Source organism: Comamonas testosteroni, from assembly GCF_000761245.1.
Taxonomy (GTDB): domain Bacteria; phylum Pseudomonadota; class Gammaproteobacteria; order Burkholderiales; family Burkholderiaceae_C; genus Comamonas; species Comamonas testosteroni_C.
The window spans coordinates 56,825-111,511 of sequence record NZ_AWOR01000021.1 but is presented as its reverse complement, the minus strand read 5'-3'; the positions used below and the strand labels follow the sequence as shown (position 1 = coordinate 111,511).

General features: G+C 61.7%; 63 protein-coding genes and 1 tRNA gene (2 of these 64 only partly in view). 17 read left to right on the top strand and 47 right to left on the bottom strand.

The features are described 5' to 3' along the window. The 9 genes from P353_RS05470 to P353_RS05430 form a co-directional block, all read left to right on the top strand. Positions 1-1,597 carry the 3' portion of a S8 family serine peptidase gene (locus P353_RS05470; RefSeq protein WP_052084726.1) on the top strand. 653 nt of this gene lie to the left of the window's left edge, so only the last 1,597 of its 2,250 coding nucleotides appear in the window; the start codon falls outside the window, past its left edge; the stop codon is at positions 1,595-1,597. 306 nt (positions 1,598-1,903) lie between these two features. Beyond that, positions 1,904-2,119, top strand: a complete 216-nt coding sequence (locus P353_RS05465; protein ID WP_034366576.1) for a hypothetical protein — start codon at positions 1,904-1,906, stop codon at positions 2,117-2,119. A gap of 3 nt (positions 2,120-2,122) precedes the next feature. After that, complete coding sequence (locus P353_RS05460; protein WP_034366375.1) at positions 2,123-2,401, top strand: hypothetical protein; 279 nt, start codon at positions 2,123-2,125, stop codon at positions 2,399-2,401. Between the two features lie 11 nt (positions 2,402-2,412). After that, the gene (locus P353_RS29005; RefSeq protein WP_157839516.1) at positions 2,413-2,625 is read left to right on the top strand and encodes a hypothetical protein; all 213 of its coding nucleotides are present in this window, start codon (positions 2,413-2,415) and stop codon (positions 2,623-2,625) included. Further along, a complete protein-coding gene (locus P353_RS05450; RefSeq protein ID WP_034366370.1) occupies positions 2,622-2,972 on the top strand; it encodes a hypothetical protein in 351 nt (116 codons plus the stop codon). The genes P353_RS29005 and P353_RS05450 overlap by 4 nt, the downstream gene beginning before the upstream one ends. 65 nt (positions 2,973-3,037) lie before the next feature. Beyond that, positions 3,038-4,045, top strand: a complete 1,008-nt coding sequence (locus P353_RS05445) for a hypothetical protein (protein ID WP_034366369.1) — start codon at positions 3,038-3,040, stop codon at positions 4,043-4,045. A gap of 129 nt (positions 4,046-4,174) precedes the next feature. After that, on the top strand, positions 4,175-4,462 hold the full coding sequence (locus tag P353_RS05440; RefSeq protein ID WP_332835643.1) for a helix-turn-helix transcriptional regulator: 288 nt from the start codon (positions 4,175-4,177) through the stop codon (positions 4,460-4,462). After that, positions 4,459-4,941 (top strand): hypothetical protein, encoded by a 483-nt coding sequence (locus P353_RS05435; protein WP_034366365.1) that lies wholly within the window; start codon positions 4,459-4,461, stop codon positions 4,939-4,941. Before P353_RS05440 ends, P353_RS05435 begins: the two co-directional genes overlap by 4 nt. A 10-nt stretch (positions 4,942-4,951) precedes the next feature. Continuing rightward, a complete protein-coding gene (locus tag P353_RS05430; RefSeq protein WP_034366362.1) occupies positions 4,952-7,921 on the top strand; it encodes a DUF927 domain-containing protein in 2,970 nt (989 codons plus the stop codon). A 1,334-nt stretch (positions 7,922-9,255) separates the two neighbouring features. Here P353_RS05430 and P353_RS27805 read toward each other — a convergent pair. The 12 genes from P353_RS27805 to P353_RS05380 all read right to left on the bottom strand — a co-directional run bounded on the left by P353_RS27805 (position 9,256) and on the right by P353_RS05380 (position 16,604). Continuing rightward, entirely contained in the window at positions 9,256-9,735 is a 480-nt protein-coding gene (locus P353_RS27805; protein WP_080750442.1) for a GNAT family N-acetyltransferase, read from the bottom strand. Positions 9,736-10,024: 289 nt separating this feature from the next. Then, positions 10,025-10,321 (bottom strand): hypothetical protein, encoded by a 297-nt coding sequence (locus tag P353_RS05425; RefSeq protein WP_034366359.1) that lies wholly within the window; start codon positions 10,319-10,321, stop codon positions 10,025-10,027. 82 nt (positions 10,322-10,403) lie between these two features. After that, entirely contained in the window at positions 10,404-11,522 is a 1,119-nt protein-coding gene (locus P353_RS05420) for a tyrosine-type recombinase/integrase (protein WP_034366356.1), read from the bottom strand. Continuing rightward, positions 11,507-11,743, bottom strand: coding sequence for a hypothetical protein (locus P353_RS05415; RefSeq protein ID WP_003051612.1), 237 nt, complete (start codon positions 11,741-11,743; stop codon positions 11,507-11,509). The genes P353_RS05420 and P353_RS05415 overlap by 16 nt, the downstream gene beginning before the upstream one ends. Positions 11,744-11,760: 17 nt before the next feature. Further along, positions 11,761-12,279, bottom strand: coding sequence for a DUF4406 domain-containing protein (locus P353_RS05410; protein ID WP_034366353.1), 519 nt, complete (start codon positions 12,277-12,279; stop codon positions 11,761-11,763). 3 nt (positions 12,280-12,282) lie between these two features. Further along, entirely contained in the window at positions 12,283-12,483 is a 201-nt protein-coding gene (locus P353_RS05405; RefSeq protein WP_034366350.1) for a hypothetical protein, read from the bottom strand. A 26-nt stretch (positions 12,484-12,509) separates the two neighbouring features. After that, entirely contained in the window at positions 12,510-12,737 is a 228-nt protein-coding gene (locus P353_RS05400) for a hypothetical protein (RefSeq protein WP_034366347.1), read from the bottom strand. A gap of 21 nt (positions 12,738-12,758) precedes the next feature. Further along, positions 12,759-14,864 carry a replication endonuclease gene (locus tag P353_RS05395; RefSeq protein WP_034366344.1) on the bottom strand — a complete coding sequence of 702 codons (2,106 nt, stop codon included), beginning with the start codon at positions 14,862-14,864 and terminating at the stop codon, positions 12,759-12,761. A gap of 6 nt (positions 14,865-14,870) precedes the next feature. Beyond that, the gene (locus P353_RS05390) at positions 14,871-15,338 is read right to left on the bottom strand and encodes a hypothetical protein (protein ID WP_034366341.1); all 468 of its coding nucleotides are present in this window, start codon (positions 15,336-15,338) and stop codon (positions 14,871-14,873) included. Continuing rightward, a complete protein-coding gene (locus tag P353_RS29450; RefSeq protein ID WP_194270901.1) occupies positions 15,339-15,482 on the bottom strand; it encodes a hypothetical protein in 144 nt (47 codons plus the stop codon). It lies immediately after the preceding gene. 95 nt (positions 15,483-15,577) lie between these two features. Then, positions 15,578-16,138, bottom strand: coding sequence for an ogr/Delta-like zinc finger family protein (locus P353_RS05385; RefSeq protein ID WP_034366338.1), 561 nt, complete (start codon positions 16,136-16,138; stop codon positions 15,578-15,580). 7 nt (positions 16,139-16,145) lie between these two features. Then, positions 16,146-16,604 carry a hypothetical protein gene (locus P353_RS05380; RefSeq protein WP_034366336.1) on the bottom strand — a complete coding sequence of 153 codons (459 nt, stop codon included), beginning with the start codon at positions 16,602-16,604 and terminating at the stop codon, positions 16,146-16,148. Between the two features lie 66 nt (positions 16,605-16,670). Between P353_RS05380 and P353_RS05375 the strand changes: the two genes are divergently transcribed. From P353_RS05375 to P353_RS05350, 5 genes are all read left to right on the top strand, one after another. After that, the gene (locus tag P353_RS05375; protein ID WP_034366334.1) at positions 16,671-17,015 is read left to right on the top strand and encodes a helix-turn-helix domain-containing protein; all 345 of its coding nucleotides are present in this window, start codon (positions 16,671-16,673) and stop codon (positions 17,013-17,015) included. A gap of 61 nt (positions 17,016-17,076) precedes the next feature. Next, positions 17,077-17,601: a hypothetical protein gene (locus tag P353_RS05370; protein WP_034366331.1), complete on the top strand. Its 525-nt coding sequence runs from the start codon at positions 17,077-17,079 to the stop codon at positions 17,599-17,601. Positions 17,602-17,664: 63 nt separating this feature from the next. After that, the gene (locus P353_RS05365; RefSeq protein WP_232776270.1) at positions 17,665-18,171 is read left to right on the top strand and encodes a hypothetical protein; all 507 of its coding nucleotides are present in this window, start codon (positions 17,665-17,667) and stop codon (positions 18,169-18,171) included. Positions 18,172-18,194: 23 nt separating this feature from the next. Further along, on the top strand, positions 18,195-18,623 hold the full coding sequence (locus tag P353_RS29000) for a hypothetical protein (protein ID WP_157839515.1): 429 nt from the start codon (positions 18,195-18,197) through the stop codon (positions 18,621-18,623). Then, a complete protein-coding gene (locus P353_RS05350; RefSeq protein WP_157839514.1) occupies positions 18,616-18,933 on the top strand; it encodes a hypothetical protein in 318 nt (105 codons plus the stop codon). Before P353_RS29000 ends, P353_RS05350 begins: the two co-directional genes overlap by 8 nt. A gap of 71 nt (positions 18,934-19,004) precedes the next feature. On the opposite strand, the gene P353_RS05345 is transcribed toward P353_RS05350, so the two are convergent. The 25 genes from P353_RS05345 to P353_RS05225 form a co-directional block, all read right to left on the bottom strand. Then, entirely contained in the window at positions 19,005-20,156 is a 1,152-nt protein-coding gene (locus tag P353_RS05345; protein ID WP_052084725.1) for a contractile injection system protein, VgrG/Pvc8 family, read from the bottom strand. A 10-nt stretch (positions 20,157-20,166) separates the two neighbouring features. Continuing rightward, positions 20,167-20,616, bottom strand: coding sequence for a phage tail protein (locus P353_RS05340; RefSeq protein ID WP_019044047.1), 450 nt, complete (start codon positions 20,614-20,616; stop codon positions 20,167-20,169). A 5-nt stretch (positions 20,617-20,621) separates the two neighbouring features. After that, positions 20,622-24,197 (bottom strand): phage tail tape measure protein, encoded by a 3,576-nt coding sequence (locus tag P353_RS05335; protein WP_034366319.1) that lies wholly within the window; start codon positions 24,195-24,197, stop codon positions 20,622-20,624. 42 nt (positions 24,198-24,239) lie between these two features. Continuing rightward, the gene (locus P353_RS29445; RefSeq protein ID WP_198529027.1) at positions 24,240-24,410 is read right to left on the bottom strand and encodes a hypothetical protein; all 171 of its coding nucleotides are present in this window, start codon (positions 24,408-24,410) and stop codon (positions 24,240-24,242) included. A 10-nt stretch (positions 24,411-24,420) separates the two neighbouring features. Then, complete coding sequence (locus P353_RS27795; RefSeq protein WP_003051665.1) at positions 24,421-24,540, bottom strand: GpE family phage tail protein; 120 nt, start codon at positions 24,538-24,540, stop codon at positions 24,421-24,423. An 8-nt stretch (positions 24,541-24,548) separates the two neighbouring features. Further along, positions 24,549-24,890, bottom strand: a complete 342-nt coding sequence (locus P353_RS05325) for a phage tail assembly protein (protein ID WP_034366315.1) — start codon at positions 24,888-24,890, stop codon at positions 24,549-24,551. Positions 24,891-24,931: 41 nt separating this feature from the next. Beyond that, on the bottom strand, positions 24,932-25,441 hold the full coding sequence (locus tag P353_RS05320) for a phage major tail tube protein (RefSeq protein WP_034366311.1): 510 nt from the start codon (positions 25,439-25,441) through the stop codon (positions 24,932-24,934). Between the two features lie 26 nt (positions 25,442-25,467). Next, positions 25,468-26,676 (bottom strand): phage tail sheath subtilisin-like domain-containing protein, encoded by a 1,209-nt coding sequence (locus tag P353_RS05315; protein ID WP_034366309.1) that lies wholly within the window; start codon positions 26,674-26,676, stop codon positions 25,468-25,470. A 42-nt stretch (positions 26,677-26,718) separates the two neighbouring features. After that, entirely contained in the window at positions 26,719-26,985 is a 267-nt protein-coding gene (locus P353_RS05310; protein ID WP_034366307.1) for a hypothetical protein, read from the bottom strand. 122 nt (positions 26,986-27,107) lie between these two features. Beyond that, complete coding sequence (locus tag P353_RS29815; RefSeq protein WP_232776268.1) at positions 27,108-27,500, bottom strand: hypothetical protein; 393 nt, start codon at positions 27,498-27,500, stop codon at positions 27,108-27,110. Continuing rightward, complete coding sequence (locus P353_RS27455) at positions 27,500-31,468, bottom strand: hypothetical protein (protein ID WP_052084724.1); 3,969 nt, start codon at positions 31,466-31,468, stop codon at positions 27,500-27,502. The genes P353_RS29815 and P353_RS27455 overlap by 1 nt, the downstream gene beginning before the upstream one ends. 26 nt (positions 31,469-31,494) lie before the next feature. Beyond that, positions 31,495-32,043, bottom strand: coding sequence for a phage tail protein I (locus P353_RS05290; RefSeq protein WP_034366305.1), 549 nt, complete (start codon positions 32,041-32,043; stop codon positions 31,495-31,497). Next, complete coding sequence (locus P353_RS05285) at positions 32,036-32,953, bottom strand: baseplate assembly protein (protein ID WP_034366302.1); 918 nt, start codon at positions 32,951-32,953, stop codon at positions 32,036-32,038. Before P353_RS05285 ends, P353_RS05290 begins: the two co-directional genes overlap by 8 nt. Further along, positions 32,950-33,300, bottom strand: a complete 351-nt coding sequence (locus P353_RS05280) for a GPW/gp25 family protein (RefSeq protein WP_080750440.1) — start codon at positions 33,298-33,300, stop codon at positions 32,950-32,952. Before P353_RS05280 ends, P353_RS05285 begins: the two co-directional genes overlap by 4 nt. Then, entirely contained in the window at positions 33,297-33,968 is a 672-nt protein-coding gene (locus tag P353_RS05275; RefSeq protein WP_034366559.1) for a phage baseplate assembly protein V, read from the bottom strand. Before P353_RS05275 ends, P353_RS05280 begins: the two co-directional genes overlap by 4 nt. A 78-nt stretch (positions 33,969-34,046) precedes the next feature. After that, on the bottom strand, positions 34,047-34,514 hold the full coding sequence (locus P353_RS05270) for a phage virion morphogenesis protein (protein ID WP_034366296.1): 468 nt from the start codon (positions 34,512-34,514) through the stop codon (positions 34,047-34,049). Further along, positions 34,514-35,014: a phage tail protein gene (locus P353_RS05265; protein WP_034366293.1), complete on the bottom strand. Its 501-nt coding sequence runs from the start codon at positions 35,012-35,014 to the stop codon at positions 34,514-34,516. Before P353_RS05265 ends, P353_RS05270 begins: the two co-directional genes overlap by 1 nt. Continuing rightward, positions 35,011-35,499: a lysis system i-spanin subunit Rz gene (locus P353_RS05260; RefSeq protein WP_034366291.1), complete on the bottom strand. Its 489-nt coding sequence runs from the start codon at positions 35,497-35,499 to the stop codon at positions 35,011-35,013. Before P353_RS05260 ends, P353_RS05265 begins: the two co-directional genes overlap by 4 nt. After that, positions 35,496-36,071, bottom strand: coding sequence for a glycoside hydrolase family 108 protein (locus P353_RS05255; protein WP_034366289.1), 576 nt, complete (start codon positions 36,069-36,071; stop codon positions 35,496-35,498). Before P353_RS05255 ends, P353_RS05260 begins: the two co-directional genes overlap by 4 nt. Further along, positions 36,068-36,532, bottom strand: a complete 465-nt coding sequence (locus P353_RS05250; protein ID WP_034366286.1) for a hypothetical protein — start codon at positions 36,530-36,532, stop codon at positions 36,068-36,070. The genes P353_RS05255 and P353_RS05250 overlap by 4 nt, the downstream gene beginning before the upstream one ends. Before the next feature lie 29 nt (positions 36,533-36,561). After that, positions 36,562-36,774, bottom strand: coding sequence for a tail protein X (locus P353_RS05245; RefSeq protein WP_080750439.1), 213 nt, complete (start codon positions 36,772-36,774; stop codon positions 36,562-36,564). Between the two features lie 2 nt (positions 36,775-36,776). Continuing rightward, positions 36,777-37,268, bottom strand: a complete 492-nt coding sequence (locus tag P353_RS05240; protein WP_034366553.1) for a head completion/stabilization protein — start codon at positions 37,266-37,268, stop codon at positions 36,777-36,779. A gap of 116 nt (positions 37,269-37,384) precedes the next feature. After that, positions 37,385-38,233: a phage terminase small subunit gene (gene gpM, locus P353_RS05235; RefSeq protein ID WP_034366283.1), complete on the bottom strand. Its 849-nt coding sequence runs from the start codon at positions 38,231-38,233 to the stop codon at positions 37,385-37,387. 68 nt (positions 38,234-38,301) lie between these two features. Beyond that, positions 38,302-39,315 carry a phage major capsid protein, P2 family gene (locus P353_RS05230; RefSeq protein WP_034366280.1) on the bottom strand — a complete coding sequence of 338 codons (1,014 nt, stop codon included), beginning with the start codon at positions 39,313-39,315 and terminating at the stop codon, positions 38,302-38,304. A 38-nt stretch (positions 39,316-39,353) separates the two neighbouring features. Next, on the bottom strand, positions 39,354-40,178 hold the full coding sequence (locus P353_RS05225) for a GPO family capsid scaffolding protein (RefSeq protein ID WP_034366277.1): 825 nt from the start codon (positions 40,176-40,178) through the stop codon (positions 39,354-39,356). Between the two features lie 306 nt (positions 40,179-40,484). Between P353_RS05225 and P353_RS05220 the strand changes: the two genes are divergently transcribed. Both P353_RS05220 and P353_RS05215 read left to right on the top strand, forming a co-directional pair. Then, complete coding sequence (locus tag P353_RS05220; protein WP_052084745.1) at positions 40,485-42,245, top strand: terminase large subunit domain-containing protein; 1,761 nt, start codon at positions 40,485-40,487, stop codon at positions 42,243-42,245. Next, positions 42,242-43,252 carry a phage portal protein gene (locus P353_RS05215; protein WP_034366274.1) on the top strand — a complete coding sequence of 337 codons (1,011 nt, stop codon included), beginning with the start codon at positions 42,242-42,244 and terminating at the stop codon, positions 43,250-43,252. The genes P353_RS05220 and P353_RS05215 overlap by 4 nt, the downstream gene beginning before the upstream one ends. 309 nt (positions 43,253-43,561) lie before the next feature. Here the strand turns inward: P353_RS05215 and P353_RS05210 are convergent, their stop codons facing one another. From P353_RS05210 to dmeF, 3 genes are all read right to left on the bottom strand, one after another. Beyond that, complete coding sequence (locus P353_RS05210) at positions 43,562-43,774, bottom strand: hypothetical protein (RefSeq protein ID WP_034366272.1); 213 nt, start codon at positions 43,772-43,774, stop codon at positions 43,562-43,564. 262 nt (positions 43,775-44,036) lie between these two features. After that, positions 44,037-44,111, bottom strand: a tRNA-Arg gene (locus P353_RS05205). A 51-nt stretch (positions 44,112-44,162) separates the two neighbouring features. Continuing rightward, positions 44,163-45,116, bottom strand: a complete 954-nt coding sequence (gene dmeF, locus P353_RS05200) for a CDF family Co(II)/Ni(II) efflux transporter DmeF (RefSeq protein ID WP_034366270.1) — start codon at positions 45,114-45,116, stop codon at positions 44,163-44,165. A gap of 71 nt (positions 45,117-45,187) precedes the next feature. Here dmeF and P353_RS05195 point away from each other — a divergent pair, with 71 nt between their 5' ends. Then, positions 45,188-45,463, top strand: a complete 276-nt coding sequence (locus tag P353_RS05195; protein ID WP_003075449.1) for a metal/formaldehyde-sensitive transcriptional repressor — start codon at positions 45,188-45,190, stop codon at positions 45,461-45,463. Positions 45,464-45,501: 38 nt separating this feature from the next. Here P353_RS05195 and P353_RS05190 read toward each other — a convergent pair whose 3' ends face one another. From P353_RS05190 to P353_RS05160, 7 genes are all read right to left on the bottom strand, one after another. Further along, the gene (locus P353_RS05190) at positions 45,502-45,777 is read right to left on the bottom strand and encodes a hypothetical protein (protein ID WP_034366267.1); all 276 of its coding nucleotides are present in this window, start codon (positions 45,775-45,777) and stop codon (positions 45,502-45,504) included. A gap of 57 nt (positions 45,778-45,834) precedes the next feature. Further along, positions 45,835-50,082, bottom strand: coding sequence for a translocation/assembly module TamB domain-containing protein (locus P353_RS05185; RefSeq protein WP_034366264.1), 4,248 nt, complete (start codon positions 50,080-50,082; stop codon positions 45,835-45,837). A 2-nt stretch (positions 50,083-50,084) separates the two neighbouring features. Next, positions 50,085-51,875 carry an autotransporter assembly complex protein TamA gene (locus tag P353_RS05180; RefSeq protein ID WP_080750437.1) on the bottom strand — a complete coding sequence of 597 codons (1,791 nt, stop codon included), beginning with the start codon at positions 51,873-51,875 and terminating at the stop codon, positions 50,085-50,087. 121 nt (positions 51,876-51,996) lie between these two features. Then, positions 51,997-53,184: a vWA domain-containing protein gene (locus tag P353_RS05175; protein ID WP_034366259.1), complete on the bottom strand. Its 1,188-nt coding sequence runs from the start codon at positions 53,182-53,184 to the stop codon at positions 51,997-51,999. Between the two features lie 18 nt (positions 53,185-53,202). Then, complete coding sequence (locus P353_RS05170; protein ID WP_034366255.1) at positions 53,203-53,805, bottom strand: GNAT family N-acetyltransferase; 603 nt, start codon at positions 53,803-53,805, stop codon at positions 53,203-53,205. A gap of 11 nt (positions 53,806-53,816) precedes the next feature. Then, positions 53,817-54,038, bottom strand: a complete 222-nt coding sequence (locus P353_RS05165; RefSeq protein WP_003071240.1) for a hypothetical protein — start codon at positions 54,036-54,038, stop codon at positions 53,817-53,819. A 30-nt stretch (positions 54,039-54,068) separates the two neighbouring features. Further along, positions 54,069-54,687, bottom strand: partial view of an AAA family ATPase gene (locus tag P353_RS05160; protein WP_034366252.1) — the 3' portion only. The gene runs 224 nt beyond the window's last position; 619 of the gene's 843 nt are visible here — the last part of the coding sequence; the start codon falls outside the window, past its right edge — the gene reads right to left on this strand; it ends in the stop codon at positions 54,069-54,071.

The window sequence follows — 54,687 nt, the reverse complement described above, 5'->3', positions numbered from 1 at the left end:
TTTGCCTTTGCAAATCAAGGCTGACGCGGCACAAGAGTTTATCGGGGTTGTTGAGTCATTCACCCACTTACGAGCCATCCGTAACATGCCGGTGCTTACGGATGATCCAATCGCTCCAGACTCTGGCATGACTCGCTCACTGGCTTTTGCTCCGTCGCTTCCTACTGAGGCGGCTGTCGATGAGTCCATGCGGGCTGTGATTTTTGATGGAGGCTTCACGCCGAATTTGTTGCCATGGGTAAATGCTCTTGATGCCCCGGATCTAGCAGCAGCACAGCCCAATCAACTGGAGCATGGTCAGGCTGTTACCTCTGCTTTTCTGTTTGGTGCGATTGAGCCGACACAGCATACGATCGCCCCCCCATACTGCAATGTCGATCATGTGCGTGTATTGCCCAGTACCTCAGGCGATATGCAGGCAGCTGATGTTATCGACAGAATCATCAGTACTTTGCAGGCTGCAAGAGACAGCGGGCGCCCTTATTCGCTGGCGAATCTGAGTTTGGGCCCTCGTGTACCCATCTTCGATGATGATCCGCACGAATGGACTGTTAGATTGGATGACTTTTTGTCCTTTGGCGATTTGTTCATGACCGTTGCTGTCGGTAATGATGGCAATGAGGGGCGTGATCTGGGGCGTATTCAGCCGCCGGGGGACGCGGTCAATGCCTTTGCTGTGGGGGCTAGCGATGGTCATCATGGCAAAGCAGCTCGGGCGTTCTACAGCTGCTTGGGGCCAGGGAGAAGCCCGGGGTTGGTTAAGCCAGATGCAGTAGCGTTTGGGGGCTCTGCAACTGATTTGATGCGTATTGTCGATCCAGCCGCTCATGTCATACGCCATCGAGCAGGGACCAGCTATGCAGCGCCTTTAGCCTTACGTCTTGCAGCAGGTGTGCAGGCTACTGTGCATGAGTCGCTAGATCCGATCATGTTGCATGCTTTGCTGGTTTCTCGTGCGCAGTTCAACCCATATAAGCATGATCAGACGGAGGTCGGTTGGGGGGTGCTTCCTGCTGCGGTCGAAGACATCCTTTATTCGCCGGATGATGAGATTGTGGTTATGTACCAAGGCCTCATTGCTAAAGGAATGCCTTTGAAAGCGAAGATTCCGTTGCCCGCAGGATTGCCCTTGGAGCTCAAGCCTACTATTGCGGCAACTTTTACCTATCGTGCACCCATTGATCCAGCTCATCCCGTGAGTTACACCAGAGCTGGCCTTGAGATTCGCTTTCAGCCAGACGGTAAAAAGTCGAAGAGTTTTTTCAGTAAGACGGAATATGACGCTGAACAAGACTTACGTGCAGACGCATTGAAATGGGAAACTTGCAGGCATCATCAACGCCGCATTTCTGTTAGCGAGATGACAGATCCGTGTTTTGTGATCCGCTATCAAGGGCGGGAAGAGGGGGCTAGCGACGAGAGCGCTCTTAAGGGCACCGATGGTCAATTGCTGCCCGCAGAGCAGCAGCCAAGTGCGCTCCCCTTTGCATTGATTGTGCGTATCAAAGTGCCCAATGTGAATGACCTTTCAACTCGTGTGCTGAACCAGTTCAAGGTCCTCAATGAGGTTGCACTGCGCACTCAGATTCAAACCTGAACAGAAAAGCCAAATCAAAGCTTGGCGCTCATGCCGTACTTCATGGCACAATCGTGGCAAGCCGAGAGGCCCGGTGCTTGAAAACACCAAACTCGAAGAGGTCGCAACCCCCACCATTAAGCGGGGTTTTGTCACGCCCAAATTCTGGGGACTGGTGCGCCTGCATCGCTCCCCCATGGTTACGGGCGGGATGGGTCTACCCGTAAGGATGGCCGCACGTCTTCGAGCGTGTTTTCAACATCCCGTCCACCTGCTGCGCTTGAAAACGCAATGGTGGTTCGCTTGATTCTCGAAGGAATCCAGACCATGACCGCAATCACCCTGGCCAGCCGCAAGGCTGCGCCCATCTTGCCCACTACGGGCGCCCTTGATCCTATCCAGCTGCACGCCGATGCGCATAACGCGCTGAGCATGGCCGTGTTCTACCTGCGCCAGCCTGCCGCCAATGTTCCCGGCGCGCGACGCAAGGCCGTGCAGGCCCTTGCCGCGCTGCGTGGCTTGTCCTTGTGCATGGAGGGCTGAGCCATGGCAACGCAAAACAATGACCGAGATGGCTACAACCTGGTGCAACTGCAGATGCTCATGCAGAGCATTGCAACCCAGATGGCCGCACTCAATGGCTTGCTGCTGGTTGCTCAGACCTGTGAGGAAGATTGGGAGCGCGCCCGCCTGGTCGATGCCGCACAGGCGCTGGCACAGGGTGTGGGCTGCCTGGCTGATGAAGCTACGGGCGGTGGAATTATTGGCGGCATGGGCCTTTGGCATTGCGGTCAAGGCTTTGAAAAGGCAGGGGGCGCAGCATGAGTGTGCGATCCATGACCATGCATGCGGAATCAATCCGTTTAGCCAGTGAGGGCCTGACTTGGCTTGAACACCTTTTCGTGTGCATCGCTAACGCTCCAGATGCTGGCCTGCATGCAAAACGTTTGGCTGAAATCGGGCGTTATCTTGCTTCTGATGCCGCAGATTCTGCCGACTGCGCCTATGCAGAAATGCGTAGCGACATTGAGAAAGGCGGTGCCCAATGACAAAGAGCGCACCAGCCCCAGAGGCTGAACAAATGTCTCCGTTCAGTTTGCGAGTCCTGCTGGATTTGCTTCTGGTACGTGCTGCACCTCACTTGACCCAGAAAGAGCTGACTTGGCTTGAGCGCAATGTGTCTGAGTTTGCGGGCACGCTCGCAATGCAGCTTGAGGATCTGACTGAAGGTATCGGCTGCCTGGTTGCTGCAGATGCTGACTCAGGGAGTTTTCAGGATTCAGATGATCTGCCGCGCCTGATGTTTTTTCTTTCCAACCAGGTGAGTTTGCTCAATGGGTTGCGGCTTGTGAGCGATATGGCAACGCACCTGCATTCACGCGTTGCCAGTCGGTAAACCAGCGCCAGCACTGTGCATACGTGTACACAGTACTGGCGTTTTTCTTTTAAAGAGGTGTGCATATGGAGGCTGGCATTGAGCAAGACGCAGGTAGCGCGGAGATCGAGCCGGAAGAAGGCTTTGAGGTCGTTGGCCCTTACGGTCTGCAGCGCTGTGGCCCTGGTGTCAATGATCGACTCTTGCGGCTTGATGAGGCACTGCACTGGATGGCTTTCAAAAAGGAATGGCCGAGGGATAAATCGGTGTACGCCGTTTTCAGTCCATTGATTCAATGGGATGAGGCGGACTCACCGTACCGGCGTCAAGTGCTGTATTTGCTCAACCATGAGGGCTACGCATATCCACTATCTCTTGGCGACAAGCTGAACCCTGCGGCTGTTGATGTTTGGGGGGATATGCCGTTTTCATATGGGCACACCTACTCCATGGGCACGGTTAGGGAGATGGCTGACGTGTGGGCTGAATCCTGGCCGGGGTATGTGGCAAATGCTGATCCCTTTTACCGTGCTGGCTGGGTGGAGTATTGCAAGGCAATGAAGGGAGTAGCGAAGGCGAACGAATTGCCAAGACTTTGGGAGGATAAGTACCGCGAGGATTACTACATCAACCTTGGGGATTGGAAGGAGCGGTGTCAGCGATTTGTGCGCTCTCTGAGCCGTTTGGCGGTGCCAGTCTCTGTTGCATACGAGCTTTGGGGCTGGGGTCGTGCAGTTGCTGCGGTGCAGTCGAATGTCGTTGCTGATACAGCGCCAGCTATTGAGGTTCAGGACGTGATCGATTGGCCTTCCTTGGTGCGGTATCGATTGCAGTTCGCCAGCGTGGCAGCTCAGAAGCGCCCAGTGTGGTTGCCAGGACATGTGGAAATCCTGGCGGCTCGATTGCATGAAGAGCATCAGGCCGGGCAGGGGCGCGGTGCATTGGGCCGCTTAGCGGGCGAGCTAAGAGCTGTGCGTTCTACGGTGGGGGAGTTGCTGAAAAAGCACGGCTTCAACCAAGCGACGGGAGAAAAGCAGCAAGCCCCTGCAACGCCTTGGAGTGGCATGGGTGGCCGTGGCGGTAAAGCTGCCTGATGCCCTTCAGTTTGCCCGGCAACGTCCTGCAGATCTGGTTGTTCGCCAGTGTTCACCGTGCTCTATACGGACTTTGCCGGACTGCTGCCGGGCGACTGCCGTACCTCATGCCGTAAAAACTTTCCCTCAATGACTGTCTGCGTTCAAGGTGCTCCGTGTTGGTGCGCTGGCGTTGATGGCGTTGAAAGGTCTGTGATGCAAGTAGTTCATTCCGCCCGCCCTGTGGTTCCCCGTGATCGCTTGTTGCGCCTGGCTGATGTGGAGGCCGCTACGGGGTGCAAGAAAAGCACCATCTACAAGTTGATGAAAGAGGGCAAGTTTCCCCGCTGCGTGTATGTCACCAGTCGCATGGTTGCCTGGCCTGAGTCGGCTGTGTTGACCTGGGTGCAGGAGCGTATTGGAGGTGCCCAAGCATGAAGCAGGACGCAGCGAATCAACCCGTCTATGCAGTGCCTGCGCTACCTGCATCGCCGTCGGTGGCTTACCGGCTGCAGCTTGCCGATAAATACAAGCGTGTGGTGAGTGGTGCCAACGTCAGAGCGGGTGCGATGAAAAAGGATGAGCGCGCCGAGATTCTGCAAGTTTGGATGGAGTACCAAAACGTGGAGCTGTTCAAGCCGCTCTTCGAGCGGGCTGATGTTGCGCCTGGTGATGTTGGTGGCCTGATTGCTGATCGGAGCATGAAATTTTTGATGGCCAGTGCCGATGCTGACCGCCAATTGGGCGATGTGTTCAAGGCGTTGAAGGCTCTGCCTGCTGAGAGTGTTGAGCGTCTGCTGCCTTTGATGGAAGCGCTGCACCGAAAGCAGATAGAGGCTGGGGTGCTGTGCGACAGCGTGCGTTATGCGCAGGCTGCGGAATTGGAGTTGCTGCGGCCTTTGGCCTGGCGTCCGTAATTGAATGTCTATGTCTCAAACCACAATCACTCCCGAGCTGTTGCGCAATGCCTTGAGCTTTGTGCCAGCGAACCTGCCGCGCGACGAATGGGCGCGCGTGGGCATGGCGATCAAGAGCGAGTACCCAGACGATACGGGTCTGCAGCTCTTTAGCGACTGGAGCGAGGCGGGCGCTGGCAGCGGCTTTGATACCAATGCCGTGGGCAGCACCTGGCGCAGCATCAAGGCTGGGGGCGGTGTGGGTGTGTCTACCTTGCTCTACCTGGCCAAGCAGCACGGCTTCAAGCTACCGCGCCAGGGTCAAGACTCCAAGCCTGTGAGCGCTGCCCAGCGCCAGCAGCAAGAGCAGGAGCGAGCCCAGCGCCTGCAGGCCGAGGATGCCGCGATACAGGCCGCGCAAGAGACAGCAGCGGGCGATGCTGTGGCACTGTGGGCTAGTGCCAGTGAAATCGGCTCCAGCGCTTACCTGGTGCGCAAGGGTGTACAAGGCTTTGGCGTGCGCTACTGGGCTGATGGCTGGCTGTTGGTGCCGCTGCGCGATGTCGATGGCCGGCTGTGGAATGTGCAGCGCATTGCGCCGGTCAAGCCAGCCAAGGGGACAGACAAGTTCCTGGGCAAGGGTGGGCGCAAGTCGGGTCTGTGGCATGTGCTGGGTGATCTGGCTGGCGCTGCGGTGGTGTTGGTGGCTGAGGGTTATGCCACGGCGGCCAGCTTGCACATGGCCACAGGCTGGCCGGTAGTGGTTGCGTTTGATGCTGGCAACCTGATGCATGTAGCTAAGGCGCTGCAGGAGCAGCACGCGGGCGCGCTGGTGGTGGTGTGCGGTGATGACGATACGGGCACGCAAGCCCGTACAGGCCGCAACCCTGGCCGTGACAAGGCCGAAGCCGTGGCGCGCGTTGTGGGCGGTGTGGCCGTGTTTCCTATTGAGCTGCCGGACGGCGGCAAAGACTTCAACGATATGCACCAAGCGCACGGCCTAGAGGCTGTGCAGACGTGTGTACAGCAAGCCATTGATGCATTGCATGCCAGGACGGGTGGCGATGATGCTGGTGCTGGTCAAGGTGGTGGCGCTGGCCTGCCTTCTTCTGGTGCTGGTGGTTCTGGTAGTTCTGCCTCAGGCGTTGGCAATGGTGGCGGGCGCGGCGGCAAGCGCAAAGGCCAGGCAAATGATCCAGACGATGCGCCTGGCTGGGATGATCCTTTTACCCTGGATGACGGCGGTGTGTGGTTTCATGGTCGTGACAAGGACGGCAACCCGGCCCGCCCGCTGTGGCTGTGCTCTGCGCTGCATGTGGAGGCATTGACGCGTAACCAAGAGGGCGCAGGCTGGGGCTATCTGCTGACCTTTGCTGATCCCCTAGGTGTGCCAAAGCAGTGGGCCATGCCCGCGCGCATGTTGAGTGGGGATGGTGGCGAATACCGAGCCGCTCTGCTGAATATGGGCCTGCGCATTGCCACAGCGCCAGCAGCGCGCAACCGGCTGACCGAGTACATACAGACGCGCAAGCCCGAAGAGTTCGCCAGTTGCACAGACCGCATAGGCTGGCATGGCCGCGCCTTTGTGCTGCCGCATGAAACCATTGGCGATGATGCTGAGCGCATCGTGTTCCAGTCTGAAAACCAGATGGAAAACACCTTCCGTATCAAGCGCGAGGCGCAGGACTGGACAGACCGTATAGGCCGCTTGTGCGTTGGCAATAGCCGCTTAGTGTTTGCGGTGTCCTGTGCCTTTGCGGGGCCGCTGCTGCGTCCTGCGGGTATGGAATCTGGCGGGTTTCACTTGCGGGGAGATAGCTCTAGTGGCAAGACCACGGCGCTGCGCCTGGCTGCCAGCGTGTACGGTGGCCCCAGCTATATGCAGCGTTGGCGCACCACGGATAACGCGCTTGAGGCTATTGCTGCACAGCACTGCGATAGCCTGCTGATACTGGATGAGCTGGCGCAGGTTGAAGGCAAGGTGGCGGGCGAGTGCGCCTACATGCTGGCCAATGAGCAAAGCAAGGCGCGCGCCACGCGTAACGGTGCAGCACGCTCCCGCCTTTCCTGGCGCTTGCTGTTTTTGAGTGCGGGTGAGCTGGGCCTGGCCGACCACATGGCCGAGGGCGGCAAGCGAACACGCACAGGGCAAGAGGTGCGCATGGCCGATATTCCCGCTGATGCTGGCGCTGGTATGGGCGCGTTTGAGTGTCTGCATGGCTTGGGTGATGGTGCGGCCTTCTCTTCCCATCTGGCGCGTGAGGCGGGGCAGTGCCATGGTGCTGTGGGCCATGCCTTCCTGCAGTGGGCGGCCCAGCATTCGGATACCTTGGCCCGGCGTGTGCGTGATGCGGCTGCAGTTCTGTCCTATGCCTGGGTGCCCAGCGGTGCCAGTGGCCAGGTGGCCCGCGTGGCCGCGCGCTTTGCCCTGGTGGGTGTGGCGGGCGCGCTGGCTACTGAGGCGGGCTTAACGGGCTGGGATGAAGGTGAGAGCGAAGACGCGGCCAAGGCCTGCTTTGATGCCTGGCTGCAGGCTCGTGGTGGTGTTGGCAATGGTGAGGTGAAGGCCATGCTGCGCCAGGTGCGCGGCTTCTTGGAAGCGCACGGCGAGGGGCGCTTTACCTGGTGGCACAGGGCCATGGATGACCACAATGCCAAGACGCTGATGCGGGCCGGGTTCCGGCGTCTGATTGATGAAGAGGGACAGCCCATCAAGATGCAGAAGACGGTCTACACGCCGCGCGCCGATAAAGAGATATACGACGAGCTGACGGCCATTGATGGCGAGCAGACCCGCATTGAATACTTTGTGCTGCCCGAAGTGTTCCGCACCGAGATATGCCGGGGCTTTGACCACAAGGCGGTGTGCAAGGTGCTGCTGCAGCATGGTTGCCTCAAGCCCGACAAGGGTCGCGAGGTCGATGCTAAGCCGCGCTTGCCTGGCATGGGGCCTACCTGGTGCTATCGCATCAGCCCCGCCATCATGGAGCTGGACATATAGCCAGTCGCCAGCGCCAGCAGCCATGCATCGGCATAGCAATACAAAGGCCCAAGGCTCACGCCCTGGGCCTTTTGCTATCTGCAGCATGCATGGGCATGGCCGGGGTGCCTGTGCGTAGCAACAGGCTCCCCATCGTTGCTTTGCCCGGCTGTGGCCGGGCCTGTTCATGTGTCTGCATGGCATGGCCAGCCTTTGCGATTCTGACCCAGCGGCCTGACGACTATGCGGCCAGGTGCGAGACCGGGCGCGCCGTGTGGGGCGCAGGGGGATTTAATTCCGCGATGGAATAAATAATCCGGAACGAGTGCGCTAAGGCCAGCGAGAAAGCCGCACCAAGAAAAACAGGTGTCGCGCTTGCCTTAGATCATAAATGCGCCTCATGAGTGGCTTTTAATGCAGTTTGTCCTCAAAAACTGGTGATTTGTCCCCAATGTCCCCAAGCAAAAAGGCTTGTCCCCAAACGCACTTTGGGGACATTTTTATTCAATAGGGTCAATGGGTTACGTGAGATTTTTGCGTTTGTCCCCAATGTCCCCAAGATTTTTGGTCAATACCCCGAAGAAAGTGCGCGGCGCGGTGGTAGCTATTCATGCCTGAAATGAATCAATGGGGAGGGCTATCGAAAATTTGCAGGCCCACGTGACCTAGACCGACCGGTACTCTCCGTTTGCAAAATGCGGGAAAAATGGAGTAGGGGGCTTACTGCATGAGGCAGGGGTGGAGGAAAGCCTCAGCTCAATACCAGCGGAAACCGAGCGCCTAGGCGGCAATTCATGGGCAAGAAAAACTACCCCCTGGGGGTTAGGTGCGGGCACGTAGGGTAGGGGGGGCTAGAAAGTCTGCAAACGCATAGACCGGAAACCGACTGGTTCGTGAAATTTTTACGTGCGCAGGTTTTGGGGAGGGGGGGTACTGCGTGGGCTAGGGTGGATGGCACCACCTATGGCGCTGCTCTGCTCAGGGGACATTTTTGAATGTGCCCCCACTTTTGAAATTTATGCCCCCAAATATGCCCCCAGACACCCTCGGATTGCGGCACACTTCTGCGGACTTCGGCGCACTTCGAGTTGAGGTCTACAGAGGGGAAACAGAAAAAGGCCGGAAGGTTATGCACCTTCGCGGCCTTGAATTTGGTCCCCCCGACAGGAATCGAACCCGTTCAGGCAATTATTCAACTCAAATCATTCGGTTTTTGCTGTTTTGCCTCTAGCCAATTGCTGCCGATTTCCTTGCTTTTTTGCCCTCATGTCCCATGTCATGTCCCACGGTTGTAGGTGCATTCTTCAGGATATATCCCGCTCAAAAAAGGCTTTGGCCCGATGTCGCCAGCCTCCCTACGACATGTACCAAGGTGGCCTTACTGGGGGTCTCCAGTCAGACAAGTAGCGGCGAAGAGTTGGGTCATCCCAGGCATTTCTGTGATTTTTCGGATCGGTGTAGTCCTCAAAACCGTTTGCCCTGCAGAGTGCCTCTCCTGCTGGGCTTGTGCATGTCACATCAATGAATCGCGCATTCATTGTGCGCAGCTTTTCGACTGCCTCTGACATCAACTGACTGCCGATAGATTGCCTTCGATACTGAGGATGGACTTCTATGATGCCAATGTCGGCTTCAAGTTCGTATATCCAGAATACGCAAAATCCAACAATCGACCCATTGAGGATCGCGCAGATTCCAGAGCCCTGATTGAATCGCTTCGCTATCACGTTACGGTTGCAGTAAAAGCCTCCACCAGTGCTCGATTCCTCTGCTTCCAACCAAGCGAGGACTTCATCGAGATGCCTCTCCGCCGCATTCTCAAATGTGATTGTCACTTAGCCTCCTATTCCGCCTAACTGGATTTGGACGACATACCAAACGCGGCTGTCTGTCAGATCAATAAGCCAATGGTATCGGACCGCGGTTAGAACGGCGCAGGCGATCGCACCACGCTGGCAGGCCCAGGCCCGAAGTAAACCAGCCCACCCTGGGCTGTCACCACAAGCATCCAGCCCTGGCCTACATCCTTTGCTGTGTATTCGGCGGGAGTTGACGGCAGGATGCGTTCTTTGGGAAGGCCGTACTTAGCAGGAGTGCGCAAGAGGGTGGGGTGACTGTCCTCGATCATTCGTGTATTTCACAGCGCCACTCTTGGGCGTACCAAGCGCCGTCCACGTATTCCAGGCCGGAGAATTTCAGGATTCCCGCATAGGCCTCAATCAGCTTCGGTTCATAGAGCTTCCTGCGTTGCGACGGGTATATGTGAACGCCGTCCAGAACCTGCAGCACCGCCACACTGCGCTCATCGGACGGGCTCGGGCGCTCGTGTTGTAGCGATAACTGGCCGACCAGCTTGCCAGCTATGCCGATAGGCACATGGGTGCGGCCAAGTTCGCGGAGGATGAAAATGCGGACTGTCATACTGTATTTTTATACAGCATTTCAGAGGTTGACAAGTAAGTGGGTACTTTTGAGGAAAGTGCCTCATGTGGGCATCTGCCGACTAACTGCCCGAAATAAATGCATCCAGCTTGCGGCGCTCTGCGCCCTGGTCTGCACCTTGAATCCATCGGCTGTATACGCGGAAAAACATCTCTATGGAGTGCCCCATCTGCATGGCCACCCAGCCCGGCGTGATGCCTGCCATCAGACACATGGTCGCAAAGGTGTGGCGGGTCTGCCGGGCATCGCGGTAGCGCAGCCCCAGCGCGCTGACCGTTGGGCGCCACCATGAATCCAGCGGGATGTCAGTGGATCCAAAAGGCTTGCCCTGCTCAGTCTCAAACACATAGACGGCATTCCTGTGGCTGCTCGCTTTTTGACGGCGCAATGCCTCCAGAGCAGTGGCAGTCAGCTCCACCGTGCGGGTGTTGCCCGTCTTGGTTCCTTTTTCCTCGCCGCGCGTCCTGGCGGCATCGACCAGCATTTTTCCGGCCTTGAGGTCAACCTTGCTCCACTGCATCGCAATCTGCTCGGACGGCCGCATGCCCGAGAAGAAAGCCAGCTCGAAATAGTTGCGAGCCTCACCGGCAGGCATGGACTGAATGATCTGATTGACCTCATGCAGCGGAAACGGGTCCGGCCCTGGCTTCTGATGGCGGCGCATCTGCACATGGTCATGCAACGGCTCTGCCAGGAGCTTGGCCTTGAACCCATATTCCAGCACTTGGCGCAACACGGTGGCCACGTTGTTGAAGGTCTTGCCATTGGACGGGAAGTCCGCCAGCAGCTTCATCAACGTGCGGTAGTCCAGGCTGGCCAGCCGCATTTCCATCAGCTCGTTGTAGTGGTAGCTGGTCAAGGTCTGCTCATAGTGGTGAAAAGTGCTGTGCTGCACTTGCGGCTTTTTCACGCGCAGCCACTCACCGGCCAACTGTTTGAAGGTGAGGGACTGCGCATCCTTGACGGCGCGAGGCGATTCAGGGAAGTAGTCCGCCAGGGCAAATGCCCCGCGCTCGATCTTGGCCAGAATCTCCAGCCGCAGCCGGGCTGCGTACTGGATATTTGCTGGCGTCGGCGCCAAGTCCAGGCGCTCGCGCCCGAAGCCCTGGGCGCGCAGGTCGACCTGCAGGTGTGACTCCCGAACAATCACCCCTGTGGTTTTGGCTACTGCTCTTGGCATGTCTTTGCCTTCTTGCGGCCTCGGTTGCTGCGGACGCTGGGCGTCTTGTCAACCAGCGAATAGAACCCGTTCATGTTGATGAGCTTGCGGCCCTCAAACCACTTCCAGACTGGCCCCTCTGGCCAGATGCCGGAAAGCCCGGTGCGCTCGTTGAAAAAGGATTCCGGCAGCCCTGTTTCTGCGCCTGCCTTTGCGATGGTGACCCAATTGGATTGATTCATGTTCATTTCTCCCGTTCTCAGGCTGCGGCCTTGTTCGTGCTGTTGATGTGGATGCTGATGGCGGCCTCGATCACCTCCAGGCCCAGGGACTGGGCAATGCTGTATTCCAGGCGGGCACCCTTGCTGTTTTCCCAGCCGGGCAGCAGGTAGATGGCCTCGCAGCTCACCAGCTGCCACAGGGCCATCCGCATATAGCCGCGCCAGGAGCCGCAGGGCGGGGCTGGGTTCTCTGCCGGGTTCTCTACATGCCAGCCGCGCGCACGCAGCTCGGCAGCCTTGTCGTTGAAGGTCGGATAGTTCAGCTCTGGCAGGCCACTCATGGGGCCGGACAGATACACACGCTTTGCGCTCTGGCGGGCTTGCATAACCTCCAGCATGGAGAAGATGCAGCGCAGGTCTTGCTTGCCCAGCAGAATCTGGCCCATGTGGCGCACCCTGTCTGCGATGTAGTGGCGCGCAAAGGCCCAGCCCATGGCGCCACCGCCAAGCAGGGCCAGCTTGAGGGCGATCAGCCGAATGAGGTTCAGCGTGTTCATTGCTCAGCCCTCCACGCGCTCAACACGCAGCACGCCCTGGCCGCTGGCCACATGCGCGTTGACTTCGGCCTGGGTGGCATTGCATGCCTTGACGCGGATGGTGGGCAGCAGGCCCGCGTCGGCCAGGACTTCCAAGTTGTTGGAAGCGTCGGCAGGAATGAGGATGGCGCGATAGCTATGCAGTGCGGTGATGTTCTGGTCCATGGTGATACCTCCTGATGTGGGTTGGGTTAGACGGCGTGCTTGAAAAGTGGGACAACCTGGGCGGTTGGCTCCAGCTCCAGCGACTGCTGGGCCTGGGCGAGTTCGGCAGCCGCGGCATCGCGTTGAGCCTTGGCTTGCTCGCGGCGGATGGCGGCAAAGCGCTTGGCCAAATCGGTGCTCTCGGCGCGCGTGTACTTGAAGCCCGCGGCCGGATTGATGGCAGCGCGGCTGGGTTCTGTGCGTTTTGCGGGCATGGCGAGTCCTCCTGTGATGGATCAATGGGCGTTTTTGAAGAAGTGCGCGGCTTGTTGGAAGCGGTTGGCCAGTGCTTGGCGCTGGAAGGCCGGTGAATCTGGGTCGAGGTGGCTGGTTTTGACCTCTGATTCACGGTTGCCGCTGATGGAAATCTGCTCAGCGGCGGCGCCTTGAAGGCGGCCCGTGAAGTTATTGAAACCAGTCCAAGCGGCCGGCAAAGCCGGCCGTGTCTGAGTCTCTTGGCCCACGCTGTTGATGACGCCATCGGCGTCTGCAGCCACGCCGGCGGCGTGCGCTGCCTGGGGCATATCTGTGCAGTGCGACCACGCAATGCGGCGGCTCACCAGCCAGTGGCCTCGTGCACGGCCTCGCTGAATCTCTACGCCGCGCACCGTGCCCACGGTGAGCGGGTCGCCGTACATATTGGTTGCCCCGGCCTTTGCGGCGCGGCGGGCAGGGCGCAGCAGCCAGTCGTAGCGCTTGCAGCTGTGGCCGCCCATGCACTCCATGAACATGCGCCAGTCCGCGCGTATGGCGTTCTCTCCGTCGCCGTGGCGGTGGCAGGCCTGATAGGCGCGCTGAATGCTGCGCTGGGTTTCTGGGCAGAACAGGTCAAGCTGCTGCGGCTGGTCTTTGCTCACGCGGCGCAGCTCGCGCCACACCGTCACGCTGGGCATGCCAAAGGCTTGGAACTGACGAATGCCCCAGGTTGCGGCCCATGCATCCACACGGCGCTGCGCGGCCATGCCATGCGTGTCGGTGGGGGCGGGCTGGTCGGGCTGGTCAAGGCCCAGACGCATCTGGATTTCCTGGCCCATCGCCACATCCATATGCTCGGCCAGTGCGATATGGCCCACGTTCTTGGCGATGTACTTGGCCACATAGCCCGCAGCACCGCCGCGCTCCATGCGCTTCACATCCACTCGGTTTTCCTTGGCGCCGCGTTCGTTGCCGTCTTCGCTCAGCCAGTATTTGCGAATGGTGGCCACCAGGGCGCGCGCCTGGGCCTTGTCTTCTGTCCACACCAGCATGTGCCAGTGGGGCGTGCCGTCGTGGTGGGGTTCCACCACACGCAGGCCGTAGCGCTTGATGTGCAGACGATCCAGCTTGGCCAGCACACGCTTCCACAGCGCAAGCATCCATTGCTGGCCCTCGCGTGGATCGGCGCCGTTGAACTTTGGGTTGCGCTCGGCCCAGCGCTTTTCACCGCCGCCCACCAGCCGCATGGCGTGGTACTTGCTGGGCAGTGTCAGCGTCAGGAAGAGGCCCACATGGCCATGGGCGTCGGCATATTCCTCGGCGCCGCGGATGCGCGTCATCAACTCGCCGCCACGAATGGCTGGGTTGGATGGCGACAGCGCCGACAGCTCAGCCAGGCTGTAATGCTGGCCCGCTTCATTCTTGTAATACGTGCGGCCCAAGGCATCGGCATTGCGGGCCAACTGGCCCTTGCGGCGGTGCAGCCCGTTGTGGCTCACGTAACCGCCGCTGTTCAGATGCACCAGCCCCATGTGGATGGCGCCAGCCTCCACCACGCGGGCGATATGGCGGCGCAGGCGGCGGCGCCACCAGCGCGCGCACTTGGCGCGGGCAATGTCTGATTCGCCTTGGATGGGCTTGCTGACCTCCACGCCCAGCATGTCCACGATGCGGCGCACCGCATTGACGCGGGCCTGCAAAGTGACTTGCGGGTCAACCGGCTGTAGCTTGGGAAAGCTCAGCGTAGTGCGCGCATGTGCCTGCAGACGGTTGTCAAACTCTTCCACATCCTCGGCCAGCTTTTTGGCCCAGGTGCAGATTTCGTCATCGCTCAGGTTCAGGCGCAGCGCATCGCCATAGCGGTCTTCGTAGTCCGCCAGCTCTTGCAGGGCAGTCCAGGCCTGCTGCGTTTCAGTGGGCTGCCCCATCTCCCAGCTTGCATAGGCCTCAGCATCCAGGGCCACGCCTGCAGGCGGGCAGGGTGCGGTCTTGACAAAGCGCGCACGAATGGCCCCTTGCCACTCCTTTGGCGCGGACTCGATGATCCGCTGCAGGTGCTGGTTGACGTGCGCCTGCTTGGGCAGATGGCGCAACCACTCCCTAAAGTTGGTGGTGACGCGCTTGCGCGGAATGAGAGAGACAGCCATGGCGAGCTACCAGAGGCTGGCCAGCGCGACGAGGCGGCCGGAATGTCGTTTGAGCGAGCGTGTCGCAGCCTTGATGGCTGCGCGCTCGGGCGGGGGCGTTTCGCGCCAGTCCCTGCCAACAAGGTCCGGCAGGTTGCCGCTGACCTGGGCCAGCAGCAGGATGACCATGCGCAACTCTTCGGGCAGGCTGAACCACTCTTGGTTCTCTGCATCGATATAGCCACGGCCTGATTGCTTGCGGTATTCCTTGCGCAGGGTGGCCCACTGCTTGCGCGTCTCCAGCGGCATGGGCACTGCATCGCTCTCGCGCAGCGGGCCCCAGGCTTCCACAGTGATGCGCAGCAGCTCAACCGCGCCAGGCAGCAGCACACCCGGCTGCGCAGGGGTATCGGGCAGGCACTCTGCCACCAACACATCTGCCGGTGCCAGCTTGGGCGGCAGCATGACCAAGGCATTGCGCATCGGGGCGTTCATTCAGACCCTCACGCAGCTCATGAACCATGCGGCGCCATAGATGCGCACCGCGCAATCCCTGGCCATGAGGTTATTGGGCGCACCAATCACCATGCGGCGGCGCACATGGTCTTTGTCGTAGTGAGTGATGGCAAAGCGGCTCATGCAACGGTCTTTCAGGTTTTTTGGGCGTGAAAAGGGCCGCAGGGCCAGCAAACTGGCTCTGTCAGCGGTGTGGAAAAGGGGAAGCGGTTAGGGCGCTAGGTGCGCGGCGGGTCGGGTGGTATGCCTGCGAACAGGTCGCCCGTTACCGGCTCGATGTGCTCGGGCACATGCTCTGCAGACCGCGCCACATCCATCTGCACGCGCACCAAGTCGCGGCGCACATGGGTTGATATGGGCAGGTTCACTGCCGGGTCTGGGGTGGCGCTGGGGGAGATCGTGTAGTGAATCTCCATGACCGCCTTGAACGTATGGCCGCACTCGTAGTTGGTGCAGCAATAGATGAAAGTGCGAGTCAGCGCGCTGGTTTCAAAGCTGGTGCGCGAGTTGCAAGGCGACTTGCAATGAGGGCAGCGCAGGCGCGTCCTGTCACGCGGGATGCTCTTGGGCTTGGTTTCCAGAACAAGCGGCGGCTGCTTCTTGGCGGGCGCCTGAGCTTGTCCGTTCGCGGTGTTACAGCCTTGCCCGGTTTGTCCCACAGCCTGCGGCTCCAGCACGCCCATGCTTACCTTACGCACGCCTACGCCCAGGGCAGCCTGCGCAAAACTACGATGCGCCTGCAGACCGGGCTCTGCATTGAAAGGATCGTTTTCGACCATGGGCACCTCACTCATAGCTGACAGCACCCAATGCGGGTGTGGCCACAGCGCGCTGCTGCATGCGTTGGCGGTAGATCGGCATGCCCATGCGAAACACGGCCCGCGCAAAGTTGCCAGGGCGGCGCGATTCATTACGGGCCATTTCTTCCACATCGGCCTGCTCGGCAGGTGGCAGGCGCATGGCGATCGGCTTTTCATTGACCAGACCACTGGCCGCCTCCCAGCGGCTGCGGGCAGGCTGGGCCACATCGACCTGCAGCGTCAGAAAGCCTTGCTCACGGTACACGGCCAGACCTAGCAGGTAGACCATGCGGGCGAAGTTGCCCGCAGGGCGGTCCTCTGCGCGGGCCAGTTGCAGCACTTCGTCCAGCTCTTGCTGGCCCAGGCGTATGGCAATGGGCTTGTCCACAGAGGCGACAGCCAAAGCGGCGCGCGTGGATGTCTGCAGGTTGGCGGTGGCGGTCATGTACGATGAGAACTGTGATTTACAACGTATGGATATTCTTGCCAAATTTATTTGGCATGTCAATACATGGACAACAAAAATACTGTGCAGATGGGGGCGCGTCTCAGGGATGAGCGTTTGCGCCTGGAGTTGTCTCAGCTAGCAATGGCTGAGGCATGTGCTGTCAGCCGCAATACGCAGTCGGCTTGGGAGAAGGGCGACCAGACTCCGAATGGAGCTGCATTTCTTGCCATGACAGAGCTGGGCGTTGATGTCCTCTTTGTAATTACTGGCGCCAAGACAAATGAGTCGGAAAGCACGCTTGCCCCCGTAGAGCGTGAGTTGCTGAAGGCATGGCGCAATGGCACGCCTGAGGGGCGCGCAGCTTTGGAAGCCGTTGCCAAGCTGGCCTTTCTTTCGCCAAGCAACTAAGCCAGCGTAGAGATACAACCTCGGCCGACAGAAGCCGAAGGACATCAAAGAGGGAAGCGAGATGAGGAATACAGGTATTGCCGCCGCATTGGCGCTGGCGTTGGGCTTGCTCGTTGGTTGCGGCCAGGACGCACCGAGCAGTAAAGACTTTGAACTGACTGAGCAGGGAATCAAGGCACTGGACCGGGACATTGCGCAGGTATATGTGACCTCCCAGATTGACGGGCGCACCAACTTAATCGAGGTGCGCTTTAATCGAGACCCTTCGGCGGGCGGCAAGAACGACTGGAACCGCATTGCATCCGATGCACATCAGTTGATGCGCAAGCTACTTGCAAAGCCAGAGGTCAGCCGCATCCGCATGGCCTTCATTTCCCCTCAGAACAATAACTTCGACTGGGCACACATCGCAGTCGACCGCAAGAGCCTTTCCAGCGATTGGGAAAGTCTGTCCTATCTAGAGTTTTTCGCCAAGACCGACCCCAAGCCAGGATCGATTGAGACAGCGCGCTGGTTGTGTGAGTTTTACGGCACCTATCGTTCAGCTCAGCCCGCTACTGGCTTGCCACCGACATGCAAAGGCTAAGCCAAGCCTTCAAATAACGGGTCGTGCAACGGCCCGGCCGCCGGACACAAGAGAGGGGGCAAGATGAAGAATGCAAGCATTACTGCCGTATTGGCGCTGGCATTGGGTCTGCTCGCAGGTTGTTCGCAGGAGGGCGGCAGCGCTGACAGCAAGGCAGACCAGCAAGCCCCGCAGGCAGCTCAACTGGATGAGGCCGGAATGATCGCCGCTGTTGGTCGCCCTGTGGTCAGCGAAACCCGTCTCAATGATGGCAAAGGCTATAGCTTCCTTACCGACAAATGCGGCAAGAGCGTGTGCGGGCCGGAATTTGGCCTTGAATTCCGCAAGGGTCGCGTGAGCGTGTATTGGGAGTTTTTCAGGGACGACGACGGCGAGACCTTTGAAGCAATGAACGCCGAAAACCTGCAGTTGGCCGCTCAGGTGTTGACCTACGCCCTTGGCGAAGACTCCGCACGTCAGTTGCTGGAAAGCGTCAAGAACGGCGAGCCTGTGCGTGACGGTAAGTTTGCCGGCAAGCGCGTTGGGCTGTCCACCGGCCCCACCTCTGCGCTAGTGCAGATTTTTCCCTGACGGGATTGTTGGAAGTAGAAATCATGAGTCATCCACCCCTTCCGCCACCACCAGAGAACTCTGCAGGTAAGCCGAGCCTGCCGCCACTGCCAGAGAACTCAGCGGGCAAGCCAAGCCTGCCACCACTTCCAGAGAACTCAGCGGGCAAGCCAAGTCTGCCGCCTCTGCCAGAGAACTCTGCAGGTAAGCCGAGCCTGCCACCGCTTCCTAAGCCGATGCCCCAGCTACCGCAATCACTTGAAATGCTGGAGTCAGTTGCTTTTGCAGCAATTTGTTCATGCGTCGTGACTAACCGGCTGCTCATGAAAAAGGGACTCATCACCTCTGCCGAATATGCGGCCGATCTTGACGAAAACGCCAAGATCATGAAGGAAACCATTCTCTTCGACAGAAGCACTCTGAACTTCGACGAGACAATTCGGCTGCTGAAAGGGGCGTCGCAGAGTGAGTAACAAACAAGTCTTCCGCGACTATGCCAACGTCTATAACCATCCATTGCATAAAGGCGGAGAACCTCCAGATAATGGAGATATGGAACAACGTGTCGCAAAACTTGAAGCCCTTGCCGAAAAGTCCGGCGAGCGTTTGACAGCTATTGAGACTCGCCTGACTCGTATCGAAGCAAAACAGGACGAGTTCAGCAAGTATTTCGCTACCAAGTCAGATGTGACCGATGCCAAGAACAGCATCATCATGTGGGTCGTTAGCGCTGTTTTGTTGGCTCAAGTGCTTCCGGCCATCTTAAAAAAATTCGGGCTTTGATTGCCTTGAACTATCAGGTAAGACAAAAGGCAGCTCCCCAGCTGCCTTTTTTCATCCTCGCTATGGTTCGCCTATCCTTGCTCGGCCTCATCCCCACCGTCCACACCTTCACTCTGCTGCGTCTCCAGCGTTAGCTGGCTGATGTAGCCGCTGTTGCTCAGGCTGTGGCGCACGGCAGTGACCATCCACACGGTTTCATCAATCTGCTTTTTCCAGCCGCTGACGATCACCGGCCGCTGCGGCATGACATCGGCACGGCCATAGGCCAGGGTGATGTCAAAGGAATAGATACCGCGCTGGATGCGCAGCCATTCGGCACGGGCGGCGGCCAGGGCGTCGGCCTCATTGGCATAGGTCTGGCGCAAGGTCTTGGCCCGACCGCTGATGCCTGCCACCACGCTTGAGCGGGTGCCGCGCTTGATGTTGTTATAGAAGGCCTTGACGCCGCTATACGAGTCACGATCTGAGCGTGCCCAGCGGTGCTGATCGCCTGCATCGCGGGTGATGGTGACAGGCGGCAGCTCTTTACCGCTGGGCGTGCGGGCCTTGCGCGCCTGGCTAAAAAGCAGCGTGCCGTTTTTGACGTTGCACAGGCAATCCATTTGCCTGCCCAGGCGGCGCAGAAACGAGGCGTCGGACTCCTGCGCCTGATCTGCGTGGCCAATCTTGCGCAGCGCAATTTCCTTGTCGATGCTGACCTTGAGCTTGTTCTGCGCACCGATGCTGCGCACGATGGTGCCGACGGTGGTCTTGTGCCAGCTGCGGTCCTTGAGGGCGCGCAGCTCGTCCAGCATATTGGCTGCACGGCCGCGCAGGGTGATGGTGTCGGGCGCGCCGCTGTATTCCACGGCCTGGATGGTGTAGCTGCCCTTATCCACCAGGCCCAGGGGAAAGCCGCCCATTTCGTCTGCCGTTGGCGCCCGGTAGGGGCCGCTGCCAGGACTGAGCTGCCAGCCTATGGCCACGGTCATGGTGTCGCCGGTTTCGGGTAGCTCTACGGCGCCGTCATGGTCGCTGATGACGATTTCCACCTCATCGGCTTCGCCGTCGCGGTTGTCGGTGATGTTGAGGCTGACCAGACGCGGCGCGAAGCGGTCGGAAACGTCCTGACCCTTGACCGTCACGCGCCAGATGGGCGTGAGCTGAAGAAACAGGCGGCGGTTGCTGCTGCCCGTGGTGCTGGCCGTGGGCAGGGTGGCGCGGATGTCGGAAATATCGCTCATGGCCTTACCCTTAGCTCATGCTCACGGCGTCGGATGTTTCCAGGTCGCCCATTTCATCGGAATAGCCGTCCTGTCCCTCATCGTCCTGGTCGATGCGGCGCAAGGTCAGGCTGAATTCAATCTTGCGGGCCGTGCCGTCCACCTCAAAAAAGGTTTTGGTTTCCTGCATTTCGGTGATGACGTAGGCGCCGTAAATGGTTCCGCTGCCTTCCACCAGTGCCCAGGCCAAGCCGGTGTTACCCATGCGGCGCAGCTCGTCCAGGCTGGCGGGCTTGCCCTTGAACTCGGGGACCATGCTGCCGCTCATGGTGATGATGTCCTCGCCATAGCCCAGATATTGCGAGGTATCGCGCCCGCCCACAATGCTCTGGGTGGGGTGCTTCCACGAGGTACGGCGCTGCAGCTCTTGATACGAGAGGGTATCGAGGCTGAAAACAAAAAGGCCGAGACACATTTGCATGGCGGTCAATTCCAATCTGTAAAGCTGCTTTGCAGGCGTGCGGCCTTGGCCCGCTCGCGCTGCTCGATCACTCGCTCCACTTCCCTGCCGATGGCCTGCAGGTCCATGCCGGGGGCGGCGTGAATCTGGATGGTGATGGTGTCGCCGTGGATCACAGGAGCAGGGCGCGCAGCTGCAGGTGCAGGGGCAGCGAGCACCGGGCGGCGGTCAATCTGCACAGGGTCGGCCTGCATCGGCATAGCCTGCTGTGCAATCGCTGGCAGTTGCTGCAGAACGGGCTGCAGTGGCTGGGTGACGGCAGGCAGCGCTTGCGCCAGTACAGGCAGCAGAGGCATGGCCTGCTGTGCTACAGGCGGCAGTTGCTGCAGCACAGGCGCCAGCTGCTGAGTGATTGCCGGTAAGGCTTGCGCCAGGACCGGTTGCACAGGCATACGTTGCTGCAGCATGGGCTGCAGTTGTTGCAGCAAGGGCTCCACCGGCTGGGTGAGTGCAGGCAGCGCCTGGGGCAGCACCGGCTGCAGCGGCATGGTCTGCCGTGGTACTGGTGGAACCTGGGGCGCTAAGGACTGCAACGGCACCGGCTGCGGCGGAACAGGGGCAACCTGGGCCACCGTGGCCTGCAAAGCCATTGGCTGCTGCAGCATGGGTTGAGCCTGGGCCACCACCGGCTGGGTGATGGGCGGCAGGACGGCGGGCAATGACCGGGACGCGCGCGGCAACTCCTGAGAAATTGCGGGCGGTGTGGCTTGCTCCCATTGCGGCGCCGCGATGACCGGAGCCGCCAGAGAAATACCGGCCGCCATGGCCATGGCTGCAGCCGATTGGCGCACCATGCCCACAGTGCGATCAATGCCGATTGCTGCACCCTCACCCACGTTGACGCCCGCCGCCATGAACACGCGGCTAGGACTGTGAATGCCCAGCTTTTCCTTGAACCAACCAATGGCCGAATCTGCGGCACCGCCCACGGCTTCGCGCACCATGGCCAGCTTGCTAGTGATGCCGTTGACCAGCCCCTGGATGATGTTGGCGCCGAACTCGCTAAAGCGCGTGGGCAACTCAAAGCCGAAGTAGCTCATAACGCCCGCGAAGGCTTGATAGAAGAGGGCCAGTGGGCTCCAGTTCATGATGGCCGAACCGATGTTCTGCAGCACCGCAGTGAAGGACCCACCCAGAGCAGCCCAGGCCGCGCGGGCACCCTCCACCATGGTGTTGATGGCACTCAGGAACAAATCTTTCAGCGTGCCGCCGATGGACAGCACCGCATTGCGCAGCAGGCCGTACATGCCGAAGGTGACAGCGTTCAGCCCGGATTCAGCGGTTTGCCAGATGCCTGCAAACAGTGCGCCCCACTGGCCTGCATTGAAATAGCCTTTGAACTCTTCCCAGCGTTGGGCCACGTTGTAGATGACTGTGCCAAAACCCAGCAGCGCAGCGGTGATGGGGAAAGCACGCATCGGCAGAGTGAGCAGACGCAAAGCGCCGGCCGCCGTACCCCGCAGCAAGCCCAGGGCGCCTGATGCAGTGGTGAAGGACGCGCGCAGCCGCATAAAGATGCCCGCCGCACCGCCCATGCCTCGGAATGCATTACCCAGTGAGCCCGACAGCACCGATGAAAGGCCGCGCAGCGCTGTGGTGAATCCCATGGTCTGCATGCCCATCATGCGGAACAGAAAGCGCATCAGCAGGAACTTGCCCGCGATCAGAGCCAGCGGCACCAGCAGAGCGCCCAGCACCACCATCAGACCAGCCAGCACGGCCATGGTGCGGGCAATGCCTGCGGTCAATGCCGGGTGTTCCTTGATCCAGCCGCCCACGCTGCTGGTGATGTCGCCAATGGCCTTAATCACATCCTTGGCGTCGTCCTTGATGGTGTCGCCGACCGCCGCCATGACATTGGTGAAGCCGCCTTGTGCGGAGTCCAGTACATTGGTCAGCGTTGCCAGTTGCTGATCCACACGCTTTTGAAGGTCGGCCTGGGCTTCCATTTTGGCCACAACTTCATCGTAGCCAGTCTTGCCCTTGCTGATCATTGTGTCCAGCGCCTGCATAGTTTCGCTGTCATCTCCAAACAAGTCTTTGATGACAGAAAGCCGCTTTTCCGTGGTGAGTCCGTTGAGCTTGCTCAGCTCTTTATACATTTGCTCGATCGAGCCAAACTCACCCTTGCCGTTGGTGAAGTCCAGTTTCAGGCTGATGCCTTTTTCTTTCTTCAGCCCGTCAGTGACTTTCTTGATCTTGTCGGTGTTCATGGCCGACTGGAAGATTTTGCGGAAGGCGTTGCCTGCGGCTTCGCCTTTCATGCCCGTCTGATCCATCATGACCAGCAGAGGGGCCAGCATCTTGCTGGCTTCCAGCCCGTCTTTGCGAATGACGTTCATGATGGGCGACATCTTGGTAAAGCCCTGCAGCATGTTCCCAGAGTCCACGCCCAGGTAGAAGGTGCGCTGGATCATGTCCATCAGGCCCAGCATGTCCTTCTCGGTGGTGCGCGTGGCGTCCTGCATCTTGGCCGCGAACTCAGCAGCCTCGGTCACAGGCATGCGCAGTTGCACGCCCAGCAGTGCGGCGGCCTCTCCCGTGCCGCCCAGAATGGACTGCGCAGACAGGCCTTGCCGTCGCAGCATGGTCATCATTTCGATGAAGTCAGCAGTCGTACCCGGCAAGCGATCACCCAGGCGTTTTGCCAGTGCATCGATCTGGGTGAATTCTGCCGACACACTGCCGTCGGATTGCATCATGCTGGCGCTCAGCTGGGTGGTGGCATCTTCCTGCTTGGAGAAAGCGCCCAGCGTGGCCTGCACAGGCTTGGCAATCGCTCGGCCTTCGGCCACCAATCCCACGCCAGCGCCCACGGCCATGCCGGTGTGCATCATTGCTTTGCCATGGTTGGCCTTGAGGGCGGCCATGCGCTCCTGCTGGACCTTGAGCTGGGCCAGTGCCTGCTTTTGGCGCTCCATGGCGGCAGTGGCTGCCTCGATCTGGATTTTCTGATTGCGGGATTGTTGGCCCAGCTTGTCGGTGCTGATGCCCGCGCGCTCCAGGCGCTGCTGGTAGCCGATCAGGCGGTCCTTGCCGTTGTCGATCTTGCTGCTGAGCTGGGCAATGCCTGCTTCTGCGGTTTTGATCTGGGTGCGGTATTTGCTGAGCGTGGAGTTTGAGCGCTCATAGGCGGTCTGACTGCTCAGCAGCCGGATGCGGGCCATCTCCAGCTGGCGGCTGAATTCGGGCGTTGCCGTGGCGCCATCCTGCAATGCCTTGGTCAGCTTGCTGTGTGACTCGCGCGCGGTCTTGAGCGATGCGGCAATGTTCCTGTGCCGTTCGCGGTGCTCCACAAGGCTGGCATTGCTGCCTGCCAGCTTGCCCTGTAGGTCTTGCAGGTCGCGTTGCTGGCCACGCAGCTGGACGCGCGTTTTGCGCAGGCCGTCAATGTCCTGCTGGGCTTTTTCGAGGCCGCGCAACTGGTCGCGGGTGGCCTTGAGTGCGGCGGCGGCGTCCTTGCTGCCGGACTGAATGCCGCGCAGCGGCGCCAGGACTTTATCGCGCAGCTCCAGAATGAGGCGCAGGCGGGTGTCAGACATGGGCACCCCCTTGCGCCTGGGCGCGGGAGTGCAGAGGGGGAGTTAGTCCTTTTCGGCCAGCAGGCGCTCGATTTCGCGGGCCTGGGCGCGGTGGTCCTCGGCGCTGGTGTGCGCCCACAGGCCAGTGGCGGCCATGATGGGCGCCAGGGCAAAGCCCAGCACGACCAGGGCGGCCAGTGCAAACAGCGCGTAGAGGAAGAAGTCGGGAGACATGGCCCATATATTACACACCCTGATGTTGGGCGCGAATGCGGGCTCGTTCACGCCATTCCATGAGGTCGGCCAGCGTCATGTCATCCACATCCGCCGGCCGCCAATGAAAGACCATGGCCAAGTCGGCCATGGCGTCCTCTACGCAGTCAGATATTCCGCGCGGATACTCTTGCGCACGAAAAAACCCGCCACCTTGGTGCCCAGCTCGGTGATGTCGGCGGGGTCGAGCTGCGCGATTTCGTGGGGCAGCAGGGTGGGGGTGGTGATGCGGGGCAGGATCATCTGCACGGCGCCCACATCGAGCGACAGCAGCTCGGTGAGCTTGACGCCGCGCAGCTGGCCCGCCATAGGCTTGCGCAGGGTGATTTCCTTGACTTCGGTGTCACCGCGCTTGATGGGATAGTCCAGCGTGACAACTTCCACGCCTTCGACCACGAGAGTGGCGCCTGCGCTCAGGTCTTTGGTGTCGTTTTCGTTCATGGTGATGGGTTCTCAGATGATGGGGATTGCGGGGCGCTCGATCACAGACCGATAGCGCGGCGGATTTTGGAAAGAACGTCCTGGCCGTCCACGTTGAAGACCATGCCGGGCACATCGATCTCGATCACATCGCGGCCGTCCACGGTCAACTTGTAGTAGCTGACGCTAATGGTGTGGGTGTGCTCTGTGTCGTCGCCCGCCTTGGCGTCGCCGGGGTCGATTTCGCGCACGCGCCCGCTGACCAGAATTTCCACGGCCGTCACTACGGCGGTGCTGTCGTCTTCATAGGCGCCCGCAAACCGCCACTGGTTGGCGTTGTGCGTTGTGCCGCCGAATGCGCGGTAGCCGTCCAGCAGGAAGCCGCCCGCCTTGAAAGACAGCTCCAGCTTTTCGTGGCCCAGGTCCACCTCGATGGGGCCATGCATGCCGCCGCCGCGCCATTCCTCGACCTTGCGCACGAGCTTGGGCAGCGTCACGCTGTCGATGAGCGCACGCCAGACGTTGCCGTCGCCAAAGAGGTTGAAGTTTTTGAGTTTGAAAGGCAGTGCCATTGATTGGTGCTCCTATGGTTTCAGGCTCAGGCCTGGATGGCAGCCGCGAACTCGGCCAGGAAGTCGTCCGTGATGGATTGCTCGAAGATGAGGTTTTCCAGCGGCGGGACGGGCGTGTATCGGTAGCTGATGAGCAGGCGGCCCGCAGCGAGGTCTTCCTTGCTGTTGCGGTCGGGGTCAAAGTAGGCCTCGGCGCCTATCAGGTAGCCGCCAGTCTTGAGGTCACGGAAGCGGCTGTTGATATAGCCCAGCATGTCGCGCACCAAGCTGGGGTGCATGGGCTTGTCCACGAATGCAAAGTGCGCCTCGGCAATCGTGTCGGCCAGCACCTGGGCCGTGCGCGTGTAGTTCTCAAAGGAGAACTTGCCGCCTTGTTCCTCGCAGGTACGCGAGCCCCAGAAGCGGTAGCCGCTGCGGCGGATGATGGTGGTGACTTCCAGGGCGTTGAGGTAGCCCGCATCGCTGGCCGGGTTCTGCAGGTCGAAGAACACAGGCACGGTGATGCCCTCGGGGCCGTTGATGACTGCATTGCTGATGTTCTTGTGCCAGCCCACTTCCTGGTCCAGCTTGGCGCGCAGGCCCAGGGCGTAGGCGGGTGCTGCCAGGGTGACAGCCGCGCCTGTGCCCTCAGCGCCGCCCGTGTTGTCCCAGGCCATGAAGTTGGGCCACAACACCATGACTTCGCGCTGGCCGAATTCCTTGCGGTAGTTGGTGGCTTCTTCCTTGGTCTTGGCATAGCCGCCCGTGGCATCGCGCGCCGCCACATAGGTGAAGGCACGCAGGGACTGCGCAGCAGTGGCCAGGGCATTGGCCACGGCCTTGGTGTCCAGCTCAGGGGCGCCGATGATACGGGGCTTTACGCCCAGCTCGGATTCCGCCGCCAGCAGTGCCTGGATGCCGGTGCGTTGGCCGGTGGCAGTCACGGAGCCGATGACGTTGGATGTGGTGGCCGCGATGTCGGCGCCTTCTTCCACACGCACCACGATGGTCAGGGCGCGGGATTGGCCGCTGATGGCCGTCAGCGCTTTGGCCAGGGTCCCGCCCTTGCCAGCCTTGCCAATGCCGCCCGCAGGATTGGTGAGCAGCACAGGGGTGTTGATGGGGAATGCTTCGTCGTCGGCGTCCGGCGCCGTGGCCACCAGACCAATGACGGCCGTGGACACCACGCGGATGGCCGCGCCCGTGCCCGTAGTCTCGATGACGCGGACGCCATGGTGATATTCAGTTGCAGCCATGTGGCTTCCTTTGAATGAAGGGGATGGAAGGGGTGAAGGTGCTCAGGCGGCAGCGTTGGCAGAGCCCTTGCCGCGCTTGCCCTTGGGCTGGCCGGTGGCGTCCTGGCTGGCATTCGCGTCAGCCTCGGCGGGGGAGTCGGCGCTCTCGGCGCCTCGGGTGTTGGCCTGGACTTGCACCTGGGCCTGCAGCTCATTGAACAGAGGGGCCACTTGCTTGTAGGGGCGATCAGCCACGCAGCTCAGTATGAAGTGGGCCGCTTCTTCCGTGACGGTCAGCGTCACGACGTTGGGATTTGTCGATTGAGACATGGGCTTTGCATAGGGGTGGGTTGCTGGTCCCCTATGGTTGCGCCCGGTGCTCGAATGAGCCAGCGCGGCCCGTTGTGGCGGTGACTTGCACGTAAATGGCCCGCACCCTAGGCCTGATTTCGCTACACCGCCACGCCTACGGCGTAGGCAAAAAGCTCATCCAGATCACTTTCCGACAGCTGCAGTAGCTGGGCCATGGTCTGCATGGCCGGGCTGCCCCGCTCCCAGGTAGTCGCGCGTTGGTAGCCGATTCTTACGGTGTAGCGCTCCACCTCATTAGGGATGCGGGCGATTTCCGCCAGCACATCGTCCTCGGTGATGCGCTTGATGGCGAAGAGTGCCACCAGACCCTGAGCAGGGCTGCACGCGGCAGCAGCAGAGTCTGGGTTCGTGTTTGAAGCGAATTCCATTGCCTGCTGCTCGGTCAGAGGCTGCATGCCTTCGTACCAGCGAGGATCGTCGCCATCATTAAAGGCACGCACGAGGCCATCATGCAAAAAATAGAGCATAGACATTAGCGGTACTCCATCCATTTATTGACTGTGACATTCACAGTGGCAAGGGAGTAGGTTTGGCCTGGAAAGACGATGCCGCTTACAGCCATCCCTTGATCGTGTATGGACTCGAAGGCATGAGAGCACTCGCTGCCGTTCGCTGATAGAAGGAGCGTGCAACGTGCATTGGCGTTCGCAGTTCCGAGCCCTCGGCATATGACCAATATTGGCCGTTCAGAAGTGTTGGTGTAGACAACCCCAGGTTGGCGCTGAGAAAGCACATCCTGGTAAGTCTGACCAATGGAAAACACACCGGAGAGTTTCTTAGGCGTAACCGATCGCGCATCGTCGGTGCCTGCATTCGTTTCCGCCTGAGTTGCAATTTCACTTACGCCGCTAACAGTCTCTGTAGCAGCTGCAATCGCGTGCGTGTGGCTGGTGGTGCTGACCGCGTTGGTGGTCGCGCCGTTCAGTGTGCCGGGCGTGCCCATAGTGAGGGTGCGGTCTGCCGTCAGATTGCCGCCGCCCGTCAGGCCATTGCCCGCCACGATGTTGCGCGCGGCCAGGGCACCGTCCGTGATGCCGTAGCCTGCCAGCGTGGTGGGCTTGCCGGTGACGCTGCCCCAGGCCGGGGTGACGGTGGCGGACCCGGCCGCCGTCAGCCGCCCCTGGGCATCGACGGTGAAGGTGGGGGCCGCTGTGGCGCTGCCGTAGCTGCCCGCTGCCACTGCGGTGTTGGCCAGGGCAATGGTGCGGTCTGCAGTCAGGTTGCCGCCGCCGCTCAGTCCAGTGCCTGCGGTGATGGTCCGTGCCGCCAGGGCGCCGTCCGTGATGCCGTAGCCCGCCAGCGTGGTGGGCTTGCCGGTGACGCTACCCCAGGCCGGGGTGACGGTGGCGGACCCGGCCGCCGTCAGCCGCCCCTGGGCATCGACGGTGAAGGTGGGGGCCGCTGTGGCGCTGCCGTAGCTGCCCGCCGCCACTGTCGTGTTGGCCAGCGCAATGGTGCGATTGGCCGAGAGGTCGCCGCCGCCCGTGAGGCCTGTGCCTGCGGTGATGGTGCGCTCGTCCGTCAGGCTCTTGCGCCATGCACTCCAGCCGGTGTTATAGCGGGAGCGGGTCCACTGGTCGCCGTTGTTGTAGTGGGTGTAGGTCTGAGTGCTTATGGACGCACCGTCCCCAATTACCAGCAGCGTGCCAGCTGCAGCCACCGGGTAATTGCTGCCGCCCGTGGCGTTGGCATTGGTGCTCTGCGTGTAGATGCCTCGGCCTGTCACCGTGTTGAGGTCCACACCGCTACCCAAGGCCGATGCCATGGTGACGGCGGCACCATCGCCCAGGTCGGCCACGTTCAGACTGACCAGATGGGTGTGGCTGGTGGTGCTGACCGCGTTGGTGCTGGTGCCCGTCAACGTGCCGGGCGTGCCCATGGTGAGGGTGCGGTCTGCCGTGAGGTTGCCGCCGCCCGTCAGGCCATTGCCCGCCACGATGTTGCGCGCGGCCAGGGCACCGTCCGTGATGCCGTAGCCTGCCAGCGTGGTGGGCTTGCCGGTGACGCTGCCCCAGGCCGGGGTGACGGTGGCGGACCCGGCCGCCGTCAGCCGCCCCTGGGCATCGACGGTGAAGGTGGGGGCCGCTGTGGCGCTGCCGTAGCTGCCCGCTGCCACTGCGGTGTTGGCCAGGGCAATGGTGCGGTCTGCAGTCAGGTTGCCGCCGCCGCTCAGCCCTGTGCCTGCGGTGATGCTGCGCGCTGCCAGGGCGCCGTCCGTGATGCCGTAGCCCGCCAGCGTGGTGGGCTTGCCAGTGATGCTACCCCAGGCTGGGGTGACGGTGGAGGACCCGGCCGCCGTCAGCCGCCCCTGGGCATCGACGGTGAAGGTGGGGGCCGCTGTGGCGCTGCCGTAGCTGCCCGCCGCCACTGTCGTGTTGGCCAGCGCAATGGTGCGATTGGCCGAGAGGTCGCCGCCGCCCGTGAGGCCTGTGCCTGCGGTGATGGTGCGCTCGTCCGTCAGGCTCTTGCGCCATGCACTCCAGCCGGTGTTATAGCGGGAGCGGGTCCACTGGTCGCCGTTGTTGTAGTGGGTGTAGGTCTGAGTGCTTATGGACGCACCGTCCCCAATTACCAGCAGCGTGCCAGCTGCAGCCACCGGGTAATTGCTGCCGCCCGTGGCGTTGGCATTGGTGCTCTGCGTGTAGATGCCTCGGCCTGTCACCGTGTTGAGGTCCACACCGCTACCCAAGGCCGATGCCATGGTGACGGCGGCACCATCGCCCAGGTCGGCCACGTTCAGACTGACCAGATGGGTGTGGCTGGTGGTGCTGACCGCGTTGGTGCTGGTGCCCGTCAACGTGCCGGGCGTGCCCATGGTGAGGGTGCGGTCTGCCGTGAGGTTGCCGCCGCCCGTCAGGCCATTGCCCGCCACGATGTTGCGCGCGGCCAGGGCACCGTCCGTGATGCCGTAGCCTGCCAGCGTGGTGGGCTTGCCGGTGACGCTGCCCCAGGCCGGGGTGACGGTGGCGGACCCGGCCGCCGTCAGCCGCCCCTGGGCATCGACGGTGAAGGTGGGGGCCGCTGTGGCGCTGCCGTAGCTGCCCGCTGCCACTGCGGTGTTGGCCAGGGCAATGGTGCGGTCTGCAGTCAGGTTGCCGCCGCCGCTCAGTCCAGTGCCTGCGGTGATGGTCCGTGCCGCCAGGGCGCCGTCCGTGATGCCGTAGCCCGCCAGCGTGGTGGGCTTGCCGGTGACGCTACCCCAGGCCGGGGTGACGGTGGCGGACCCGGCCGCCGTCAGCCGCCCCTGGGCATCGACGGTGAAGGTGGGGGCCGCCGTGGCGCTGCCGTAGCTGCCCGCCGTCACTGCTGTGTTGGCCAGCGCAATGGAGCGGTTGGCCGTAAGGTCGCCACCACCCGTCAGCCCTGTGCCTGCTGTGATGGTGCGAGCAGCGAGGGCGGCGTCCGTGATGCCGTAGCCCGCCAGCGTGGTGGGCTTGCCCGTGACATCGACCCAGGCCGGGGTGACGGTGGCGCTATCTGCGGCAGTCAAGCGGCCTTGAGCATCGACCGTGAAGGTGGGCACCGTCGTGGCGCTGCCATAGCTGCCTGCCGTCACTGCGGTGTTGGCCAAAGCAATGGTGCGGTTTGCGGTCAGGTTGCCGCCACCCGTCAGGCCCGTGCCTGCCGTGATGGTGCGAGCCGCCAGAGCTGCGTCCGTGATGCCGTAGCCTGCCAAGGTGGTGGGCTTGCCGGTGACGCTGGCCCATGCCGGGGTGACGGTGGCGCTACCGGCCGCCGTCAGCCGCCCCTGCGCGTCGACGGTGAAGGTGGGCGCCGCCGTGGCGCTGCCGTAGCTTCCCGCCACCACTGTCGTGTTGGCCAGGGTGATGGTGCGATTGGCTGCAAGGCTGCCGCCGCCCGTGAGGCCCACGCCTGCCGTGATGACCGTGGCGCCCAATGCTCGCGCATTGAAAAGCGTCTTGACGCTGGCCGCCGTGAGCGCTCGGACAGCATCTGCCAGGCCGTTGGCCTCGGCTTCGGTGGCCAGCTCCACCACGCCCTGGCGGTCAGTGGTCGCCGGAGGGTTGATGAAATTGGTTTCCCCGAACTGAAGGGTACTGATGTTCACGGAGCCGTCCAGCACGCGCAAATCGGTGGACAGCAGGAAGATGGACGCCGCCGACTTTTCCAGAATCACAGCGGCTTGGCTATAGGTGCCCAGCAGCACGCCGTTATCGAGGTACAGGCCCAGGCCGCGCACGGTATAGGTCTGGTTGCCATCGTCGCGGATGGTGACGTGGATGGTGTCTTTTGCCACCACATCCCCGGCAATGGTGGTGATGCGCTTGATTTCGTTGGGGATGGTGGTCAATGCCTCGGTGGGCGTGAAGGCAGTGGCGGTCACGCCGACGCTGACCAGGGTGCGCGCCAAGGTCCCATTCTGGGCGGCGTTCACAAGCGCCTGCCGCCCTGCAGCGGTGAGTTTGAAGATGATGGCCATAGGTTGCGGTTGGTGTTGCCTTGAGGTCAGCCCACATCCATGTCAAGCCGCGTGTATGCAACGGGCCTGCCCACGCATGCAAGCTGGATGGATGCCTGGGCACTGAGTCCCTGGATGAAGGTGAAATGGGAGCGCAGCGGCTTGACGCGCGAGACTTCGGCCATAACGTCCTGCACGAATGCGGCGCTGGCCTGCTCGCCGTCCTGGCCGGTCATGGTGAAAACCAGCTCAAAAGTGTGCGGCGCGCCTTTGGGGGCGGTTTGCCACCATTCGCGGATGCTGATGGCGCCGCCGAAGCTGGCCACGGTGTCGCGCACGCTCTTGAGGGTGCCGCGCTGCCGCTGGACCTGGATGGCATTGCGGACTAGCGCCCGCTTGATTGCCTCGGGCCATTCGCTGCGCCAAGCCTCCACCCCCATGGCCCAGGCGAGCCAGGGCAGATGTTCCAGCGGGCAGGTGTCGGGGTTCCACAGGGCGCGGTGCGGCTGGTCGATGGCATCAAGGTGCTTGACCATGATCGACTCGGCCGCTCGGTCCAGCGGCGTGGCGTTGGGTGGGAGAAGGGAATCAGCCAACGATGCCCCCGTGCGTCACGTTGATAGCGGTACACCAGCTGGCCTGCGTTTCACCGACAACCACATCCGCGGTCGGGCTGGTCAACTCCACACGGTCCACGCCCTCGATGTGCAGGGCGGCATAGATGCCGGACAGGGTGGGGCGCCGGCCGATGCGGTGCATGGATTCGGCATAGGCAATGACTCGCTGCTGAGCGGTGGTCAGGACGCTTGACGAGTCCGGCCCTGGCAAGGTGTAAATCTTGGCGGCAATCTGGTAGTTGACGATGGTGGCCGCCTGGACGATCACCTCATCCGTGAGCGGGCGGATGTCGTCTGCATTGACGGCGGCCGACACGGCATTGAGCAGGGCTTGACTGGGCACTCCGCTACCTACTCGGGAGAGCACGGAAACCACGACACGGCCCGGCGTGGGGCTGGTGGCCGCTGCGTCCAAGACTTGACCGTCTGCGGTCTTCGCATGGAAGACATAGGCACCCACAGGCCCGGCCACGCTGTAGCCGCGCGGTGCCAGCTGGATGCGGGCGCGGAATGTGTCGTCGTCCTCATAGACAGCTGCCACAGGCGGAATGGCCGCTGGCTGGGCTGGGACGATCACGAGGCGGACGACGCCAAAGAAGGCGCCGAGCTGGTCCAGGTCGCTGCCACGGGCATAGGCCAGCATGACGGCGTGCGCGCTGTCGTTTCTGTCGCTGCGCTCTACAACCAGCTGATATGCCAATCGCTCAAGCCACTTGGTCAAGGGCTCAGACTCCAGGGCGAGGGTGTCGCTGACAGCGGAGCGGGCCTCTGCAGGCATGGCCGCCACGAGGTCAGCCTTGAGCGCGGAAAGAATGGTTTCCAACTCCGGCACCACCACCACGGCGGGCGCCGGTAGCTTGCTCATGTCAATGATTTGGGCATTGCTCATGTGTTGGCACCTTGGGCGGGTTGAATGCTCACTGCTTGGCGGCGTGTGGATGCCTGCCCACGGTCCTGGCGCTCCAGCTGCAACACTGCCCGGCCGCTGGCGTCAAAGTCGAGAAATGCACGGCGCAGGCGCGTGCGGGGCTCGTGTTTCATGATTGCCTGCGCTGTGGCCGCCTGCAGCCGCAGGATGTTGGCGGGCGTCATAGGCTGGTCGATGAGCTGCGGGATGAAGCTGCCATAGCCCCGGCGCATGACGCGCGAGCCGATGGGCGTGGTGAGAATGTCCGTGATGGACTGGCTGATGTGCGCCGCGTAGTCGATGCTGCGGCCGGTGTTGACGTTCATCATGCTGCGCCCCCGATAGGTCCGCCGCTGTTGCCGCTACCCGTCTGCACGCCACCATGCGGGTGGTAACGCAGGCTGACACCGCTTGCAATCACATCCTGAGTCGTGCGCAGCGTGCCCTGGATTTCGGCCGCACCGTTGGCGCCCTCGGCAGTCCCACTGCCGCGCATGCCGCCCTGATAAGTCAAAGAGCCTTTGACAAGGCAGTGGCCTGTCATCGTGACCTGGGGGCTGTCGATGGTGACGCTGCCCGGTGCCACCAGCTTGGCGGTGCCACCGCCGGGCAGAGTGGCCACGAGAGCATGGGCCGCGTGGTCGTACTCGATCACGGCGCCGTCCGGGTATTTGGTGATGGTCTTATTGGGGTCGCTGCTGGGCGCTGGCTTGCCGGTGCTGTTGAGCCCGACGATGACCACGGCCGCGCCCAGGTCGCCGCTGGGGGACAGCACGGTGGCTTGTTCGCCCACGGTGGGTGGGTTCCATGTGGTGGTGCCGCCCGCGCGGGCCTCGTGATAGGGGCGCCAGTCGGTGACCAGCTCGCCCAACGTGACACGCACCAGCGCGGGCTTGTCGGTGCCGCCGTGGTCCACGGAATGGATGCTCCCCACGCGGATCATGTTGTGCAGCAAGCGCTGCATATCGCCAATGGCGAGGGCCGGATCAGAATTCATGCAGCCGACTGTGCCGGGCAGCACGCGGGCGCGCGAGCGGCGGGCAGTGTGGCGGCAACCTGCACGCGAAAACGTGGTTTATCCCTTGGTTGCGTGCTCCAGCAGGATGTCCTCGATGCCCTTGATTTCTTCCTGCGTGTATCCCAGCAGCTCACGGCTTGCATACTTCACCACAGGGCTGTTGCGGTCGCGGCGGTCCACCTTGTCGCGCAGGCCGTAGTGATGGACACGGGCCACATAAGAAACGCGGGGATTCATGGCCACGCTGGCCATGTCTGCCGTGGCTTTGCGCTGTAGGTTGCGGGCTTTGCGCAGACCCATGAACATCTCCCCACGTATGGCGCCCTGGCGCTTGGCCAACTGCTCACGGGGGCGGCGTGGCTCATAGGGGGAGCCGTCCGGGTTGCGCTGGTCAGCGATGCGCTGGGCCTGACTCTTACGCAGATAGATGGCCACCTCCAGCATGGCCGCCTTGCGGCCTGCTGGCTCCATGCGCTGCAGCAGCGGCGTGGCCCACTGCGCAAGCTGCTCCAGGGCGTCGGCCATCAGTCAATCCCTTGTGTCTGGTGCCACTCTGCGCCGATCTTGTCGCCCAGGTAAAGGCTGTAGTCGCCGCTTGCGTAGGGCTTGGGGCTGTAAATTTCGCCTCTGTGTTCTGCGGTCAGACGCTGGCGGCCTTGCTCGTCCTTGTCTTCCTTAACGATGACAGCCTCGGTCAAGTCCACCTCGATCACAAGGTCCACTTTGTCGTTGGCCAGGACTTCCACATCAAAGCGCAGACCCTTGGCGGCCCTTTCCTTGTTCTGCAGCAGGTCCGGCTGGTAGGTGCTGAGCCAGGCCAGTATGGGGACGGCGAACAGATCCATATTGCCCGCGAAGTCCAGCATGATGAGGCGCACCGTGAAGCGGTATTCAAAGGAAAGCGTTTCACCGCTGCGCGCCACGATGGCGCCGGACTCCACAAACATCTTGAGCCGCTGCGGGTCGGTCTGCAGCTCAGGGATGGCACCCGCAAGGAAGTTGCGCAGTGATTGCGGTTTTTTCATGGCTGTGCCCCGTTGGCTTGGCGCATTACTTGGGCGTAGCCGTCAATGCAGGTGTTGAGGTCCCTGATTGCGTTGTCTCCGTCTTCGGTGATGCGGACAAGAGCTGCAGCATCCGCTGGGTCAATGTCGGCTCTCGCTTGGATAGGCCCAGCGGTGGCACTGTGATTGCCTCCGGTCTGGGCGGTGGTGCGGATTGACAGGCGCAGAGCGCCGCTGCGCAGGTCAGCATCAAGGCGTTCAAAGGCTTTTTGAGCATTGGCTTTGTCCAGTTGGTTGCGGTCCAGAAGCTGGCCGAGCTGCCCGGCCAGTTGGCCGCTGCGCTCGATGGAGAACTCCAGGCGCTGGACAGCGGCGGCGCTGTGCTGGGCCTGGGCTTTTTGCATGCCCCGTTCTTCCGCGCGCTGGTCCACGGCGTAGAGCAGGAGCAGCACGGCGATGGGGACGACCAGCCGGGTGAGGGTGGCGATGATGCTTGCGGGCGTCATGCTGGCAGGAATGGTTTGCCGCCCAGGAATTCACCCAGGGCGCGATTGAGCTGCCAGCCGTATTGGAAGGCCTCATCTTTGGGCCGGCGCTCGGCCAGCTCCTGCAGGTACACGGACTGGCGGGCAACGACCATGCCAAATAGCACGCCGCCGCCTTCACGCCCGCGCTTTTTAAGGAAGGCACGCAGGGCGGCCAGGGTGATGGTGCCGATTCGGCCATCATCTTCCAAGTCGTCATAGTCGGCCTGCTGGCGGTTGAGCACATTCAGCGCCCGCTGCAACTGAGCTGCGGCGGTCTTCTGACCGGCCAGGACGCCGAAGTCCAGCAGGCATTCCGCAAGCGCCGGGTAAACCTCATCGACCAGATGAAACTTAGGCTCTACCCAATAGCGGCGCAGGTAGATGGTTTGCGCTGTGGCGTGAGGCAGGTCACGCATGGGGCCGGTGTAGCCATAGGCGCGAGCTGTGGCCACGGTGATGCCGAATTTGGTTTCGCCGCCCGAGTCCTTGGGGTCGTTGACGTAACCGCCCTCGCGCTCGATTAATTCATTGATGTAGGTAACGGCGCTCATTCGGTACCTCCCTTGCGGCCCGCAGAGCCATGGCCCGCAAGGTCGCCACGCAGCTGGTCGGCCATTTCAGTGATGGTCTGGCCTTCGCTGCGCTTGAGCCAGAGGAAGACGCCCGCCACGATCCACGGACCAGGGATGGAGCAGACCACCAGCACGCAGCCGGTAATGATGAAGAAGCCCGCAATGGATGGCACGGCGGCCATGGTGGCGAGTCGCATCCCAGCCTCAAAGACGCCCGGCCAGTGCTGCATGAGCAGCACCAGCGCAGGCACGCCGAGTACAAAGCCGCTGACCAAGCAGGCCAGGACGCGGTTGAGCAGGTCGCCGCGCGGGTCGGTGCTGCGAAGCGGCACGAAACGCAGGCCCAGCCAGAAGGCGATCAGGCTGGCGATGACCGGCAGGGAGAAGAGGGCGAGCTTGTAGCCCGCGAAGGTGCCGACAGCAGAAGTGGGTTCAGACATGGCAGTGAAGTGGTTAGGTTGAGCAGGCGTCAGTCCCACAGGGAAATGGTTTTCGGTGCGGTGGGGGCAGTTGGTGGGTCGGGCAGGATGACCCGCCGACCCAGAGGCAGAACGGAACCAAGCGCGGCAAGGCCTGGGTTCAATGCATAGGTGGCTTCTGTCACCCCTGCAGTGGTGCCCAGGTGGCGCAGACAAAGCATGTCCACGGTGTCCCCCTGCTGTGCCTGGACGGTGATGGTCATGGCTAGATCAGCTCCGATTCCATGCGGGCCACGCCCAGGATGTCGCGCACGGCGCGCAAGGCGTCCGCACGGTAGTCACTGGCCTGCAACTCGCGGCGCTCATCGCCGGGCTCGGTGCGGCCGGTGGCGTCGGCACCCGCGTAGCGCTCGATCAGGTCGGCCTTTGAGTAGGCGTAGACAGCACGCTCAAAGCACAGCACGTTGACGCTGGTGCCGTTGATGGCGATGGCCGGGACAGAGGAAAGCGTATCGAACCCGGCAGCAGCTTGCGCGGTAGCCCAGTTGCTCAGGTCCTTTATGACGCTGGCCAGGGCATTGGCAGCAGCGTGGGTGAGGCGGCCAGCGGTTACGGAGCCGTCTACGTCCACGCTGTCGCGCAGCTTGGCTAGGTCGATATGGGGCCAGAAGCTGCCCGCGTCCAGCACGCCCGTGATGGGCGGTTTGCTGGGCGGGTCGGTCACGATGATGGGCGGCGCGTTGGCAATCATGGTCATGGTGCTGGGCTGATGTGGCGCCAACGTAGTGGGCGGTGGTCGCAGGGCGTTGCGGTAGGCCGAAGCCTTCGCGCGGCCCTGCGAGCCGCCCAGCACGGGGGCTGTGCTCGGTGGGTTTAGCGCTTGCCTTTGGCTGCAGGCTTGGCCGGGGTAGCTCGCTTGCGTGGCGCAGGCGCAGCGGTGGCAGCTGCCGGTGCAGCGGGGGCCGCCGCGCCATCGGCCTGGGGTGGTGCCGCCAGGGCGCGCAGCTTGCGCTCGATGCGCTCCATGTCTTTTTTGACGCCGCTCTGCGCGTCCAGCTTGAGAGCCTGAGCCAGCAGCGCCTGGACGCCGCCCAGGGTTTCCTGGGGGATGTCGTCTAGCGCCGGTTCCTCGGCGGTCTGAACCTTGCCCAACATGGCATAAGCCGTGGCCTTGTAGAGCTTGGCGCGGGCTTGGTCGGGGGCGTCCAGGTTTTGCGTGATGCCATCCACGGCCGTCAGATGCTCGGCCGGGTGGGTGTCGTCGGGCACCATGCCGCTGGCGTCCGGCTTGACGGGGCTCCACTGACCGCCCAGGTAGGCGCCCGCAAACTCGTCCATGAGCAGGGCGGCCGTGCTGCGGTGGTACTGGTCGGGTAGGGGAAGGTTGTGCTGCACGGCATAGGCAGCCATGCGCAATGCCAGGCCGTAAGCCCCGGCGTCAATGGCCCAGACCATGGTGGTGGTGAGGACCAAATCCTTGGCGCCCTTGCCATTGGTCAATGCGCCCTCGATCCAGGGCAGGTAGTCGGGCAGCATGGCGGCCTTGGCTTGGCGCTTGAGCTGTACCGATTCCATGTTCTTGAGCGTGCGCTTGTCGGTGGCCAGCTTGGCCATCATCAGCTCGTATTCGCTGCCCTGGACCTCGATGCCGAACGGACTTTCAGCCTGAGCCTTCGCAGCCAGCACGCGGGCGCGGTGACGCTGTGCGGGAGTGAGTTGCATGATGCGTTTTCCGGTAGTTGCGGAGAGAGGCCGCCGCCTGATGCGGACGGACGGCGGCCCGGCTGGGCTTAGGCCTCGACGATTTCGATGTGCTCGACCATGGACGCGAGGCCGATGTCTTCCACAACGTAGTCGTCATTGCTGGACTGGTAGTCCTCCACGCGGTTGCGCTTGGGGTTCTCCACGATGTAGCGGCGACGGCCGCCGCGCTGCCAGTACACGGACAGGTTGTCCAGCGTGGTGATGAGCAGGCCGTTTTCAGGGAAGAACGGCACTTGCACGGCCTGCAGGCCGCCCACGCGCTTCTGGCTGATAACGATGTCTGCCGCCAGGGTTTCGCTGGGTGCTTGGGTGGTATTGACCAGCGGGAAATACTTGTCGTGCAGCAGCTTGTCACCAAGGATGCAGACCAGTTGGGGATTGTTGCGATGCCAGGGGGATAGCAACTGCTTGGCATCAAAGACGGCCGCGTCCAGATTCTTGAAGTCGCCATCAGGGCCGATGACGATCTTGCCCGCCACCTTGCCCTCGTGCATAACGTTCTCGGGTGCTTCTTCGCGCAGCTTCTGCAGCCAGCCCTTGTTCACATCCTGCAGCAAGGGATTTGCCGCAAGGTTGGTATCCGGCGAGATGGATACACCGTTGAAGCCGATGCACATGCGATCCAGCGCCTGACGATGGGCCAGCATGCGCGCCACACGGACCTGAAAGTCGGGGAACTTGGCCCAGGCGTCAATCAGGGAGTATTTCAGGTGCGAGTCATAGTTCGTCTGCTGGCAGTGGTAGCCGCGCGCGCTGATGCCGGTCAGGTCGCGCGTCTGGCGGTCCTTGTCGGCGGTGTTGGTGCGACTGGCGATGGGGCCGGACAGGGACAGGCCGAGCTTTTCGCCTTGCATCTCATCCACGGGGACGATGTTGATGCGCTGCAGGAATTCGCTGGACTCCTGCATAGCGTTTTCCAGCTTTTGCTGGACGCTGGGGGCGACGGCAAAGGCCTTGTCGGTGTCGGCAGTGCTGACGCCATTGAGTTGGGCCACACGGCCGAGAAATTCGTTATAGCTTTGGCGGCTTTCGTTGCGCATGAATGGTTCCTTGAAGTGGGACGGATTGGGCGGGTTGGTCAGAAATCGGTTTGTTGCTGACCGGCCCCACCGCTGGCCACGGGGCGGCGGTTGGGGGCTTCGGTGTTGTCCAGCTTGGCGAATTGCTGCTTGAGCTTGTCGATGTCCGCGCTCATGGCCTGCAGCGATTGGTCGGTCTTGGCCTGGGAGGCTTGTGCAGCCTGGACATGCTTGGAGAAGTTTTCGCCCAGCTCGCCAAAGCCATCGGCCACAGCCGCAAAGCGGGCGTCGTCGGTAGCTTCCTTGCCGGTGAACTTGGCCACGGCGGCGGCAATGCTGGCCTTGAAGCTGGCCACGATGCCGGCGCTTTCGTCTTCCAGCTCCAGAGCCAGAGGCTCGGCCACGGAAAACACATCGTCGGGTTGTTCCTTGCGCAGCTTGAAGGGGTTGGCGTCCGGGTTCTTGGCAGCGAACTCCAGCATTTCAGTGCCCAGGCTGGCGGGGTTGTCGGTGACGGCCAGACCGACCAGATAGGCCTCGCCGGTATCGGCAAAGCTGGGGCGGACCTCGATAGAGGTGTAGAGCTTTTGGCGGCGCTTGTTCAGCTCGACCAGTTCATCGGTGGCATCGATCTGGGCGAGCAGAGCCAGCTTTTTCTGGCCGCCGATGTCCACCTCTTCGGTCTTGACGGCCAGCACATCGCCATAGGCGCGGAAGTCGCTGTTAGGGCCATAGCCGCGGATGTGCTCCATGTTGACTCGGGCGCCGTACACCTTGGGGTTGTAGTGCTTGGCGATCTGCAGCAGCCAGTCACGGTCGATGGTGCGGCCGTCAGAGGTTGCGCCTTCGACGGCGACGCGGAAGAAGCGGGATTTCTTGGACATGGATGGATGAGCCTCGCTGATGGGTTTGCCGGTGTCCGGCGATGAGTTAGCAGTGAGTTCTCATGGTGTCCAGCGGCCTGCGCCGCGTCACGCTGGTGTCGTTGTGGCGGCGCGGTGGACGTAATCGCGTGCTGGTTTAGATGGAGCCCGCCCGGAAAACTGCCTGCCATGGCACGAAAGAAACCGACCGGGGATGACTGCGCCCCATTTGCTGCAGGCGAGCAGCCACAGGCCAAAGCCGCCAAAAAGAAGGACGCTGATTTCGGTGCGCTCGTGCTCGCCCAGGCCCAGGAGCAGGGCAGCGCCATGCAGGCGGCCGTGTTGGCCAATAGCTCGCAGCCCAAACAGGTGGCGCGGTATCTGTACTGGCAAGGCTGGCGGCCCAAACTGATAGCGGAAAAGCTGGGCGTTCCGGCAACCACGCTTTACGGCTGGCGCGATGCGGAAGAGTGGGACAAGTTCACGCCGCTCGATCGCGTGAACGGCGCGCTTGAGCTGCGCATGGTGCAGCTCATCATGAAGGACGAGAAGACGGGCGGCGACTTCAAGGAAATTGACCTGCTCGGCCGCCAGCTGGAGCGCACCGCACGGGTGGAGCGCTACCAAGAAACCGGCAAGGAAGGGGACCTAAACCCCAACATTGCCCGCCGCAATGCCGCCCCCAAGCGCAAACCCAAGCGCAACGAGTTCACGCCCGAGCAGACAGAGCAGCTGCTTGAGATATTCCACGCGGGAAATTTTGGGTATCAAAACCGATGGTTTGAGGCCCAGAAGGAGCGCACGCGCATTCTGCTCAAGTCGCGCCAGATCGGTGCAACCTTCTACTTTGCCCGTGAAGCCTTGATTCGTGCGGTAACAGAGGGGCGCAATCAGATTTTTCTGTCCGCATCCAAGGCCCAGGCGCACCAGTTCAAAAACTACATGGTGGCTTTTGCCAATGACGTGGGGGTAGAGCTGGGCGGCGATCCCATGGTGCTGTGGAATGGCGCCGAGCTACATTTCTTGGGCACCAATGCCAAGACAGCCCAGGGCCGCAGCGGGGATTTCTATTTCGATGAGTTCTTTTGGACGGGCAATTTCAAGGAACTCAACAAGGTGGCCAGCGCCATGGCCACGCATAAGCATTGGCGCAAGACGTATTTCAGCACGCCATCGGCAAAGAGCCATGAGGCCTATTCGTTCTGGACCGGCGAGGACCGCAACCGGGGGCGGGACAAAGCCAAGCATGTGCAGATTGACCTGAGCCACAAGGCGCTGGCCAACGGCCTGCGCTGCGCGGATGGACGGTTCCGCCACATCGTGACCATCGATGACGCGCTGCGCCTGGGCTGCAATCTGTTTGATCTGGCCGAGCTGCTGGAAGAGTACCCGGACGACGAATTCTCAAACCTCTTCCGCTGCGAATTCATCGACGACAGCAATTCACAGTTCACGCTGCAGATGATGCAGGCGTGCATGGTGGATTCGTGGGAGACATGGGCCGACGACTTCAAGCCTCTCGCCATGCGCCCATTTGCGTGGCAGCCGGTCTGGGTTGGCTATGACCCCTCGTTTACCGGCGACACGGCTGCCCTGGTGGTGATTGCACCGCCCAAGGTGCCGGGCGGCAAGTTCCGTCTGTTGCACCGCCAGCAGTTCCGGGGCGCTGACTTTGAGGCCCAGGCCGAGTACATCCGCAGCATTACCGTGCAATACAACGTGACGTTCATGGGCATCGACACCACGGGCTTGGGCCAGGGCGTTTATCAGAACGTCATCAAGTTCTACCCGCAGGCGCGAGCCTATCACTACGACTTGGCGCTTAAGGCTCGGCTGGTGCTCAAGGCCAAACAGGTCATCAGCAAGGGCCGCCTGGAAATGGACGCCGACTGCACCGATGTGGCCGCCGCATTCATGGCCATCAAGAAGGTGCTGACGCCCAGCCAGCGCCATGTCACCTATCAGTCCGGCCGCTCGGACGACATCGGCCACGCCGATCTGGCCTGGGCGGTCATGCACGCACTGGATAACGAATCACTCGCCGGGGATGTCCACGGCGGCAGCTCATCTGTAGAGGTATACGAATGACCAAAAAGAACCCCACCCCCATGGCCAAGGCTGAAACCCAGGGAGGGCAGGTAGAGGTTTTCACCTTCGGGGACCCCGAGCCAGTCAGCCGGCTGCGCCTGCTGGACTACGTGGAAGCAATGTTTAACGGCCGCTGGTATGAGCCACCGTTTCCGCTCGATGGGCTGGCCGATGCTTTCCGGGCATCGCCGCACCACAGCTCTGCCATCTACCTGAAACGCAATCTGTTGACGGCGAGCTTCATCCCTCATCCGATGATGTCGCGCGAAACTTTCAAGGCCTGGGCCACGGACTTCATGGTGTTCGGCAACGGATACCTTGAAGCCCGCCGCGCTTTGTCCGGCCGCACCATGCGTTTTGAACATTCGCTGAGCCGGTACATGCGCCGGGGTCAGGAGAAGCGGTATTTCTACGTGCCCAACTGGCGCGAAGAACATGAGTTTGTGCCTGGCTCCGTCTTCCATCTGCGCGAGCCCGACATTAATCAGGAGCTGTACGGCCTGCCCGAGTACCTGAGCGCGTTGCAGTCGGCGCTGCTGAATGAGTCGGCCACGGTCTTCCGGCGCCGCTACTACGAGAACGGCAGCCACGCTGGTTTCATCATGTACCTGAGCGACAGCGCGGTGAGCAATGGGGATGTGGAGAAGCTGCGCGAGCAGCTGCGCAAGTCCAAGGGGCCGGGCAACTTCCGCAATCTGTTTGTCCACGCCCCAGGCGGCAAGCCCGAAGGCCTCAAGCTGATACCAGTGAGCGAGATTGCCGCCAAGGATGATTTCAGCGCTATCAAGAACGCGAGCAAGGACGATGTGCTGGCCGCGCATCGCGTTCCGCCTGGACTGCTTGGCATCATCCCCAACAATACGGGCGGCTTCGGCAATGCCAGCCAGTCGCTGCAGGTGTTCTACGAGAATGAAATAGTCCCACTGCAGGGGCTGTTTGAGACATTCAACGAGTGGGCAGGCATGGACATTGTGAGGTTTGCACCCCGGACGGGCAGCGAAACCTAAAGACGATCCACCCCCGACAGCATCAGGGCGCCTAGGCGCCCTTTTTTGCGTCTGTACCGTGCTACCCATTCGCGCGGCCATACGCGCGCGCCAAGGCCGCAATCTGAGCCTTCCCGGCACCGTTTCACCCATGACTCAGGCCTGCAAGACAGACCCGAAGCCGCCCCCTCAACCCCGTGGCGCGCCATGACGCCCCCGCCGCGCCTGCCCGCTTCGTGGGGCGCAAATTACTACCCGGTCGGCCTACCTCAAAGCCGCACCAATGCACGCAATGCATGGCATTTGCGCTGCATTTTGTATTACGGGAAATTACGAGGTTTTCAGCACAAGCCGCGCATCTGCCGCAGTGCTTGCGACGACATCGAGCCTGCGAGCCATGGGCTTGAGGATTGCATGCACGCAGGCGGCGCTTACCTTGGTGTTCTGAGCAGCAGCCAGCAGTTCGCAAAGCGCCTGGACAGATGCGCTTACATCATCAATCTCACTCTGAAATTGCTCGCTTGCTGAGTTGTTTGCCGCCATAGCTACCTAACAGACACTGTATGTGTGTACAGTATATTCCGCAGTTTACTGTGTAAGCAAACGCTATCTTTTTTGTATCAAGGCCATATGAAGGCGTCGCCCCATGGCGGCATGACTGCCAGAACTGAGCCGAAGTTGGGACGAAAAAAAACGCAGCGCCGTTCTGGACGGCCTGCGTTTGTCAAAGTCTGAGGGGCAAAAGCGGGAAATGTCCCACTTATGTCCCGTTTCCACCAGGACTCATTAAAAATCAATGCGTTACTGGTCCCCCCGACAGGAATCGAACCTGTATCTGTCGCTTAGGAGGCGACCGTTCTATCCATTGAACTACGGGGAGGGACGCTGGATTCTACCCGTGTTGCCAGCCTGCGGATTCCAACCGACTTATTTATGCCGGCTCTGTGCGGTTGACTTCGACAGAGACGTGGGAGAGTTCTTCGTGTATCGACAGCAACTGGCGGATGTAGTCGGGTGTGACCGTGGCCGCGCCCTCGACTGCGATGATGCAGGCATAGTGGCTCTTGCCCACGCGCCAGACATGCAGGTCGGTGATGCGGACGGGCTGCGGGCCTTGCGCGATGGCATCGCGTACCTCTCGCACGACGGGAGCATCCATTTCGGCATCGAGCAGCACGCGGCTGCTATCGCGCAGCAGGCCTAAGGCCCATATTGCCACCATCACGGAGCCGACCAAGCCCATGACCGAATCCAGCCAGGCAAAGCCCAGAAGCATGCCGCCCAGCAACGCTGCGATGGCCATGACCGATGTGGCCGCGTCTGCAATCACGTGCAGATAGGCGGAGCGCAGGTTCAGGTCGCCATGCGCATGGTCGTGTCCATGGTGATGATCGCTGTGGTGCTCATGGCCGTGGTGATGGTGGTGCCCGTCCTTGAGCAGCCAGGCACAGGCCAGATTGACCAACAGACCAAGAGTTGCCACGCCTATGGCCTGCTGATAGTGAATGGCGGCAGGCGAGAGCAGGCGTTGTATGGATTCAAAAGCCATCAGGGCGGCAACCAGCAGCAGGCAGATGGCACTGGTGTAGCCCGCCAGGATTTCTATCTTCCAGGTACCGAAGCTGAAACGTGTGTCATTGGCCAGTTTGCGCGCAGCGGCATAGGCGCTGACGGACAGACCCAGCGCCAGCGCGTGTGAACTCATATGCCAGCCATCGGCCAGCAGGGCCATAGAGTTGAAGTAATAGCCGGCAGTGATTTCTAGCACCATCATGGCCAGCGTCAGCAACATGGCCAGCTTGGCGTTTTTTTCACCCAGCGGATTGCCTTGGTCAAAGCTGTGGGAGTGCTGCCGGGTCAGGGGGGAGTCGGTGTATGAGGTCATGATTGGTGTGTTTTCATATACTCTACCCCAGTATATTTTCCATGTCGGCACGAGGACTACAATTCCTGCTTATGTCGCATACCGTTTCGAATCAAAAGCCATTGCTCGCGCGCATTCGCCGTATCAAGGGGCAGACACAAGCCCTTGAGCGAGCTCTGGAAGAAGGGCAGGACTGTGCCGTGGTGCTGCAGCAACTGGCAGCTGTGCGCGGGGCCGTCAATGGTTTGATGCTGGAGTTGCTCGAAGGCCATGTGCGCGAGCATCTGGGGGCCGAGGCCGCGACGGCCGAGCAGCGTGAGCAGGACCTGGAGCTGGTCGTGAAGGTGCTGCGCTCCTACGTCAAATAAGGCGTGGCAGCAGGCCGCTGAGGGCCTGTATAGATGGATCAGGACTGCAGTTGCTCGGTCAGAGCATTGACGAATGGCAGCACCTCAGGATGGCTGCGTAGCCATTCCCTGCCCAGAAATTCTTCAATCGACTGCTGCTGCAGCGCCTGGACGAGTCGGCCGGCCGATGCGGCCACAAGCAAGTCATGGGCGCGGTTCATGACTTGCTCGCTGTCTTCAGCCGCGGGCTCGCCCAGCTCCTGCATCCATTCCTGCTGGATGCGAAGTATGAGTTTGCCGGCGGCTTGCTCAAGCGCTGTGCGGCTGCGTGGCATAGCAGGATTGATAGCCGTTATCGCATGCGGGCAAGGGGATGAAGGCAGTTCTCATTCTTAGTCCTTGCGAACGGTATAGACGATGTCCATGGCGCTGGTCATGCCGGTCTGGGCGCGCAAAGTGACGCTGCGCGACAGGTCGTAGAAGATGTAGATGATGCCCATGGCTCCCGACAGGCTCTGCTCGTAGGTCAGGTAGAGCTTGTCCGAGATGCGCTTGCCCATGGTCAGAGCTGCACCTGCTGCATCCGTGCCGTCGCCGCCGCCCTTGAATCCGACTTCATCGAGCCCCAGGCTACCCGCAATCTTGCCGCTGGAGCTGTTGCCGCCAGCCAGCAGGGCCATGGCGGCCTGCTGGAGCAAGGCGCTGCTGGCTCCGCCAGAGGCAGGGTCGCGGCCCATGACCACCCAGGAGAGCTTTTCTGCATCGGGCAGGGCAGGGTCCGAGTACAGCAGCACGCGTGGCGCACTGGCCGTACCCAGCACTTGCACGCCGGCCTTGACGGCAATATTCGGGCGCAGCGCCAGTATGTCCAGCGAGGGGTTGTTATAGGGGCCATTGAAGCGGATCAGGCCGGTTTCCACATTCAGCGACTGGCCCCAGGCACGGTAGCGACCTTGCTCGGTACGGATTTCGCCAGTCACGCTGGGCGGGCCGCCGATGTAGCTGGCACCCCGCACTTCGAGCTGGCCCAGCAGTCGCGTGGTGATGCCAAAGCCTTGCAGAGCAAAGTCGCGGCCCATGTCGAGCTTGACGAGAATGTCGGGCACCTTGCGCGGCGTGGCGCGGGCCTGATCTTTGCGGGCCTGTTGCTCGGCGCGCTGGCGCTCTTCCTCTTCGGCCTTGCGCGATGCCGCCGAGCGTACGACCACGTCCTTGTCCAGCGATGGTGCGGATTCCTCGGGCAGGATGATGGAGGCTCTGTCGACGCTGAGGTCGCCGCGCAGCGTGAACTGGCCTTGCTCCAGTCGGGCCTGCAGATCGCCGGAGACGCTGACCTGACGGTCGGCGCGCACAAGCACCTGCAGCTTGCTGGCCTTGGCCTGCAGATTCATGCTCAGACCTGATTCGGCCCCCGCCCCCGGTGGCGTGAACTGGGCATAGCCCGAACCGGTGAGCTGGCCGCCGTCTTCAGGGGTACGGGTCAGATTGCCGCTATAGCCCAGAATGCGCGCCTGGCTGCCCTTACCGCCCTTGAGGCGCAGTTCGGTAATGTCCAGCCTGGTGCCTTGCAGCTTGGCGCGCAGAATGCCGTCGCGCAGGTCCACGCCATCGAGCAGAGACACGATATTGAGCCCATCGGCCTTGATATCGCCCTGCCACTTGGGGTCCTGCAAGGTGCCGCTGATGCTGGCATCGGCCGCCAGCGTGCCCTGGATGCGCCAGCCCGGCGGTGCAAACAGGGCCCACAGCCCCATATCTGGCATATTGGCGTGCAACTGACCGGACAGAGGCGCTGTGGCGGGCAGCGTCCAGCCGTCTTGCTGGTAGCTGAGCTGGGTGCGCAGGTCGGCACTGAGCTTGCCTGCGCGCTCGCTCTCCCAGAGTAGTTTGGCGTTGACCTGGCTGCCCTGAGCCTGCACGTTGAGGCGTATGTCCTTGATGCGCGAGCGCATGCCTGCGCCGCCGATCTGGCGCGTGCGTGTGCCGCCTGCGCGTGTGGCAGTGGGGCCGGTGGTCTGGATGACGGTGGTGCTGGAGCCATCGTCCACCGCCAGCCGCAGATCACCTGCGGCGCGCTCGATCGTGAGATCGGCCTTGAGATCCTTGCCCAAGGTGTCCAGGTTCCAGCGCGCGTTGAAGCTCAGGTCGCCGGAAATCCCTGCGGCCTCCAGCGGTGGCTCGTCATCGCCCAGACTAAATGCATCGACCCAGACCAGCGGAATTCCAAGGGCCTGCCCTGCGCTGCGTACGCCCCATTGGCCGCTGCCGGTACGGGTGACGGAGCCCTCATCCCATGCCATCTGCACAGGTGCCAGCGGCTCGCTGCTGGTGCGTCTGATGCCCAACTTCGGGGGCGTGATCTGCAGCTTGCCGGCGCTGAACTGATAGACGGTGCTGAGCACCGTGCTGCCGCTGGTGCGCTGCCTGATTTGCACGGGGGCTGCGGCTTGCAACTGCACCACCCAGGGGCCGGGCTTGTTCTTGTCGGGGGTGAGCTGGGCTTGCAGCTTTTCCAGACTGGCCTGCCAGTCCAGTGGTGCCATGCCCTTGCCGCCGGCCAGGCCGACCTGCAAAGCGGTGTCGAGCTGAATACTCTTGCCCGCTTGCTGGGCCTGTGCGGTCAAGCCGACCCTGGCATTTTCGGGGCTGCCGTCAATGCTCAATGCCAGCGCAGGCAGGACGGCGCGCTGGTCGGCTGCGGTGCCGGCGGGCAGATAGCGAATTTTCTCGGCGCGCAGCTTGGCCTGAATCTGCAAGCCACTGGCGGGAATGGGCGCGCCATGGGGAGCGCTCAGGCGCTTGAGCAGATTTTCCCAACCGCCCTTCAGAGCCAGTTGCAGATCTGCGCTGCCATCGAGTTGCGCGCCGGCCAGCGGATCCTTGACGCCCGGCAGTTTGCGCAGCCATTGTGTGAGCGTACTCATGGAGCTGAGCTGCAGCTGGCTTTGGATAGCGCCGCTGGCAGGACCCATCTGTCCTTCAATGCTCAGCTGCGCACCGGGTGCAGCGGCCTTGAGTCGAGCCCTGGCCTGCTGGGTTTCGGTATTGAACTCCACAGACCTGGCATCGATGCTGGCTTGCAGGGCTTCCAGCTGCAGTTTTTCCAGTTGCAGCAGCGGAGCCTGCCACTGGCCGCTGGCCGCCAGTGTCTGAATGCGCAAGGCTTTGCTGTCGCGCTTGCCGCCCGCCGCCTGCAGATTGGCGGCAAACACAATCTTGCTGGCAGCGGCATCGCCGCTGCCAGGCTCGGCTTGCACAGCCTTTGCGCTGATTTCGCCTTCCACAGGGGCGGCTTCCATCGTGCTGTAGAGATCGGCCGGGTTGAGTTGTTCCACAGTGGCCAGACCTTCAAACAACCGGGTGCTCGGAGTGAACTGACCGCCGAGTGCAATATGGCCTTTGCCGATCTGGATACGGGAGTCGTTCACCTGCCATTGCTGGCCATCGAAATCGATTCGGGCTGTCAGCTCTGCCACGGGCAGGCGCTGCCGGTCCCAGGGGCCGGGCAGTGCGTTGCTGAAGCTGGTATTGAGCTTCCAGGGCTGCGCCTCAAGGTCTGCAACTGCGGACACGGTCTCATCCGGGCCAGCATGCAATTGGCCGGTCAACAAGGTGCGCGGCCCTTGAGGCCAGAAAGCCGAGACATCGAGATTCTGGAGTTGGGCCTTGGCTGCCAGCAGCGGCTGGCTGCGCCAGGGCATGATGCTGGCCTCCACATCGGCTTGCATGGGGCCCGCTTCTGCCGTTGCTGCTTCGGACTTTGAACGAGATGGCAGCCCGCTCTTTTCCCGCTTCGGGGCGGTTGCTGGCGGGTCTTGAGTTCCCGGGCCGGGGGGCGATGCTTCTGCGCTGGCATTGGCCTTGATCGCCAACCTGGCCGCTTCGGTGGCCAGCGTGCCTTCGGCTGTCACCCTGGCCTGCACGGCAATGGTGTTGAGGGCGTCATCGCTTTTGTCCAGCGGGTTGGGCACTTGCACATCGCCTGTTGCTTCGGCTTGCAAGGCCATGGGGGCGGCGCCCTGCAATTTCAGCTGTGCCTGGTAGGAGCCCTGGGCAAAGCGCAGGCTGCTGACTTTGAGTTCGTGGTGTGTGCCTGTGTATTCATAGCGACCGCGCAGGTCCTGCACCACGGCTTCAGGCGGGCCTTGCCAGATGATCTGATCGATCCTGAAGGGCAGCGCTATCTTCACCGGCAGGGTCAGCGACTGCAGCGGTTCGCTGGCGGGTTTGTCGGGGTCGGGGGTGCTGGCAATGCGCAACTCGGCAATATGAACCTCGCCCAGCTTGAGCGTGCGCGACAGCAGCAAAGGCCTGAACTGCCAGCCGATCTGAGCTTCCCTGACTTCGACCTTCATGGTCGGGCTTTGCCATTGCAGCCAGCCTATGCGGCCGCCATTCTTGACACTGCCCGTGACCTCTTTGGCAACCAGGGACTGGTCTGCGGGCAGCCAGCCGGCCACACGCTGCAGCGTCTGGTTGAGCGAGTCGTCTCTGCCAATCCACCACAGCAGGCTGCCGAGCGCCAGCGCCAGGGCGAGCAGGGTCGCTGCAAAGGTCCAGCCCAGCGCGCGTAGCCAGCGGCGGCGTTTGAGAGGCGAAGAGGAGCCCTTGGCGGGGGGGGATGTGTTTTGTTCTGCCATGCTTAAAACGTGAAGCCCAGACGCAGGTGCAGGCGCAGCTGCTGCTCCTGTGCGCCCCAGGCGAGATCTGCTTGAATTGGGCCAACCGGGCTTTTCCAGCGAATGCCGGTGCCAAAACCGACGCGGGTGTAGAGGCGGTTGATGTCATCGCCCACGGTGCCGGCATCGATGAAGACGGCGTGCTCGAAGTCCTGCGTATTGCCCTTGATGGTGATGGGCCGCTGCCATTCCACGCTGCCCATGGCCAGATAGCGGCCCGCAATCACACGGCCGTTGTCGGTGCGTGCGCCAATCGATTGATAGCCGTAGCCGCGCACCGTGTTGTCGCCGCCGGTCAGAAACATGATGGTGGTGGGCAGATCCACATCTCTCTTGGCCATGACGGCGCCGATTCCCGCCTTGAGCTGCAGGCGGCTGTGGCGCCTGGTTTCCTCGTCGCGCTCGCCCAGCGGTATCAGGCTGAGCCAGCGGCCAGTGAGGCGCCCGAACGGCGAGCGCTGCGGCGTCAGCGTGGTGCCGGCTCCAGCCTCCAGGGCCAGGCCGAAGCCCGAGGTGGGCAGCAGATTGTTGTCGAAATAGCGGGCCGTCCAGCCATAGTTGGCCAGCAGCGAGGAGGCACCGGGCGGAGCGCCTGCGCCCTGGGTCTTGGCATAGTCGTACTGCAGGTACATATTGCGTTCTATGCGGTCTTCGGCCTTGGAGCGGCCAAAGCGCATCTGCGCACTGTTGGTGTAGAAGTCGCCAGCAGGCGCACGCTCGAGTTTGCCGCTGGCAAACCAGCGCCAGAGATCCTCTCCGGGAAGGCCGACCAGCTGCGTGGAGATCAGCGGGTTCTTCCTGTCCAGCTGCAGCTTGCTGACGGCGCGCCAGTTCAGACCGGGCACCTTGTTGTAAGTGTGATCGATGGACAGACGAGGTCCGGTGTCCGTGCTCAGACCCACACCGAACACCCATTTCTGCAGCTTGGCTTCGCGCACCTTGGCAATCACGGGCGAGGTGATGGCTGCACCCTGGCTCTTGCGCTGCTCGTCGCGCTCAGCTTCGGTAGCTGCCTGTTGCGGCGAATCGGCCAGGGAGAGAAATACCGAGTCGTAATAGCCACTGCTGACCAGGCGCTGTTGCGCATCAAGCATGCTTTGCAAGTCATATTCCTGACCTTCCGGAAGGCGCGCAATACGGGCCGTGCGCACCGGGTCGTAACGCTGGGCACCATCAATCTGCAGCGGACCGAACGTATAGGCCGGGCCGGGGTCATAGCTCACGCTCACTTGGGCCTTGTTGGTGTCGGCATCCACATCGGCCAGACTGGTATCTATGCGGGCCAGTGGGTAGCGGCGCTTTTGCAGCTCCTTGAGACCACCGCTCTTGGCGCTGCTCCAAGCTGATTGCGAGAATTGCTCGCCGGCCTGCAGCGGCCAGGTTTCCTCGATCTGCAGGCGCTGAGAGGTCCCCAGCTCGTCGTTGGCATTGATGCCGGCAAAACGCACCTCGGATTTCTCAATGATGGTGGGCGGGCCTGGGTCGACCTTGACCACCACTTTGCGCGGAGCTTCCTCCTCGGGAGTATCGGTCAGCTCCACGGTCACCGTGGGGCTGAAATAGCCCAGGGTGCCGATCAGCTCGCGCACATTGGCATCGGTCGCGCCCAGCAGGCGCGTCAGCTCGCGGCGCTGCAGATCCGGCTGGTGGCGAAAGCGCTTGAGTTCAAGATGCTGCTCCAGCAGCGCACGGATTTCCTTGGGCGCATCGACTTCCAGCGTGAAGGCCGGCGGGCCGCTGGTATCGATGCCCATGGCTTCGGTTTCTTTGTCTTTGGGGGAAAGCAGGCTGCAGCCGCTGAGGAGCAAGGCGGCTCCCAAAAGCAAAGCCGGCCTCAAGGCCGGCTTTTTCAAGGGCAAGGTCTGGGGCATGCCCCTATTTTGACAGCATGCGCATGGCGTCTTCCAAGCCTTTGAGCGACAAAGGGTACATGCGGTCACCCATCAACTGCTGGATGATGCTGATGCTCTGGCGGTACTGCCATACGCCCTGGGGCTCCGGATTGATCCAGGCAAAGTGCGGGAAGGCATTCGTCAGACGCTGCAGCCATTCGGCTCCGGGCTCCTCGTTCATGTACTCGACCGAGCCGCCGGGCTGCAGGATCTCGTAGGGGCTCATGGTCGCATCGCCGACAAAGATCAGCTTGTAGTCCTTGTTGTACTTGCGAATGATGTCCCAGGTCGGAAACTTCTCGGCAAAGCGGCGGCGGTTGTTCTTCCACATGAAGTCGTAGACACAGTTGTGGAAGTAATAGAACTCCAGATGCTTGAGCTCGCTCTTCACGGCCGAGAACAGCTCCTCCACGCGCTGGATATGCTCGTCCATGGTGCCGCCCACGTCCATGAGCAGCAGCACTTTCACATGGTTGTGCCGCTCGGGAATCATCTTGATGTCGAGATAGCCCGCATTGGCTGCCGTGGAGCGGATGGTGTCCGGCAGATCCAGCTCCAGCTCGCTGCCCTGGCGCGCAAACTTGCGCAGGCGGCGTAGCGCGACCTTGATATTGCGCGTGCCCAGCTCCTGTGTGTCGTCATAGTCGCGGTAGGCTCGCTGCTCCCAGACCTTGACGGCGCTCTTGTTGCGGCCCGGCCCGCCAATGCGTATGCCCGCCGGGTTGTAGCCACCATGACCGAAGGGACTGGTGCCGCCCGTACCAATCCATTTGCTGCCGCCTTCGTGGCGCTCCTTTTGCTCCTCCAGGCGCTTCTTGAGCGTCTCCATCAGTTCGTCCCAGCCCATGGCTTCGATCTTGGCCTTGTCCTCGGGGCTGAGCTCGCGCTCCAGAAGCTTTTGCAACCAGTCCTGCGGAATTTCCTTGCTCAAGTCGGCCAGCATCTCCACGCCCTTGAAATAGGCGGAAAAAGCGCGGTCGTACTTGTCATAGTGCTTCTCGTCCTTGACCAGAATGGTTCGGCCCAGGTGATAGAAGTCGTCCAGGCTCCAGCGATCCTCGCTCTTGGGACCAATGATGCCCGCGTCCAGTGCTTCCAGCAGAGCCAGAAACTCCTTGACCGACACAGGCAGCTTGGCGGCACGCAGGGTATAGAAGAAATCGATCAGCATGAAAAATGCCTCCAGCGCTTATGCAGCGGGTGCATGCTGCTCCAGAAGGTAGAGCAGTTGTGCACGGGCTTCAGGCCATTCGCCACTGCGCATGCTGTACATCACGGTGTCGCGAATCGTGCCGTCGCGGCGCAGCGCATGGCCGCGAATCACGCCATCCTTCTTGGCTCCCAGCCGCTCGATGGCGCGCTGGCTCGCGAAGTTGAAGTTGTCCGTGCGCCAGCCCACCACATGGCAGCCCAGCGTACCGAAGGCATGGGCCAGCAGCAGCAGCTTGGCCGAGGTGTTGACATGGGTACGCTGCACGCTTTTGGCATACCAGGTGTAGCCAATCTCCACGCGGCGAATGGCGGGCACGATGTCGTGATAGCTGGTCGTGCCCAGCACCTTGCCGCTGGCATCGTCGAGTACGGCGAATGCAAAGCGGTGGCCCTGGTCGCGGCCCAGCAGCGCGGTTTCGATATAGCTGCGCACCTCGCCAGGCTCGGGCACGGAAGTCACTCGAATCTTCCACAGCTCTCCATCGGCAGCGGCCGCTGCCAGTCCAGGCTCATGGCTCAGGGCCAGCGGCTCCAGTCGCACGCCGCGGTCGCGCAGGGTCACAGGTTCTACAAAAGTCATGGCTTGCTCACTCAAAGTGGATTGCGCTTGCTGCGCCAGAGTCGGGCCAGCTTGAGCCCCAGGCCTCCGCCAAGCCCCACCATGGCGATGGCGGCAATGCTGCCCGCCCCATAGCCCTGGGCAAACAGGTCAAGCCCCAGCACATGGGACAGGCCCCAGCCCAGCAGGGCTCCACCCACAAAGCCAATGGCGTCGGAGCCGCCTTCCAGCAGCAGTTGTTGTGCGGTGCTCATGGGTTGTGTCTCCTCGGCTCTTAAGGAAGGCTAGCGGTTGCGCTGGTTCATGAAGACCAGCTTTTCAAACAGGCTCATATCCTGTTCGTTCTTGAGCAGTGCGCCAACCAGGGGCGGTACGCTGACCTTGCCTTCCTCGGATTGCAGGGCCGATGCAGGAATTTCCTCGGCGACCAGCAGCTTGAGCCAGTCGATCAGCTCGCTGGTCGAAGGCTTTTTCTTGAGGCCGGGCAGATTGCGCACATCGTAGAAAACCTTCATGGCCGCGTTCAGCAACTCGCCCTGCAGCTTGGGGAAGTGCACGGCCACGATCTGGCGCATGGTGTCGGCATCGGGGAACTTGATGTAGTGGAAAAAGCATCGGCGCAAAAATGCGTCAGGCAGTTCCTTTTCGTTGTTCGAGGTGATGAAGACCAGCGGGCGGTGCTTGGCGCGGATCATCTCGTGGGTCTCGTAGCAATAGAACTCCATGCGATCGATCTCGCGCAGCAAGTCATTGGGGAACTCGATGTCGGCCTTGTCGATCTCGTCGATCAGCAGGGCCACGGGGCGCTCCGCCGTGAAAGCCTGCCAGAGCACGCCCTTGACGATGTAGTTGTGAATGTCCTTGACGCGCTCGTCTCCCAACTGCGAATCGCGCAGACGGCTC

Bases quoted from the DNA above. Each gene is read 5' to 3' on its own strand.
- P353_RS29000 (WP_157839515.1), top strand. From the start codon at position 18,195: ATGAGTCATCCACCCCTTCCGCCACCACCAGAGAACTCTGCAGGTAAG.
- P353_RS05275 (WP_034366559.1), bottom strand. From the start codon at position 33,968: ATGAATTCTGATCCGGCCCTCGCCATTGGCGATATGCAGCGCTTGCTG.
- P353_RS05245 (WP_080750439.1), bottom strand. From the start codon at position 36,774: ATGACCATCACCGTCCAGGCACAGCAGGGGGACACCGTGGACATGCTT.
- P353_RS29445 (WP_198529027.1), bottom strand. From the start codon at position 24,410: ATGTCTCCCGACTTCTTCCTCTACGCGCTGTTTGCACTGGCCGCCCTG.
- P353_RS05185 (WP_034366264.1), bottom strand. From the start codon at position 50,082: ATGGCAGAACAAAACACATCCCCCCCCGCCAAGGGCTCCTCTTCGCCT.
- P353_RS05255 (WP_034366289.1), bottom strand. From the start codon at position 36,071: ATGAGCGCCGTTACCTACATCAATGAATTAATCGAGCGCGAGGGCGGT.
- P353_RS27795 (WP_003051665.1), bottom strand. From the start codon at position 24,540: ATGGCCGACTTGGCCATGGTCTTTCATTGGCGGCCGGCGGATGTGGAT.
- P353_RS05335 (WP_034366319.1), bottom strand. From the start codon at position 24,197: ATGTCTGACACCCGCCTGCGCCTCATTCTGGAGCTGCGCGATAAAGTC.
- P353_RS29815 (WP_232776268.1), bottom strand. From the start codon at position 27,500: ATGTCTATGCTCTATTTTTTGCATGATGGCCTCGTGCGTGCCTTTAAT.
- P353_RS05445 (WP_034366369.1), top strand. From the start codon at position 3,038: ATGGAGGCTGGCATTGAGCAAGACGCAGGTAGCGCGGAGATCGAGCCG.
- P353_RS05340 (WP_019044047.1), bottom strand. From the start codon at position 20,616: ATGCAAATGTGTCTCGGCCTTTTTGTTTTCAGCCTCGATACCCTCTCG.
- P353_RS05280 (WP_080750440.1), bottom strand. From the start codon at position 33,300: ATGATGAACGTCAACACCGGCCGCAGCATCGACTACGCGGCGCACATC.
- P353_RS27455 (WP_052084724.1), bottom strand. From the start codon at position 31,468: ATGGCCATCATCTTCAAACTCACCGCTGCAGGGCGGCAGGCGCTTGTG.
- P353_RS05310 (WP_034366307.1), bottom strand. From the start codon at position 26,985: ATGTCTCAATCGACAAATCCCAACGTCGTGACGCTGACCGTCACGGAA.
- P353_RS05170 (WP_034366255.1), bottom strand. From the start codon at position 53,805: ATGACTTTTGTAGAACCTGTGACCCTGCGCGACCGCGGCGTGCGACTG.
- P353_RS05180 (WP_080750437.1), bottom strand. From the start codon at position 51,875: ATGGGCATCGATACCAGCGGCCCGCCGGCCTTCACGCTGGAAGTCGAT.
- P353_RS05220 (WP_052084745.1), top strand. From the start codon at position 40,485: ATGCAGGCGGCCGTGTTGGCCAATAGCTCGCAGCCCAAACAGGTGGCG.
- P353_RS05365 (WP_232776270.1), top strand. From the start codon at position 17,665: ATGAAGAATGCAAGCATTACTGCCGTATTGGCGCTGGCATTGGGTCTG.
- P353_RS05285 (WP_034366302.1), bottom strand. From the start codon at position 32,953: ATGAGCAATGCCCAAATCATTGACATGAGCAAGCTACCGGCGCCCGCC.
- P353_RS05270 (WP_034366296.1), bottom strand. From the start codon at position 34,514: ATGGCCGACGCCCTGGAGCAGCTTGCGCAGTGGGCCACGCCGCTGCTG.
- P353_RS05175 (WP_034366259.1), bottom strand. From the start codon at position 53,184: ATGCTGATCGATTTCTTCTATACCCTGCGTGCCGCCAAGCTGCCTGTG.
- P353_RS05195 (WP_003075449.1), top strand. From the start codon at position 45,188: ATGTCGCATACCGTTTCGAATCAAAAGCCATTGCTCGCGCGCATTCGC.
- P353_RS05375 (WP_034366334.1), top strand. From the start codon at position 16,671: ATGGACAACAAAAATACTGTGCAGATGGGGGCGCGTCTCAGGGATGAG.
- P353_RS05410 (WP_034366353.1), bottom strand. From the start codon at position 12,279: ATGAACACGCTGAACCTCATTCGGCTGATCGCCCTCAAGCTGGCCCTG.
- P353_RS05430 (WP_034366362.1), top strand. From the start codon at position 4,952: ATGTCTCAAACCACAATCACTCCCGAGCTGTTGCGCAATGCCTTGAGC.
- P353_RS05265 (WP_034366293.1), bottom strand. From the start codon at position 35,014: ATGAAAAAACCGCAATCACTGCGCAACTTCCTTGCGGGTGCCATCCCT.
- P353_RS05315 (WP_034366309.1), bottom strand. From the start codon at position 26,676: ATGGCTGCAACTGAATATCACCATGGCGTCCGCGTCATCGAGACTACG.
- P353_RS05230 (WP_034366280.1), bottom strand. From the start codon at position 39,315: ATGCGCAACGAAAGCCGCCAAAGCTATAACGAATTTCTCGGCCGTGTG.
- gpM (WP_034366283.1), bottom strand. From the start codon at position 38,233: ATGCAACTCACTCCCGCACAGCGTCACCGCGCCCGCGTGCTGGCTGCG.
- P353_RS05250 (WP_034366286.1), bottom strand. From the start codon at position 36,532: ATGTCTGAACCCACTTCTGCTGTCGGCACCTTCGCGGGCTACAAGCTC.
- P353_RS05240 (WP_034366553.1), bottom strand. From the start codon at position 37,268: ATGACCATGATTGCCAACGCGCCGCCCATCATCGTGACCGACCCGCCC.
- P353_RS05440 (WP_332835643.1), top strand. From the start codon at position 4,175: ATGACTGTCTGCGTTCAAGGTGCTCCGTGTTGGTGCGCTGGCGTTGAT.
- P353_RS05420 (WP_034366356.1), bottom strand. From the start codon at position 11,522: ATGCCAAGAGCAGTAGCCAAAACCACAGGGGTGATTGTTCGGGAGTCA.
- P353_RS05400 (WP_034366347.1), bottom strand. From the start codon at position 12,737: ATGCCCGCAAAACGCACAGAACCCAGCCGCGCTGCCATCAATCCGGCC.
- P353_RS29450 (WP_194270901.1), bottom strand. From the start codon at position 15,482: ATGAGCCGCTTTGCCATCACTCACTACGACAAAGACCATGTGCGCCGC.
- P353_RS05425 (WP_034366359.1), bottom strand. From the start codon at position 10,321: ATGACAGTCCGCATTTTCATCCTCCGCGAACTTGGCCGCACCCATGTG.
- P353_RS05465 (WP_034366576.1), top strand. From the start codon at position 1,904: ATGACCGCAATCACCCTGGCCAGCCGCAAGGCTGCGCCCATCTTGCCC.
- P353_RS05215 (WP_034366274.1), top strand. From the start codon at position 42,242: ATGACCAAAAAGAACCCCACCCCCATGGCCAAGGCTGAAACCCAGGGA.
- P353_RS05190 (WP_034366267.1), bottom strand. From the start codon at position 45,777: ATGCCACGCAGCCGCACAGCGCTTGAGCAAGCCGCCGGCAAACTCATA.
- P353_RS05435 (WP_034366365.1), top strand. From the start codon at position 4,459: ATGAAGCAGGACGCAGCGAATCAACCCGTCTATGCAGTGCCTGCGCTA.
- P353_RS29005 (WP_157839516.1), top strand. From the start codon at position 2,413: ATGACCATGCATGCGGAATCAATCCGTTTAGCCAGTGAGGGCCTGACT.
- P353_RS05320 (WP_034366311.1), bottom strand. From the start codon at position 25,441: ATGGCACTGCCTTTCAAACTCAAAAACTTCAACCTCTTTGGCGACGGC.
- P353_RS05385 (WP_034366338.1), bottom strand. From the start codon at position 16,138: ATGGTCGAAAACGATCCTTTCAATGCAGAGCCCGGTCTGCAGGCGCAT.
- P353_RS05415 (WP_003051612.1), bottom strand. From the start codon at position 11,743: ATGAATCAATCCAATTGGGTCACCATCGCAAAGGCAGGCGCAGAAACA.
- P353_RS05380 (WP_034366336.1), bottom strand. From the start codon at position 16,604: ATGACCGCCACCGCCAACCTGCAGACATCCACGCGCGCCGCTTTGGCT.
- P353_RS05325 (WP_034366315.1), bottom strand. From the start codon at position 24,890: ATGAACGAAAACGACACCAAAGACCTGAGCGCAGGCGCCACTCTCGTG.
- dmeF (WP_034366270.1), bottom strand. From the start codon at position 45,116: ATGACCTCATACACCGACTCCCCCCTGACCCGGCAGCACTCCCACAGC.
- P353_RS05165 (WP_003071240.1), bottom strand. From the start codon at position 54,038: ATGAGCACCGCACAACAACTGCTGCTGGAAGGCGGCTCCGACGCCATT.
- P353_RS05370 (WP_034366331.1), top strand. From the start codon at position 17,077: ATGAGGAATACAGGTATTGCCGCCGCATTGGCGCTGGCGTTGGGCTTG.
- P353_RS05345 (WP_052084725.1), bottom strand. From the start codon at position 20,156: ATGAGCGATATTTCCGACATCCGCGCCACCCTGCCCACGGCCAGCACC.
- P353_RS05225 (WP_034366277.1), bottom strand. From the start codon at position 40,178: ATGTCCAAGAAATCCCGCTTCTTCCGCGTCGCCGTCGAAGGCGCAACC.
- P353_RS05395 (WP_034366344.1), bottom strand. From the start codon at position 14,864: ATGGCTGTCTCTCTCATTCCGCGCAAGCGCGTCACCACCAACTTTAGG.
- P353_RS05405 (WP_034366350.1), bottom strand. From the start codon at position 12,483: ATGGACCAGAACATCACCGCACTGCATAGCTATCGCGCCATCCTCATT.
- P353_RS05450 (WP_034366370.1), top strand. From the start codon at position 2,622: ATGACAAAGAGCGCACCAGCCCCAGAGGCTGAACAAATGTCTCCGTTC.
- P353_RS05210 (WP_034366272.1), bottom strand. From the start codon at position 43,774: ATGGCGGCAAACAACTCAGCAAGCGAGCAATTTCAGAGTGAGATTGAT.
- P353_RS05390 (WP_034366341.1), bottom strand. From the start codon at position 15,338: ATGAACGCCCCGATGCGCAATGCCTTGGTCATGCTGCCGCCCAAGCTG.
- P353_RS05260 (WP_034366291.1), bottom strand. From the start codon at position 35,499: ATGACGCCCGCAAGCATCATCGCCACCCTCACCCGGCTGGTCGTCCCC.
- P353_RS05460 (WP_034366375.1), top strand. From the start codon at position 2,123: ATGGCAACGCAAAACAATGACCGAGATGGCTACAACCTGGTGCAACTG.